A 57,671-nucleotide genomic window follows, 5' to 3' on the forward strand; every position below is an offset into this window, starting at 1 on the left:
GATCGGTGGGTGCGTCGTCGATATAGCGCAGTGGAGAACTGTCGGGTGTCACTCCCAGTGCGAGGCAGCGGCGCCAGGACTGTTCGATCTCCGGCCGTACTTTCGGTATGGGATTCTCACAGCTATCGGAACCGTGTTCTTCTGCTTGCTCACGGAACCGGTCGGTTACCACACATCCACCTCCGAAGACCTCACGGCGAGAACGGACTCTATGCAAACGAGGTGACACCGGTTCGGAGTGTCCCAGAACGCTACACCGGGAGTTTCTGGACTTGTCTTCGGTGCGGGCGCACCTTGTCCAGTGTGTTCACCGGCGTCTTGATGGCCTGTCGATCCGCACGGTGGCGGAACACGATGCTATTCGTCGTGCAGTGTTCCATCTCCTCTGCAGGACCAGGGCCGTTTCGGCCGATGCCATTCCGGCCGATCGGTCCGGCGGAGTCGGCGGAAGTGAACAGCGGGGAGGTGTGCGTTGGCATTGTCGGCGAGGCCGTGCGTCTGCGCGCGTCCGTTCGCACCGTGTTCCCCTGGAACGACGCTGGTGCGTCACGAAAGCTGTTGGTTGGCAGTGTGACCCCTACTGTCTACCATCAATGCTCCGTGAACTGTATGTGTATATCACAGGGTTCCTGCGCGTGACCACGAGGTGCGTAGCTACCAGTGGGTTTCGTGGCCGGGCAGGGTTCCGGGGACAGTGGAGTCGGCCGTGTGGCATTGATCCGGACGTTCGGAACTCGTCCGTATCTGTCCGACCGGAACCCACTGTTGTGGGAGTGTACTCGGCGCCGGACTCAGGGGGCGGAGTCGTTCGCCGGCGGCGTTGGCAAAAAGATGCGGCCTGTCGTGAGATGGGAAGGGGACAGGATGTCACCGGTGCTCGTGGGCGGGTGCTCCGGTGTTGCGGTATCGGAACGGATGAAGAGCCATGTAATTTGCTGTTACGGCGAGTTTTTCGCTAGTCTTTTGGTGTTGGAGCGAGTCGCCCTATCGGGGAGGGTGGGGCCTTGTTTCAACATTCTGTTCTCCGTGCTTGGAACCTCGCCCCTGCTGTTCCGAGTTGCTAGGCGACCATGTCCGAGTCGCTGCGCAGTACCGAGAACGAGAACCCCGTTTCGTCGCTCTGCGACGAACCGTCGCCGTCCCCTGTCGGCGACAGGTACGGGAGCCGTTGGTGCCCGCCTCGACGATGCTAAAGCGGGCACCAACGGTGCCTACCGATACGACCATTTCGACTTCCATTCAGAAGCGTTAGTGCGCAGATGAGTTCGGCATCGAGTTCGGTTCGTGCGACCAAGGAAGGCGACTGCACGCGGTGGGGCGCTGCGCTCGGACACAGAGTACTGTTATCCGCGGTCGGCAGGTCCTCGTCATCTTCACCATAGTGAGGGTGGCGGAAGCCGGCCCGAGCACTTGGTTCCGAGGCCTCCGAGACGACTGTCACCCCGACGCGCCGGCCCAGGGCGTGTCTGTATCTCAGCTGGGCAAGCCGTGGATCGGGTCGAAGGGTCCGATGTCGTACGTGCATTCCTGTGGTCGAGGATCCGGTACGAAGGCCCACAACAGCGCCCGTCGTGTGATACCGGTCGATCTGGGTACCGACGCGGGTGGCGCGTTCGGTCAGGGGCAGGCAGCTTCCGGCGCGGATCCCGAACTCGGTAATGAGCACAGGTTGTTCGGTTTGTTCGAGTCGCAGTGGGAGGAATGCCGCATCGTCGAAGTCAGTGGTACTGAGCCACGTCCAGATAGGGCGAGGCAGCGACCAGGGCATAACCACCGTCGGCGAGACCGCACTACGCGCCACCGAGTGGACCGAGCGTGAGCAGGTGTCGCTGATCGTGCGCACGAGCCACTGCCCCGGCCGCATCGACCCAGTCGCGCAGCACCTGCGGCGAGTCTTCCGGGCACCGGCGTTGGTGCAGGTCGCAGTCGGGGGTGGTGCAGACACCGACCTCGGGTTCACCGAGGAGTTCCCACGCAGCGATCGAAAATGATCCGGCCCAGCGATCGACGGCGGCAGCAACCCACTCGCTGTAGCTCAGCGGCATGTCGGTAGGCTCCTGTCATCCGCCGAGATACTACTTGCGCGTTCTGTATTGCTCGTCCTCACACGCGCCGTCCTGGGCGGCGAGCACCGGGATGAGCAACTGTCCGTGCCGTTGCGTAGCTGTAAACACCGCATCGATCGGTTCGAAGTTCAGCTTGCCGTTGCGCTTGTCCACGGCCAGATTCTGAAAGGCGTTGAATCGGGTCACTGTCCCCGGTTGGCGAGACGAGAAGTAGGAGTCCAGATCCACCATCGCTCCGCAACCGGCGTTGACCGTCCAATCCGTAGCCAGTTGATAGGCGTTGAAGCCGGTCGGCCACCAGGGGTGACCGTCGAGGTGCAGAATACCGCCGGTGGTGGTCACCCGCAGCGGATGCGCATACGAGACCCACGGGGTGGAGGTCGGCGCACCTGTGTCCTCACCTGGCGATGCCGCGCCGGGTCCGGGGAGGGTGCACGCGCTCGTGAGGGGAACGGCCAGGAGCATCGCCGTCATACAGACGAGTCTCGCTCGTATCGGACCGTCGCGCTATGGACAGTCCGACAGCTGCTCGCTAGCCTGAGTTCAATTGCTGCGCACCCACTCTGCCCCAGCTGCGCTGATGGCAAGAAGATCGAGCGCACTGTTGCCCGCTTCGCGACTGTAAGGCGCTCGACGACTCCTGCCGGAAGGGATTGGGAGCGGTCTGCACTCGGAGCGAGCTCATAGATGCTGACTGTGGCCGGAAGTGCCGCAGCGAGAAGTCACCAAGAAAGAAGAGGAGAATGAAGGCAGAGCCACCCCCGAGAGGGCAACAGATCTCGCAGAAAATCTCGACCTCCGCATCCGGTCCCGATCCCACAGAGGAGGATCTGGCAGCGGTAATCGTCGCCCTGACCGGCATCGACATCGCGTCGAATGACGATAACGCGAGGCCTGGTCGTAACCGGAAACAATCCTGGCGACACTGATGCGCCGACGACTCCGAGTTGCACTCGCTGGTCGCACATCCGCCCGGCCGGGAACGAGGATGTAGACGGAGTGGCCACATCGATATGACCGAGATCGATGCCCTCGTCTTCTGTACCAGCACGCGTGGTCTCGGCCTATCCGATGGCGGGATACAGTTCCGTGCCAGCCGCTTTCGTCACATGCAGCTGCTGCCCGAGTCGGTCCTCGCTCAAAGTGACAGTACCCCGCGGTAGCTGGAACTCCCCGTGACGCATTGCCGCGGCGATCCGCTCGCTATCCTCCGCTTTCCGGGCAGCCTGCCACCATATGTGAACTGCCTCGAACACAGACTCGCTCAACGTCGACAGCGGCGGTGCCCAAGGACCGAATTGCGCCCGGTACCTCCTCAGAAACGAGGCGTTGCCCTCCGTTTGTAATCCTTGGAAATACCCCGAGACGGAGTGCAGACCACGGGCTGCTTCGTCGCTGATGTACGTCAGCATGGACTCTTCCAATGCCGGCGCCAGTGTTATGCACCGATCCCGCAACCCCATTGCATAACACTGACGTTCGAACTCAACAGCATCAGATCCGACGAGGGACGATGTCGGCTCCCGATTTCTGAATCGATTCGACGATCTGAGCGAAGTCTCGAGTCCTCATCGATGCGAACTCTTCACCGACGATTCGGGCGCCGTACCGGGGCAACAGTTGGCGAGCCAAGCCATGTGTCGTTCGCGGCCAACAATAATCGTTGCCGGCCAGAAACGATCGTCGCACCCCCTCCATCTGCGTGAGTGGTTTCGTAGCTGTTGCCAACTGATCGCCCGGCCGCTCCCCGAGTTGGAGACGGAGACGACCGCCGCTGCCTCCTTCGTTCATGACCGGCTGCACCAGCAGCACGGGTGCATCGCCGAGCGCCTCGGCAACTGCGGTATAGGTAGCCGATGTGGTGGCGATCAGGATGGTCCGGCAGCCTGCCTGAACGAGTCGCCGCGCTTCCATGACGCCGGTCTCCGGGTCTGTGGCGTCATCGCCCACGATCAACTCGACCCGTCGGCCATGAATGCCACCCTCGGCATTGATTTCCTCGAGCGCCAGCATGGCAGCGTTGTCGATTGAGGTAGCGAAGGGGCTGCAGGGTCCGGATTTCGACGTCAACAAGCCCAGACGGGGATGGGGCGAGGCGTTTCGAGCGGTAGGGAACCCTCGACGCCGCATCAACCATTCCAATCCGGGCTGGTCGAGTTCGGCGATGAGCCGAACTCTCGTGCCTCCATCGGCGGCTCCGAAACGAAGTTTGATAAGCCCCCGCCAAGGCTGGTCGTGCACGATATCGAGGTACACATACGGACGCGCAGCAGCGATACGGCCGAGAATCTCGACCGGTTCTGCGCCGGAACCGCTGAGGTGGACCGCCATACGCACGGCAGCGCCGGGTTCGACCCGATCGCATACCCCGCCGAACAGCCATCCCGCCTCTTCGCCTGCTCCGAAAGGCTGTAGGCCACCGAGGGTGGGGATGCGGTCCACTCTTCCGCGTGCAGTACGACCTGGGTCACCGTGTTTCCTGGAAGCTATGCACGTCACAGAGATGTATCGGTGGCAGCGGTGCGATCGGCAGCCTCGACGGCATCTACCAGGGCTCCTCGAAACACTTCCTGCAACATCGCGATGACGTCCCGGGCGGGACCGGCCGGGTCGATCGAGTAGAAACGGAAGCGTCCGGCCTTGCGTTCGGTGACCAATCCCGCGTGCCGCAGGATCCGGAGGTGGTTCGAAACGCCGGTGCGTCCCACGCTGTCGATCTGGTCGACCAGTTCATTGACACTGCACTCATCGCGCTCTGCCAGCACAGTGAGAATGGCTCACCGCACAGGGTCAGCGAGGGCATCGAAGGCCAGCTGTGCGGACAAGATCCCGATCTCCTCGAGTCAACAGTCGATGACGTATAGAAGAGTACCTCCTCGTAGCTCGCACAGGACGGGCCGACTTCGCACCGCTCCGACGACCGGACCAGCTACATCTGCAGCGAGACGAGTCGGGTGTTAGGGTCTGTGACGTCCCCACGGGAGCCCTATTGCAGGGGCTGAGATCGGGCTGAGGCAGCCTGCGACCGTCGAACCTGCCCGGGTAATGCCGGCGAAGGAAGTAGGAACGATTCCGATGAGTGCATCCAATTCGCATGCCCTGAGCTATGTCCACGACGAGGAACACGACCTGCGTGTACCTGTCACAGAGATCCGCTTGAACGACTCTCCCGGCGGGGTGCCGAACCCGCCGCTGCAGGTCTACCGCACTGCAGGTCCCGGTAGCGATCCGCTGGTCGGGCTCCCGCCGACGCGCGCCGACTGGATTGCTGCTCGCGGCGACGTCGAGCACTACCCGGGGCGAGAGCGGGATCTGCTCGACGATGGCCGCTCGGCTGTGCGGCGTGGAGAGGCGTCCCAGGAGTGGAAGGGGCCCCGACCTGTCCCGGTGCGAGCGAAGACAGGCCGGACGGTCACGCAGATGCACTATGCCCGGGCGGGGATCATCACCCAGGAAATGCGGTTCGTGGCGCTGCGGGAGAACTGCGACGTGGAACTGGTGCGCTCGGAGGTGGCGGCGGGTCGGGCGATCATCCCCGCCAACGTCAACCACCCCGAGTCCGAGCCGATGATCATCGGCAAGTCCTTCCTGGTGAAGATCAATGCCAACATCGGCAACTCAGCGGTGACCAGCTCCATCGTCGACGAAGTCGACAAGATGCGCTGGGCCACCCGTTGGGGCGCGGACACTGTGATGGACCTGTCCACCGGCGAAGATATCCACACCACCCGAGAATGGATCATTCGCAACTCCCCGGTGCCGATCGGCACGGTGCCGATCTACCAGGCTCTGGAGAAGGTCGCCGGCCAGGCCGATGCGCTGACGTGGGAGATCTTCCGCGACACCGTGATCGAGCAGTGTGAGCAGGGTGTGGACTACATGACCATCCACGCCGGAGTGCTGCTGCGCTACGTACCGCTCACGGCCGAGCGGCTCACCGGCATCGTCTCCCGAGGTGGGTCGATCATGGCCGGTTGGTGCCTCGCCCATCACGAGGAAAATTTTCTCTACACCCACTTCGACGAACTGTGTGAGATCTTCGCCCGCTACGACGTGGCATTTTCCCTCGGGGACGGGCTGCGACCGGGGTCGATCGCCGACGCCAATGACGCCGCGCAGTACGCCGAACTGGACACTCTTGCCGAACTGACCACCCGTGCCTGGGCTCACGACGTTCAGGTGATGGTCGAAGGCCCTGGCCACATCCCGATCCATCGGGTGCGGGAAAATGTGGAGCGTCAGCAGAAGCTATGTCATGGAGCGCCTTTCTACACCCTGGGGCCGCTGGTGACCGACATTGCTCCGGGCTACGACCACATCACCTCCGCGATCGGGGCCACCGAGATCGCCCGCCATGGCACCGCGATGCTGTGTTATGTCACCCCGAAGGAGCATCTGGGACTGCCGAATCGGGACGACGTGAAGACCGGGGTCATCACGTACAAGATCGCCGCTCATGCCGCCGACATCGCCAAGGGCCATCCCGGTGCCGTCGAGCGTGACGACGCGTTGTCGAAGGCGCGTTTCGAGTTTCGGTGGCGGGATCAGTTCGCTCTGTCGCTGGATCCGGATACGGCCGAGCAGTTCCATGACGAGACGCTTCCGGCCGAACCGGCCAAGACAGCGCACTTCTGCTCGATGTGTGGGCCGAAGTTCTGCTCGATGCGTATCTCCCAAGACATCCGGACCAGGTTCGGTGACGCCGCCGACCAGGCCGCCGTCGCCGGGATGCAACATATGTCCGACCAGTTCAGGGCCGCTGGCAGCACGGTGTATTTGGATGCCCCTACTGTCCTGTCCTCCGAAAGTAAGCGTGTGACACAGGACAACTGAGGTCGCAGGGGCGTTGAGTCCAGGTGACGAGAGGACACGGACGCAACGCCCTCAGCGGCTTGACGCACGCCCGCACTTGCTCTGCCGGGTGACGTTGTGTCGCGATGACGAAGGTGGTCGAGGACGGAGTCGGCATCGATGTGCGGTTTCGCGGTGCCGGCGACCGTCCGGGTTCGAGTACGAGGGGAATGAGATTCAGCGGCGGTACCCACTCGTGCTCAACGAAAGTGCCCATGTGTGAGCGGGGTTCGCTGTAGCAGTGATCGGGTGCCGGCGGGCGAGGCGGTGACGACATCGCCCACCTCGCTGCCGAATCGGGGGTGACCTGCACTTGTGACTCGCTCAGCTTCGAGGCACCGAGGAGTAGTTGCCGGGTGGTCTCGACGCCTGCCGTGACACGGTGCGGGTTGCCGTTCCCCTCACCGTGTCACGGCAGGCGGCCGTCTCGGAAGAGCGGTCGTGATCGTCGCCCCGGTCGATTCTGCTTCCGGGATCGGCGGTCGCTGCACACGCGCTGGAACGCGTCCGGACCATCCCGCATTCGCTCGGCGTCGACCTCGCGCGGCGGTGTTGTCCACCATCTCCGCGCGGTAATCAGTCTTCTCGATGATGCCTTGCGGGTTCTTGACCCGGGCAGGTACACCGCACCCGAGACCCTTGCAGCGTTGACGGTGCTGATCAGAGCAGCGTGAACGCGCCGACTACTGGGCAAGAGAGGCGGATTTGGTCGCCTCCAAGCGGCCGAAGTACCGAGATCTGGAAAGCACGGCAGTGGCTGAGATGAAGCGCGGCCGATCGGCTCCCGTCTCGATGTTCTCCCCGCAGGGGCCGAGTTCGGCGATAGTGGCATGCGCTTGTGAGACTGAATCGGCCGACGGGGAGAATCTCTCGTTGATCGTGTCGACGTGACGCGCCCGAACCGACAATTTTCCGGTCATGCCGAACTTTTTGGCTGTGTCGATGTCGGCTGCGACGATATCCCGATCATCCGCAGCGCTCGGGCCGTCGATAGGCGCTGCGATTTCCGCCGTCTTGCTGGCGATGACGAGGGTCGAGCGTGCATACGCCAGGCCTTCTGGTGTCCCATCGATGTCGAGGTCGCTGCAGAAGTCTCTGATGCCGAAGGCCAAGCGCACGACCGGTGAGCATTCAGCGATACGGTCGGCCTGACGAAGCGAGGAAGCAGTCTCGACCATAGCGACGATCGGGACATGGGGGAGTGCGGCAGACACGATGTCGATGTCTTGCGGACTCTCGGTTTTTGCAAGAACAATTCCGGTAAGGCCCGGCGAATCGCGGAGTATTTCCAGGTCGAGTGCAAGTTCACGGGTCGAAGCGTCGTTGACTCGGACCCAACCGACTCTGTCGCGAAGCCACTGCGCCGCAACTGTCCGTGCAGATGTTTTCTCCCTGTAGGGCACTCCATCCTCGAGATCGAGGACAAGGCAGTCCGGACTGGTAGCGACCGCGGTATGCAACCGCGCGAGATCGGTAGGGGGGACGAGTAGCCATGATCGGGCAAGGCGTGCCAGCTCGGTTCGCGCTTCCCGGGCTGCATCGGGTTCCTCGAAGTCGAATGACATCGTTGTTGTCGATCTCCAGTATTTATTCGAATCAGTGGATGTTGTGGATTATCGATGCTGTGCGGACGAGTCCTGGAATCTCCGATTTCTGCAGGACAGTTGCCATGAACAACTGTCAGGGGGTCAGAGCGATGTACTTGGTGTTGAGGTACTCTTCGATTCCTTCGCTGCCGCCCTCGCTGCCCAACCCGGACTGCTTGATGCCGCCGAAGGGAGCCGCTGGATCGGAAATAATGCCCCGGTTCACGCCGACCATCCCGAATTCGAGGGCGCGAGCGACTCGGGACGCTCGATCGAGGTTCTGCGTGTAGAAGTAGGCAGCCAATCCGTAGTCGGTGTCGTTTGCGCTCGCGACTACTTCGGCCTCGGTGTCGAAGCCTGTGATGACCGCAACCGGACCGAAGATCTCTTCACTGAGGATGCGTGCACCGGCAGGTACATTGTCGATGACGGTCGGTTGGTAGAAGTAGCCGGGACCGTCGATGGGTGTCCCGCCCGTGCGCACGCGTGCTCCGGCAGCAACGGCTTCATCGACCAGTGCTGCAACCGCGTTGCGTTGCTTGGCATTGATCAACGGACCAAGCGTGACGTCGTCTTCGTAACCGGGACCCACTGTTGTCGCGGCGATCCGATCGCACAGAGCACGAGTGAACTCTTCCCGGATCGAATTGTGTACGAGCAGTCGATTGGCGGCAGTACAGGCTTCACCACCGTTACGCATCTTGGCGGCCATCGCACCGTCGACTGCGGCGTCGATGTCGGCGTCATCGAAGACGATGAACGGGGCATTGCCGCCAAGTTCCATGGAGCTCTTCAGTATCTGATCTGCGGATTGTTCGATGATCTTCTTCCCGACGGCGGTGGATCCGGTGAAGGAGACCTTTCGCAGTCGACGGTCCTTCATCAGAGTGCCGACGACGTCTGGGGCATCGAGAGTCGGTAGTACAGACAGAACACCACGAGGAAGACCGGCTTCAGCAAAGACGTGTGCGAGCAGCAACATGGTGAGGGGAGTGTCCTCGGCCGGTTTGACGATGATGGTGCATCCAGCCGCGAGCGCCGGGCCGATCTTGCGTGTCCCCATCGCGAGCGGAAAGTTCCAGGGCGTGATGGCCAGGGCTGGACCCGCAGGTTCCTTGATCACCGCGATGTGGCCGTTTCCAGACGGTGCGGTCGCGGTACGACCGCCGATTCGAACAGCTTCCTCTGCGAACCACCGGAGGAACTCTGCTCCGTACACCACCTCGCCGCGACTCTCCGCCAACGGTTTGCCCATTTCGAGTGTGATCAGCCGGGCGAACTCTTCGGACCGCTCCATGACGAGTTCCCAGGCTCTGCGAAGGATCTCCGACCGTTCGCGAGGGGCGGTCGCAGCCCATGCCGGCTGAACCTCGGCAGCCGATGCGAGCGCGTGTCTTGCGTCGGCGACGCTGCCGTTGGCTACGGTCGTCAAGACGGTGCCAGTCGCAGGATTCACAATGTCGAAACGTCTACCGGAACAGGACTCGCGAGTAGTGCCGTCGATCCAGAGGCCGGTCGGGACGGCAGCCAGTAGGGAGCTGAAGCCGGTCATCGAGGTTCCTTTCGGATGGTGCCAACCGTGGCAATAGCGGGTGCGAGCCTGACTCGTGAAAAGTGAAGCTCTGCGAAGAGCCGGATCATCGACTTCCGCTCAGAGGGAACGAGTGACGATGGTCGCGGTTTTGGGCAAGGAACAGCAATGAGAAGGCCATCCGGACCAGTTCTCGTCGAGCTCCACGGAGCGGCCGTTGACGCGTCCCAATCCGGTCAGTTTCACGATGCCCGGTAGATAGGGGAGCAAGATCTCGTGTGTTACTACCCGGACGTCATCGTCCTCGGTAGGGATGAGTTGAATGTCGTGACACCCATTGATCTGGACTATCATGGCGCTTCTTCGATCGATGATCCGTCGATGACCCGACGGCGCATTGTCCGAATCAGTGGTCCGTCTGATTCGGCAGCAGCGAACGCTTGCTGCCATTCAGGATCCGCGAGCATCTGGGACCACTTGTTTTCGAGCTCGGCCAGGTTTGCGAATCGAACGGTGTACACCAATTCGCCGAAGGAGTGTTCTCCGATCAGTGTGTGGCCGGCGCTGATCAGCTCCATGTCGTATCGCTTGAACATGCGGGCCGTGTGGTTGGTGAAGAGGTCGATTATCGCCGACAGTTTGCCCGGTACCGCGACGTACTCCCTGATCTCGTAGATCACAGCTGTCCTTTCTGTCAGTTATCCGGAATGCCGTTGGGCAATTCGTGAAACTTGCTGGCGTAAAATACGAGTGGGTCCTGCTCGGCTTCGAAGTCGTGTCCGATGATGCGGAGAAGCACGAATCGATGATCGCCCGTCGTGGTTTCCGATTCGATTTCGCAGTCGAACCAGGCTGCTGCACCGTGCAGGAAGACTGATCCGTCGGGCCCGCTCTCCCAGCTCACGTTGGCGAACCGGTCGACCTGGCGGGCGGCGAGTTGCCGGCACGGTGTCTGCTGTCCTGCTCCCAGGACCGACAGTCCGATCCGTGGTCGTTCTCGTAGCTTGGGCCAGGTGGTCGAGGACGTCTGAACGAACACGCCCACCAACGGAGGCTCCAATGACACGTTGACGAACGCACTGACGGCCATACCGATCGGCTCACCGGTCACGTCGGTCGCGCACAGCGCGGTGACCCCGCTCGGGAAGCGGCCGAACGTTGCGCGCAACGCCGCTGTGTCGACCGTACCGATGTCGTCGTGGACACCTCTGAGGTTTATGGCCGTCATGATCTGGCCTTCGGCGTGTAGGGCTTTGTCAGAACACATGGTTCTTCCCCCCGAATACCTCGCTGACGGAGTCGTCGGTGAAGATGCACCGGATCGAGTCGGCGAGCATCGGTGCGCACGATACGACGTCGACGGTCGACGGGGCTCCGGGCCCGAGGGGGATGGTGTCTGTCACGACGATGCGCTCGAACGGAGAGTTGGCGAGGTTCTCGTGCGCAGAGCCGCTGAACACTGCGTGGGTAGCGGCGGCGAAGACTCGCGAGCATCCGGCGCGGACGACCGCCTCGCCTGCTGCGCGTAGGGTTCCCGCGGTGTCGATCATGTCGTCGACGATGATCGCGGTTTTACCTCGTACATCTCCAATGACGGTGGTGATCTCCGCGACCTGCTGCTGAGGACGTTCCTTGTCCAGGATGGCCAGGCCGGCACCGATGCGAGTGGCGAATTGCTTATTGAGCTTTACGCGACCGGCGTCCGGCGCGACGACCACCAGGTCGTCGTCCAGCGCGGCGAAGTGGTCCGCGAGTGCCATCAGCGCGGTCATGTGGTCGACCGGAACGCTGAAGAAGCCCTGAAGCTGTCCCGCGTGTAGGTCCATCGTGAGTACCCGGTCGACACCGGCTGCCTCGAGGATTCGTGCCACCATACGAGCCGAGATGGGTTCGCGGGGTGAGGATTTCTTGTCCTGACGGGAGTAGCCGAACCAGGGGGTGACCGCGACTACTCGGCGTGCACTGGCGCCGATGGCTGCATCGATCATCACGAGCAGTTCGACCAGTGCGTCGTTGGCGCTGAGGCCTTCGATGGGGTTTGCGCACATCGGTTGGATCAGGAAGACGTCTGCGCCTCGAATGGATTCGTCGAATCTGCAGTACACCTCTCCGTTGGAGAATGTCTTCAGAGCGACCCGACCCAGATCGACCTGCAGGTTGGAGGCGATCGACGAGGCGAGCGCCGGATTGGCGCGGCCCGAGAACAACATCAATTGTTTCTGGGATCCGAACGGAATGGAGGTCGTCATTGGTGGCCTTCCAGGTAGATGCCGGGGAATCGGGCATGTGCGGGGAGTGTGGCGCGAAAGGACGAGAGCATCGTGGGGATGTAGCGGTGGGTTCGAAGGTGGAGATTCCCGTATCGGCGATAGAAACGTTTCTATGGAGGGTGGGCGGATACGGCGCCCAGCATGATCACACGGTGATCGGTTATACGTGTGCGGCGTTGACCTCGTCGGCGATCGGCATCCCTGTGCGGGCACCGACATGTCTGACCGACAGTGACGCTGCCGTTACTGCAAGCGCACTTGCGGCTCCGAGCGGCATCCCGGAGGAAAGCGACGCTGCGAGCACACCGTTGAACGTGTCGCCCGCACCGGTTGTGTCACGCACGTCCGATACCTGCAGGGCCGGGACGGGTTCGATGGTTCCGTCGGGATAGGCCACGATCGCCCCCTTGTCCCCTCTGGTCACGACGAGGCACGCTCCCGTGGCCCGAGCGACGTTCGCCGAGGCGTCACCGACGTCGGTGAACGGGATGGACAGTGCAGCGCACAGGTCACGAAGCTCTGAACTATTGGGTGTCAGAACCGACGCTGCGTGGGCGCTGGCGATGAACTCGTTGCGCACAGGGGCCGGATTCAGCACACAGCGCAGTCCCATGTCGGAGGCTGTCGACACGGCAGCTTCGACCGCTGCCGGGAGGATTTCGGTGCTGACGAGTACACATCCGGCCCACCCCGATGCACGCTCGACGGCCCGGCGAACGAGTGCCGGCGTAAGGGCAGCGTTGGCCCCGGCGGCAACGGCGATCTGGTTTTCCCCCACCGCGTCGACCACGATCAGGGCAGTGCCGGTGGCGGTGTCGTCGAGGACGGCGACGTCGGTGACGTCGACACCGGAGGCGCGGAGCTCGACCAATGCCTCGCGTCCGAGTTCATCATCGCCGATCGCTCCGCAATAGCGCACCGGCACGTTCATGCGGGCGGCTGCGATAGCCGCGTTCGCGCCCTTGCCGCCGCCGAACTTGTCCAGGTGTGGACCGACGACGGTCTCACCCGGACCGGGTAACCGATCGACGGCCACGACCAGATCGACGTTGAGGGCGCCGACCACTAGAACCCCGTTACTCATTGACGCTCCCGCTGATAGTGCACACCGATGACCGATCCTGGAGTGTCGTCGGTAACGGATCCATGGGTTCCGGTGTGCGGTTCTCAATCAAATCGAAAAGGACTGTCGCTGCGCGGTAGCCCATGTCTCGCGCCGGCTGGCGCACGGTGGTGAGCCGCGGCGTGAGAAGCGACGACAGAGGAAGGTCGTCGAAGCCCACGATGCTGACGTCCTCGGGCATACGGAGCCCTTGTGCGCGGCAATACTCCATCGCGCCCACAGCCATGAGGTCGTTGGCGCAGATCAGGGCAGTGGGCCGAGTCTGCGCCGCCAACGCGCGTTGGGCCAGGTCCCGGCCGGACGATTGCTGGTAGTCGCCGTAGTACACCGGGACCGTGTCCGGGTCGATGCCTGCCCCGGCAAGTGCCTCGCGGTAGCCGGCCAGTCGTTGTTGAGCCGTCCACAGACCCTCCGGACCGCCGATGACCGCAACGTCCCGGTGGCCCTTGTCGAGGACGTGTTGCGCGACCTGGCGAGCTCCCCTGCGGGAGTCGCAGACCACGGCGGGCAGGTCGATGCCCGGGATCTGCTCGTCGACGAGCACCACCGGACCAGAGCGAGCCAGTTCGTAGCAAGCTTCGGGCATGGACCCGGTGCTGGTCAGGTAGATGACTCCGTCCACGCGTTGGCTGCGCAGCAATCTGGTCTGGGCTTCCTCGGATTGTTCCGAGCTGCCCGGGACCACCAGGACCACCAGGACATCACGTGCCGATGCGGCTTGATGGACCCCTTCGGTGATCATGGCGAAGAACTGATTGGTCAGGTCGGGTACGACCATGCCAATACGGGAAGCGCTGCGGCGTTTGAGATTACGCGCAGACTCGTTCGGCGAGTATTCCAGAACTCGCACGGCGTCGAGCACACGGGTACGGCGGTCGGGCGCAACCGGGCCGGAGTCGTTGAGTACGTAGCTCACCGTGCTCATGGAGACTCCAGCGTGTTCCGCGACGTCCTTGATGGTCGTGCGCTTGCGCGTGCGTCTGTGCTCAGATGACGCCACAGCAATCCCTCTCTGCGGAATTAGGATCGTCCACTAGCCCACGACAGTATCGAAGACCACAGCAGCGCGTAGTTCGACCACTCGACGAACTCCGGCGGGGCCCAGTGGGGAGCGAGATCCGAGGTGAACGCGACCACTCGGCCGTCGCCATGATGTCCTGTGACCAGGATGGGGTCGTCTCCGGTGCGGGCGACGACCTCGGCGTCGTCGCGGGCCACCACTCGGTTGTAGCCGAGCAGGGGAGGCCAGTCGCTGGAGGTGTCACCCAGGACGGGATGTTCCGGTCGGCATACCTCGACCTTGCAGCCCTCCGGGACCTCGATGCGGTCATCGTAGGGGAGCATGGTCACAGGCAACACGTCGGCGAGGGGGGTCATGCCGAAGCGGGCCTTGCCGTCGATTCCGGTGAACGACATATAGCCACCGACCTTGACCAATCCGCCGCCCCGGCGGACGTATTCAGCGACTACTCCCAGACGGTTGGGCGATGCTTCCGAACGTAGGAACGTCTCGTCGGGGAGCTGGAAGGAATTCGATCCGATATCGGAGATGACAACTACGTCGTACTCGTCGATTTCCTGTGCCGTCTTGGGGAAACGTGAAGAAATCTCGTGGCCGCGCACGTAGTTGACGTCGTGCCCTTCGCGGGTGAGATTTTCGAGGAATACGCTTGCGCCTTCCTCGTACTCAGTGGTGTGGAACTGATCGAAGCCTTTCATGTGAATAACGTGCTTGATCCAGGATTCGCCGGTGAAGAGGATCTTGAGCGGTTCCATAAGGTCTCCTGTGGTGCCTGGGAATGGGAGGTGGGTGTCGGTAGCGGAGTGTTCGTCGGTGGCCCGGCGCGTGTTCAGGACGGGGTGCTCGCGCTGAGTAACTTCCGTCCCAATGCGTACGCCTGGCGAAGGTCGTTACCTTGGTACTGGACTGCGGCAAGCTCGGACACCAACGGGCTGGCGTTGACAGCGACGGTGTTCGGTAGCCATCCGAACAGATCCACATCGGAGGACGAGTCACCGTAGGCGACGCAGTCGGCTGGTTCGATGTGGTAGCGCTCCAGTGCATCTCGCGTGATGTGGACCTTGGCTTGCGGTGACAGTGTTGCCTCTTCGGAGAGCGTCTGTCCGATCACCACATCGGATCCGTAGGCCTCGTGAGCGCCCCAGTTTCTAAGTCTCTGAACGAAGAACGCCGGCGATTGCGAGATCACGATGGCAATCTCACCGCGCCTGCGGATATCGTCGAAGGTATCGGTGATGCCATCGAGCCAGGCCGCTTGTTCGAACGCGGCGTCGAGGTCGTCCTCCGTCGCGTGCGCACAGACCTCGAGCAGGGTTGACCAGAAGTCGAAGTCGGTGATTTGTCCAGCGTGCCAGAGCTGTTCGATTTCGAGTCCAACGTCGCGGCGGCCGAAGAATGTCGACAGTTCCAGGGCGGCTGCTCCGTTGAGCAGCGTGCCGTCCATATCGAATACGTGCAGTCGGGTGGGCATGTGTTGCTTTCTGTGGAAGTCGTCGGGCCGGGTCTCAGGAGAACTCCGGGAGCACTTCCTTGGCCATGAACTGCATGTTCTTGATGATCGCCTCGATCGGCTGTCCCACGGCGATCAGGCACGCCATGTGATCTACGCCCAATGCCTCGTAGGACTTGAATCGTTCGATCATCTTGTCGGGGGTGGTGAGGATGGGATCGGCGTACTTTTCGAGGAGCCCTTCCTTGGAGAACGACTCCTGGGCGGGCCTCATCGCTCCGCCCTGGACCACCGAGTCGTCCTTCTTTCCCTCGGCGCGTGCTGCCAGACGCTCCTCTTGGGACTGTTGGCCGGAGCTGGAGGCATGCACCAGGGTGAGATAGTAGTTGTACTCACTGAGCACGTCGTCGAAGTACTCGGTCGCCTCTTCTTCGGTGTTGCCGAGCCAGGTGTGGCGAAGGGCCATCACCTGCTTTCGAGGCATCCCGCTCGTCTCGATCTCGTCGTTGTACGCGGCGAGCAACGCTTCGAGATCGCCGTAGGGCTCGAAGTTGCCGTAGTTCGGAGCAGTGATCAGGTTGTTTCCCTGTCGTGCCACGCGGCGTACGCCGTCGATGCTCTGCGAGGCCGCCCATACCTCCGGGTGCGGCTTGGATGCCGGCTTGGGCACAAGAGTCGTCGGCGGGAACGAAAAGTACTTGCCGTCGAACGACACATCGTCCTCGACCCACACCCGCTTGATGATCTCGAGGGATTCTTCGTAGATGTCGCGTGCTTCTTTGGGGTTGATGCCGAGTCGGTCGAGCGGGTAGCGACTGCCACCCCGCGCCACGCCGATGCCGATGCGCCCCGGTGCCATCTGGTCGAGGAAACTCATCTCCGACGCGATGAGCAACGGGTTGTAGTACGGAAGGACCACGATGCCGGGCATGATTCGCAAGCGCTCGGTGCGCGCTGCGGCCAAAGCGCTGAACATCAGCGATGAAGGATTGCTGACGTAGTTCTGAAAGTGATTTTCGTTGACTGTGACGCCCTCGAAGCCGAGGTCCTCTGCGGCATCGACGATGCTGAGCATGTCGTTGAGGAGTTCGGACCACGGACGGCTCATGTCGCGGTAGAAGAATGGAGTGGTGACCCAGATCTTCATGGAAGCTGTCTTTCTACGAGGTTGGGCAGTTCCTGTATTGCTGGAGGCGTGCCGAGTTCCGGCTGCAGAGCGGACGCTGCTCGTGCAGTTCCGGGCCAGACCCGGTGCGTGGGTCCCTGCCGAACTCGGACTGTGGGGCGATGTAGAAACGGTTCTATCTCGTACATCCGGAGCATACAACGGTCCGGCGCCCTGTGCATAGTGCCGAACTCGTTTTCTTTCGAGAAACTCGATAAACGTTGTTCACGCTGGTGAGAGACGTAAGGCCGGGTGTTCCGGTGTTTGGATCAACCTCCAAGATCCGCGAATCACGAAGGCAATGAGCGACGCAGATGTAGAAGCGATTCAACCCGGGTGCTCGGCAGGATTCGTCCGGCAGTCGGTAGAGGCGTGGTCGGCCGCGGTCGGGTGGTGGTGCACAGGGGAGACGTGCCGGCGGGTGTCGGTTGCTGCGTGATTGTGCAGACGGTTCTGTCATCCCTGCTCCGGGAAGTGTTCCTACAACACACTTTCTGTTCGCAACACAGCTCCGAGGGCGCAGAGCACTATCGATCGTTCGGTGACGGGCTGCATCCCGGTTGTGGCGGTCTGTAGACAGACCTGGGTGCTGCCGGAGGTATCGACTGTGTTGCGCGAATATTGCCGGAAGATTTTACGCGTCAACGCTTGACCTGAGGTGTGGGCTCGACCATGATCTCTAGCAACCGCCGACACGGCCGCACGAATTCAAATGCTGCGACTCGCGGTATGCCCCCAGGCTTTCTGGCCCAGTTTTCGTGCAGCAGTAGAAACGTTTCAACAACTGTCTTCGCATCACACGAACGAAGGGAAACGTCCATGCCCACTATCTCGGGATTCGACAATCTGATCCTCAACACCGATACCTACAAGCATTGCCACCACACTCTCTATCCTCAGGGAACCGAGTACGTCTCCAGCTACGTCGAATCGCGTGGTGGCATCTTCCCGGCGACGATGTTCGTCGGACTGCAGGCCTACATCCAGGAGCGCTTGCTCCGGCCGATCACCCTCGCCGACATCGATGAGGCCGAAGCGGTGACCAGGGCGCAGGGGATGCCCTTCTGCAGGGAGAACTGGATGGGCATCCTCAACGACCACGGCGGATTCCTTCCTGTAGAGATCGAGGCAGTCCCCGAGGGGACTGTGCTGCCCACCCGCAATGTCCTTGTGCAGGTTATCAACACCGATCCGAAGTACCACTGGGTGACCAGCTTCTTCGAGACCGCGTTGCTGCGAGCGGTGTGGTACCCGACCACGATCGGAACGGTCAGTTGGATGTGCAAGCAGATCATCAAGGAAGCGTTCGCTCGCACCTCGGACAATCCGGATCTGCTGCGCTTCCAGCTGCACGATTACGGCGCTCGCGGCGTGAGCTCCCAGGAATCTGCTGCATTGGGTGGTCTGGCACACCTGGTCAACTTCAACCAGAGTGACACGGTGCCGGGCATCCTGGCTGCGATGAAATACTACAACGCGGTGTGTCCGGCGAACTCGGGCCCGAACAGCGAGCATGCAGGTTTCACGGCATGGGGTCGGGATCAGGAAGTCGACGCTCTTCGCAACATGATGAACACCTACCGCGATGCCGGTGTGGTGCTGTTGCTGACCGACTCGTACGACCATGAGAACGCTGTGAAGAACATCCTCGGCAAAGAACTGAAGGCCGAGATCGAGAACTTCCCGGGCGTGGTCTGTGCTCGTCCGGACTCGGGCGACCCTGTGCAGGTGACCGCGGATACCGCTGAGTGGCTCATGGATGCCTTCGGCTATGAGGTCAACTCCAAGGGATTCAAGGTTCTGCCCCGGTATCTGCGGGTCGTCCAGGGCGACGGCATCACGCTCGATACCCTGTCGGAGATCTACATGGAACTCGAACGCCGGGGCATGGCGGCAGAGAACGCGATTTTCGGTATGGGCGGCGGTCTGCTCCAGCACTTCAACCGAGACACGTTGAACTTCGGGCAGAAGTGCAACGCTGTGCGAGTAAACGGTGAATGGCGCGATGTGGCCAAGCAGCCGACCGGGGCGAGCTTCAAGGTGTCCAAGGCCGGCCGTCTCGCCCTCGTCAAGCGGGATGGTGAGTACCGCACGGTGCGACGCGACTCGGTTTCTCCCGAGGAGAACCTCCTTCAGCCGGTGTACCGCAACGGCAAGCTCCTGAAGAAGTGGGATTTCTCCGAGCTGATCGAGCGGAGCGAGGCGGAGGTCCCCGAGGAGTACTACTACCCCGTCATCGAACAGATGCGTGCGCAGGACAGCGCCGCGGTGCCTGCCTGACCACAACAACTGTTGAACAGATAACTAGGGATCCATGATGACAAAGTTGCCGAGTGTGCCACTTGCCAATACAGATTGCTTGTACATCGACGGGAAGTGGGTTCCCCCGCACTCGTCTGCTCTGATCGATGTAGTCGACTCGACAAACGAATTGGTCTACTACTCGGTGCCGGACGCCGATGTCGACGATATCGATCGCGCGATTACAGCGGCCCGGCAGGCATTCGACGAGGGACCCTGGCCGCGGTTGTCGCACGCCGAGCGGGCTCAGGTGCTGCTCGATATCGCTGATGCCGTCGAAGCGCGGATCGATGACATCGTGGAGATCTGGCCGCGAGAGACCGGGATTCTGGCATCGTCGGTCCCCGGTGTCATGCGCGAGGTAATCGACGCGTACCGGTACTACGCAGGTCTGGCGAAGAGCTTCCCGTTCCAGGAAGAAGTCACACCCACCAACGGCGCACGCTTCGGCATGATCGTGAAAGAGCCTGTAGGCGTCGTGGGAGCGATCATTCCATGGAACGCGCCGATGGGACTGATCGCGTTCAAGGTGGCGCCGGCACTGCTGGCGGGATGCACCGTCGTCATCAAGTCGTCCCCGGAAGCTCCGGGGGCTGGATACATCATGGCGGAAATTGCTGATCAGCTCGGCATTCCGGCGGGTGTCCTGAACGTGGTGACCGCTGATCGTGCTGCCTCCGAGCGGTTGGTCTCCGACCCTCGGGTCGACAAGATCTCGTTCACCGGATCAACGGAAGTCGGCAAACGAATCGGGAGCATCCTCGGTGGTCGAATTGCACGGTCTTCGCTGGAGCTCGGCGGCAAGTCTCCTGCCATTGTCCTGGACGACTTCGACATTGCCGAGGCGGCACACACCATCGCTTCTGCGGAGTGCTTCCTCTCGGGTCAGATCTGCGCATCGCTCACCAGGATCATCGTTTCGGAGGAACGTCACGATGAGATGGTCAAGGCGTTGGCAGACGAATTCGACCGGGTGGTAATCGGCGACCCGTACGATCCTCAGGTCACGCTGGGACCTTTGGCCAGCGATCGGCAGCGGGACCGTGTCGAGAACTATATCCAGATCGGGATCAGGGAAGGGGCGACACTGGCTTACGGCGGCGGACGCCCGTCCCACCTCGATCGCGGCTGGTTCGTCGAGCCCACCGTCTTCGGAAATGTGTCGGAGACGTCGCGGATCGCTCAGGAAGAGATATTCGGTCCGGTGCTGGCCGTGACCCCGGCCCGGGATCTCACGGACGCCGTTCGGATTGCGAACGCAACGGAGTTCGGTCTGAATGCTGCAGTGTTCACCCATGACTCGAAGAAGGTTTTCGACATTGCCCGTAGGCTTCACTCCGGCACCGTGGGGCAGAACGGCAATCGTGTGGACTTCGGTATCGGGTTCGGAGGATTCAAGAGATCCGGTATCGGACGCGAAGGCGGGGTAGCAGGACTGCAGGCGTACCTGGAGAACAAGACTGTTGTCCTGGACGCACCTCCCGAGTAGACCCGTGCCCGGAGCGGTGCAGAGACCACGGCCGGGTCAGACGACCGAAGCCGACCGTAAGAGGATCATGTGACTGAGATTGCCATAGAACACGGCTTGGTGTGGGTAGGCCCGGACGAATCCTATTCGGAGGGACTGCTCTACATCGAAGACGGCAGGGTCAGCTATGCGGGCGAATACAAGGCAGAGGTGGTCCGGCCCGGCGTCGCGCGGCTCGATGCATCGGGATGTGTCGTTCTGCCGGGTCTGGTGGATTGTCATGTGCACCTGACAACGAACTCGGATCACGAGCGGATCCTTCCCAGCGATGTGTTCCGGGGTCAAAAAAGCGGTCCGGAAAAGCTGCTTCATGGCTATCGCAACTCGCTCCGTGCCCTACGATCAGGGTTCACCACGCTCCGATGCATGGGGCATCGGGGAGTGGGCGAAGTCGAACTGCGTGACATGGTCGCCGACGACCTGATCGTCGCTCCGAACCTTCTGGTCGCGCCGTGGTGGATAACCATGACGAACGGCCACGGTGACCTGTTCTACCCTCCTTACACGCCACGCCGCGAATGGGATACCGCAGACGGTGTCGATGCCTGCCGGCAAATGGTCCGGTTGCAGGCCCGAAGCGGTGCGGACTTCATCAAGGTCATGGCCAGCGGTGGTATGTCGAAAGGAGAGAAACCGCACTGGCCCAATTACAGTGTCGAGGAACTCACGGCGATCGTCGAAGAGGCGCACGACATGGATCTGCGCGTCGCCGCGCATGCCCTGTCGTTGGAAGGGATTCGACGCAGTATCGAAGCCGGCGTGGACAGCATCGAGCACGGCTCGTTCCTCGACGAAGAATGCGCTTCGGAAATGGCGCAAAAGGGAATATTCTTGGTCCCGACCCTCGCGTTCAACGACTGGTGCCAACGCGAAGGGACGGCCCGAGGCCTGACCGAAGCCGGAGTCGAAAGCCTGCGCGAGGCGCACGATCGGGCTCTGGAATCGTTCGATATCGCCCGTTCGGCTGGAGTCAAGATCGCGATGGGAACGGACTCATCCGGGTCCCTGTGCCCGTTCGGTGCCCATTACCGAGAACTCGAACTGTATGTCGAACACGGGATGTCGGTGAATGAAGCGTTGGCGTCAGCCACCGTCGTGGCTTCGGAACTTCTCGACCGCCCGGACATCGGCTCGCTGCGACCCGGCTCGATCGGAGATGCGCTGGTGGTCGATGGGACCATCCTTTCGGACATAACTCGCCTGCGACAGGGAATCAAAGCGGTCGTCCGATCGGGCCGTGACGTCACCAGCTATCTGGAGGAATCGGCCGCGTTGCTCTCGCTCTGAGAGTCGTCTCCGTCGGGAAGCAGATATCGGTACCGGAAATCTGAAAACCGGGGCCGAACATCAACGACTCCGGCCTCGGCCGATAGTAGTTGCACGAATTGAATTGACGAGAAAGCGAGAAGGAAATGCCGTACATCGAAGCAAGCTTCTTCGAAGAAAGGTTCTCCGAGACGAAGTTCTCCGGCGAGATGGTGGCAGCGCTGACCGAAGCGGTGTCCTCGATCCTGGGAGAAGAGATCGGATCGGAAACAACGGTCGTGCTGCATGGTGTACCGCGTGAGCGGTGGGGACATGGAGGCCGGACCATGGAAAAGAGCAGCTGAGCAGACCCCGCCGGCAAAGGTGCGCATTCGGCAACTCACCGGTACCACCGTGGTTCGGCGAACCACCTCTGCCGCTCCGATACATGCTGGCGGCGCGCAGCTTTCGGCTACGCGCCGCCAGCATATATTACTGGATGATCAGTAATCCGGATTCTGTACATCACCTCCGAATCGTGGAGACGCCGCCACGCTCGATAGGTTCGGATGCAGTCAGGAAACAACCAACGGAACCTCCGAGAGGGCACGGTTATCAACTGCCGCGACAGGGGGTCTCGTCTTCTCGGCGTCGAAACCGACTTTCTCTCGGTGGGGTGTGCTCGCCGACCGATCGATGGGTACGACACAGCGTATGACCGATATCAGCGATCCACTCGTTCACGACGAGAACGACATCGAAGTCAGCGAGCGCAAATCCTATGCCGCCGGGGTACCGGCGGTGTTGGTCTCGCTGCGGCACGGATTCGAGCAGATGGGTCCGGTGCGCACCGCCCGCACCTTGACGAAGCTGAACCAACAGCATGGCTTCGACTGCCCGGGCTGCGCGTGGCCGGAAACACCAGGTCACCGGAAACGTGCCGAATTCTGCGAGAACGGCGCCAAGGCTGTCGCCGAGGAAGCCACCACTCGCACCGTCGACCCCGGTTTCTTCGCCCGCCATTCTGTACCGGAACTGCTCGCACGCACCGACTACTGGCTCGGTCGCCAGGGCCGGCTGACGCACCCGATGATCATCCGGCCTGGCAGCCTCCACTACGAGCCGATCGACTGGGACGATGCCTACGCGGTGATCGCCGAGCATCTGCGGGCGCTGCCGGACCCGAATGAGGCGATCTTCTACACCTCGGGGCGGACCTCCAACGAGGCCGCGTTCTTGTACCAGTTGATGATTCGGTCGTTCGGCACCAACAACATGCCGGACTGCTCGAACATGTGCCACGAGTCTTCCGGTACGGCCCTGTCGGAGACCATCGGCATCGGCAAGGGTTCGGTGTCGGTGACCGACCTCGAACACGCCGACCTGATCCTCATCGCAGGCCAGAACCCCGGGACCAACCATCCCCGCATGCTGTCGGTACTCGAGAAAGCCAAGGCCCGCGGCGCGAAAGTCATCGCGATCAACCCGCTGCCCGAAGCCGGGTTGTTGCGTTTCAAAGATCCTCAGAAGGCGCGTGGCGTGCTCGGCGAGGGAGTGGCGATCGCCGACGAGTTCTTGCAGATCCGCCTCGGTGGTGACCAGGCCCTGTTCCAAGGTCTGGCGAAACTGCTGCTCGCCGTCGAGGACCGTGCTCCCGGCACGGTCCTCGACCGCGACTTCCTCGACCGGCATTGTGCCGGTTTCGAGCAGTGGGCCACCCATATCCGCGCCGTGGATCTGGACACCGTGTCGACTGCGACGGGTCTGAGCCGATCTCAGCTCGAGGACACTGCAGCAGCGTTGGTCGCCTCGAGAGCGACGATCATCTGCTGGGCGATGGGTTTGACCCAGCATCCCCACGCCGTGGCCACCATCGAAGACGCGGTAGCGCTGCTGCTGATGCGCGGGATGATCGGCACGCGTGGGGCGGGGGTGTGCCCGGTGCGGGGACACTCCAACGTTCAAGGTGATCGCACCATGGGCATATGGGAGAAAGCCCCCGAGTCGTTCCTGCAGGCCCTCGATACCGAGTTCGGTATTCGCTGTCCCCGCCAGCACGGTTACGACGCGGTCGACGCGATCCGCGCCATGCGCGACGGCAGGGCGTCAGTGTTCATGGCTATGGGCGGCAACTTCCTGTCCGCTACCCCCGACACCGAGGTGACCGCCACAGCGCTGCGCAGTTGCGCGCTGACGGTGCAGGTCTCCACCAAACTCAATCGCAGTCATCTCGCGCACGGAGCGACCGGGATCATCCTGCCCACCCTGGGGCGGACCGACAAGGACATCCGCGGCGGACGCAAACAGATGGTGTCGGTGGAGGATTCGATGTCGGTGGTGCACCTGTCGCGCGGAGGGCTCACGCCCGCCAGTTCGCATCTGCGTAGTGAGGTCGCCATCGTGTGCGAGCTCGCCCAGCACCTGTTCGGTTCCGGCCATCGGGTGCCGTGGGCGCGGTTCGCCGACGACTACGACTGCATTCGCGATGCGATTTCGCGGGTGATCCCCGGATTCGAGGACTTCAACACCCGAGTACGGCGGCCGGACGGGTTCGTCCTGCCCCATCCGCCGCGGGACGAACGCCGCTTCACCACCGACACCGGCAAGGCGACCTTCGTCGTCAACGACCTGCACTGGCTTCCTGTCCCCGAGGGTCGGCTGATCCTGCAGACGTTGCGCAGCCACGATCAGTACAACACCACCGTCTACGGCCTCAGCGACCGTTATCGCGGCATCAAGGCGGGCCGGCGGGTCCTGTTCATCCACCCCGACGACATCGAAGCGTCCGGGTACGCTCCCGGCGACCGGGTGGATCTGGTGTCGGAGTGGACCCGTCCCGACGGCACCGTCGAGGAGCGCCGGGCCGAGGACTTCAGGCTCGTGCCCTATTCGACCCCGATGGGCAATGTTGCGGCCTACTATCCCGAAACGAACCCGCTCGTGCCTCTCGACCATGTGGCACTCAAGTCCAACACTCCTGCTTCGAAGGCGGTCACCGTCCGCCTTGTGCCTCGTCGGGTGCCTGGGAAGCGGCCGGACGGGCCGGGTATCGAGCTCGATCCGAAGTCTGCGTAGGAGAATCTCGATGCCTGTTCTGTTCGCTCATGTGTTTATTGCTGTTGTCCAGCTGCTGCTGCGTTGTGTGGGCATGTCCTCGGCGTTATCTGCGCCCCGGTCGGAACAGCGTGTGCTCGCCGGCCGGTGCGACAGTTTCGATGATGGGTTCGAATCATGGGGCGAGTGACCACCCGTGCCCGCATCACCCGACTGCAGGGAACGCAGCGGGTGGTGCGTCCGGACACGGTCGTTGTCGAAGAACCACTCGAACTGCGCGTCGATGGCACTGCGCTGGCGGTGACGATGCGCACTCCCGGTTCCGACATCGAACTTGCCCAGGGGTTCTTGCTCACTGAAGGGATCGTCACCGGCCGCGACGATATTGCTGCAATCCGTTACTGCAACAGCACGGGCGACGACGGGCGCAACACCTACAACGTCCTCGATATCGATCTCGCACCCGGAGTGGCTCTGCCCGTGACCGGCATCGAACGCAACTTCTACACCACCTCCTCGTGCGGGGTGTGCGGCAAGGCCTCCCTCGATGCGATCCGCCAACGCTCCCGCCACTCACCGGCTCACGACCCGGTCGTGGTCGATCCGGAAGTGCTGGCGGTGATGCCCTCCGCGCTGCGGCAGGCGCAGGATACCTTCGACCGCACCGGCGGATTGCATGCTGCCGGATTATTCACCGTGGCAGGGGAACTCCTCGCACTGCGCGAGGATGTCGGACGCCACAATGCCGTCGACAAGATCATCGGCTGGGCGGTCGAGCACCGACGATTACCGCTGCGCCATACCGTGCTGCTGGTGAGCGGACGTGCCTCCTTCGAGCTGACCCAGAAAACCGTCATGGCCGGCATTCCTATTCTGGCGGCCGTTTCCGCGCCGTCGTCGCTGGCCATCGACCTTGCTCATGACGCCGGTTTGACTCTTGTCGGGTTCCTGCGCGGGGACACCATGAACGTCTATACCCGCGCCGAACGGGTTGGTGCGGGGAACGCAGGTCTCGACTCTGTGAGCACTTCTACCGGAGCTTTTGATGGATAGGACAGTGGGTATCGAGGTGCGCTACTTCGCTGCAGCGGCAGAGACCGCAGGGACGGAGAAGGAAACGGTGGCATTGCCGCCTACCACCGACCTCGGGACGTTGAAGACGGTGCTGATCGACCGCCACGGCCCCGATATGGCTCGTGTGCTGTCGGTGGCGATGTTCTTGGTCGGGGATGAGCTCACCCGTGACCCCGCTCGTGCTGTGGGTCCTGTAGTCGACGTGCTACCACCGTTCGCCGGCGGCTGAAGTGAGACCTCGATGTCGATACGTGTGATTGCTACAACGACGACGGACGAGCAGTCCGACACGTAGGTGAGCACATCGAATTCTTCGAGCTCGGCGAGGGCTGATAAGGCCGTGCCCGCGCCGGCCTGCAGCGTCGCCATCGGAGAGGACTCCTCGGATGAATATTCATCGCTTCGTTGAGGTCTTTTCCGGATACACGCGGTGAGCGAGAGGTGGGCATGTTTGTGTGGTCAGGTGCGGGCAATGGTGCGGTGCGGTGAGGGTGAACTGCTCGAAGGCGTCGTCGAGTTCGAGATGGATTGCGTTGTTCGCGATTACGACACGGTGGGCGTCGAGACCGAGCAGTCGGGCGACGACGAAGGTTGCACTCAAGGTTGCGACATTCCTGGTGATCCCTAGCGGGAGGAGGGATCCGGTGTCGGTGAGGGCTTCGTGTTCGCCGGCTCTGAGGACGAGTCTGGCGTCGGAGTGCACTCCGTGGGCTGCTACGGACACGGCGATGTTGTCACGGTCGTCGGAGCCCACGGCGGCAAGGCATCGGGCCCGGTCGAGGCGGGCGCGTTCGAGGAGGGTTCTGTCGGTACCGTGCCCGACGATGGTGGGAATGTTCAGTGCTCGAGCCAGGCGCAGATTGCGGGCTCGATCGTCGCGTTCGATGGCGACGACGGGAATGCCGAGTTTGCGGAGTTCGAGGCACAACCGGAGACCGACCTGTCCCAATCCGACGACGATGACGTGGTTGCGGCGGGGGAGAACCCGTTGACCGATCAAGCCGATGAGGCTGGTTCCGAGCAGACGTTCGATTATCCCGGCGGTGAACATGGCGGTGAACACGATCGCCGCCAACATCGCCAGAGCCGCGAACACGTCATAGGTGTGGTCGCCGTGTGAGGCCGGTGCGGGACCGACGGTGGCGACGACCTGGACTGCTTCTTTGAGGGACTCGACCCAGTGGTGGCCTTTGCCGACAGTGAGCCATATCCAATCGATCAGGAGGATGGCGAGCAGTCCGATAAGGCCGGTGAGCAGCATGCGGGTGCCGGCGTCGTGGGATCGTAGTGTGCCTACGGAGTGGACGAATCGGCGGCGAATTCTGCTGGTGCGGCTGTGGGGTAGCGGCTGCCAGGTCGGTTGGTCACCGTGGGCGGATTGCCGGAGGACGCGTGTGGTGCCATCGGACGCGGTGTGCGCGGCGTCGATCGTGGCAGCGATGCACGGGCCGGCCAGGGACGGTGTCGCGAGGTCTGCGGGGGAGGTTACCTGACAGTGGGGAATCAATCGGGTGAGCTGGTTGGCGATGGTGCGATCGAAGACGGTCACGACCATCGGTGTGTGGGGACTGATGTGGGCGATGGCGAGGGCATAACGGACGGCGACCGCGTCGTCGTGGGTGACGACGGCGACCCCGGCCGGGTCGTGCTGGGTGATCTGCAGAAGTTCCGGGTCGTCGGGTGCATCGAGGTGGACAACATCGAAGTGGCGTTGGGTGAGCGACGCGCACACGAGCCGGGCAACATTCGACGCGCCGATGACAACGAATGGGGACATCGGGCCGACGCCGATCACCGCACAGGTGCAGGGAACGAGGTGTAGGCAGTGAAGATGCCACCGGAGCCGATATCGGATGTTGGGTCGATCAGCTCCGGCAGCACCGCTTCGAGGCGTATCGGGGCAGCAGCGGTGACACTTGTCTCCGGAGTCGGGGTGGGTACCAGACGAATATTGTTGATCCGCAAGAGGTTACTGCCGAGTTCACGTCCGGCGGCGAGAGCGAAGGATTCGATTGCGCCGTCCATGGAGTCTCGCGCCGGTCCTCGATCGGTGTCGGTGATTCTGCGGACCGTGTCCAGGCCGGTGACGGTGACGATCGATCCGATGCCGCCGGTGCGGTGGAGGGATACGGCAGCACGTCTGGTCGTGTGGAACAACAACGCCATGTGGTCGTAGGTGAACCGGCCCCAGTCGGCGGGGCGGATCTTGCTCAGCGAGTGGCATGCTGTTTCCGGGCCGGGTAGCCATGCGGTGTGCACGAGCGCGTCGATGCCGCCATATCGTCGCTCGAGGTGGGTGAACATGTTGTCGACGTCGGATTCGAGGGTCAGATCGGCCGCGACCGGATGAGCGATCCCGTCGTCATCGGCGACTCGGCCGGCGAGGTGCTCGGCAGCATCGAGGGTGAAGCTGTGCGTGAACACGTGGTGTCCAGCGGCTGCCAACGTTCGGGCCACGTGGGCGCCTTCGTTCTGTTCGACGCCGGTGACCAGGACACGCAGTGAGGTGGTGGGTAGAGCCAACGGGTGCAGCGACGGTTCGGCGATGCTCATCTGGACTCGTTTCGAGGGTGCCGGGGGCGCGGGGGGAGGAGTTCCGCGCCCCCGGGAATCGGGGTGGGATGGATGTCTGTCGAGGTCCACGGCCGTGGGATCGTGTGCGGACGAATCGGCGGCCGGCCGAAGGGGGCGGGACGTCGGCGACCGGGGACCGGTGCGTGCGCGTGCTCAGTGAGAGGTCGGTGACAGTTGTTCCTGTCCGGAGGTTTCGTCGTTGTCGGACAGGTCCTGTCGGTAGGTCTCGCGCATGGCGATCACGCAGACGACGGAGACGGCGCACATTGCGACCATGAACAGCGCCACGGCGACGTACGAGCCGGTGCGATCGAGCAGGTAGGTGGCGACGATCGGTGCGGGAGCGCTCGAGGCGAGGGTACCGATCGTGTAGCCGAAGGAGATTCCGGTGTAGCGGATGCGGGTGTCGAAGGCTTCGGCGAAGAAGGCTGCGAGGGGACCGTAGGAGGTGGCGAAGGCGAGGCAGAACACCACGAACCCGATCATCGCCAGCACGAAGGATCCGGAGTTGACCAGCCAGAACCAGGGGAAGGTGAACAGCAGCATGGCGAGAACCCCGGCGAGGAAGACCGGCTTTCGACCGTAGGCGTCCGACAGCTTGCCGAACAACGGTAGTGCGACGAACGTGACCGCCATGGCGACTAGGACGAGTGTCAGCATCTGGTTTCGGGTGTAGCCGACCTGCGTGACGCCGTAGCTGAGGCCGAATACCGTAGTGCCGTAGAAGGTGACGCCGATGGCGAAGTAGGCGCCGCAGGTCAGGAGGACCTGCTTGGGGTAGTGGCGAAGGACCACCCCGATGGGCAGCTTCTCCAGCTGTGCGTTCTTCTTGACGCGGTCGAAGTTCGGGCTTTCGCCGACATGCAGTCGGACGAACAGGCCGATCGCGACGAATGCGCCGCCGATCAGGAAGGGAATTCGCCATCCCCAGGATTCGAACGCTTCGGGCGACAGTCCGGCCATCAACAGGAAGACCGTGTTACCGAGCATCAATCCTGCCGGCACGCCCATCTGCACCCAGCTGCCGTAGTAGCCGCGTTTGTCGGCGGGAGCGTGTTCGACGGCCATGAGGATCGCCCCGCCGATCTCACCACCGAGTGCGAGACCCTGCACGAAACGCAAGGTGACGAGGATGATCGGTGCGGCGACGCCGATGGTCTCGTAGCTCGGGAGTAGCCCGACTCCGAGAGTGGTCAAGCCCATGATGGTCAAGGTGATCACGAGCATGGACTTGCGTCCGATCCGGTCACCGAAGTGACCGAACACCACTCCGCCGAGCGGGCGCGCCACGAAGGCGGCGGAGAACGTGGCGAAGGCGAGCAGAGTGCCGATCAGAGAGTCGAACTCGGGGAAGAAGATCTTGTTGAAGACGAGTCCGGCTGCGGTGCCGTAGATGAAGAAGTCGTACCATTCGACTGTTGTGCCGACACCGCTGGCAAAGCCTACTTTCGATGTTTGGGACATTTTTGGCATGTGGGTCCTCCGTTGCCGCGAGCGCGAGATGATTTCTGCGGCTCGAATATATGGGTGACCCAGAACACATAACATCTCCATGTGGAGAGGTGGAGTGCGCTCCGGGGAAAGCGAATTCGGTTCAGAGCAAGCGAAGTTCGTGAGCGCGTGCAATGGCTTCGACGCGATTGCGCGCGTTCAGTTTCTGCATGGCGCTCTGCAGATAGGTCTTCACGGTGTTGCGGGTGAGAGACAGTTCCTGAGCGATTTCGGGATTGCTGTGACCCATGGCCGCAAAACGCAGCACTTCGTACTCGCGCCGGGTCAGGCCGGCCCGGTACAGCGCCTCGGAGGTCACGACCTTTCGTGGTCCCGTCAACCTCGGGTCGACCACCCGGATTCCGCTGGACACACGGTGAATGGCTGTGGCGAAGTCCTGTCCGCTGATGTCCTTGACGAGGCAGCCGTCGGCGCCTGCTTCCATCAGCAGATCGATGGCACCGTGATCGGCGAACGCGGTGAACAGCAGTATCCGCGCGTGCGGCGCGGCTCGACGAAGACGCGTAATCAGTTCCGGTGCAGGGATATCGGGGAGCCGAAGATCGAGGAGGATGACGTCGACGGGCAGGGTGCGGGCCAATTCGACCGCGGCAGAGCCGGTCAGTGCACCTCCCACCACTTCGAGGTCGGTGTCCTCGCGGGCGAGTAGTTCCACGCCGCCACGCACGATCGGATGATCGTCGACGACGAGGATGCGGATGGTCTTCGGTGGCGCGGTCATGTGCTCGGTCCCTCCAGAGCGTCTACCCAGCCGCGCACGGTGGTGCCGCTTTCGTCGTCGCTGACCACCGACATGCCGCCCCCGAGCCGCTCGAGGCGCCCTGCAGCCAATCCGAGCCCCAGCTGGCTTCCTCGCATCGGATCGTCGGTGCCGTCGACGCCCCGGCCGTCGTCGCTGATGACGACCGTCACCTTGCCCGACCGCGCCGACAAGCTGACCACCACAGTGGACGCGTCGGCGTGTTTCTCCACGTTGACCAGCGCTTCGCGAACAAGGCGTTGGAGTGCCTCGACGCGGCTGACATCGAGGTCGGGGGATTCGGTCAGTGGCACGAAACGGGCCGGGATACCGGTCCGGAGCGTGAATGCCTGGCAGTCCTCCTCGATGCCGACCGGAAGATTCCGTTCGGGGGGCCGCGCGGTGAGGTCGGTCAGCGATCTGCGGATGGAAGCATTGACGGCGTGTACCTGTTCGGTGATCTCCTGCAGGCGATCGTGGATCGCCTGCGCGTCAGCGAGGGCGCGCAGGCTCTGCAGTTCGGCACCGATCCGGAAAAGCACCGGGCTCACGGAATCGTGTAGGGCTTCGGCGAGCCGTTTCCGTTCGGCTTCGAGGGCGAGTTCTGTCTGGGTGGCGGCCCTTTGGGCGCTGAGGAGAGTGACGGCGGCCGTTTCGGCGATTGACTGGATCTCTGCGATGACTCGATCACCGAAGGACGAATATTCGCGGGTGCCGACGTACATGGCGCCGAGTACATGACCTTCATAAGCCATGGGCACGGCAAGCATTCCTCGCAGTGACTCCTGTTCGACGAGCGCGTCGAAGTCGTGGGTGATTCCGGGATCGGACAGATAGTCCCGTACCCAGACGGGTTGTTGGAGCATGATGCTCTTGCCGCCGAGCCCGATCCCTTCCGGCACCACCAGTCGGTGCAGAGCGTTGCTCTTCGTGCCCTGCCAACTGCGGTGAACCATCACCCCATCGACCTCGACGCGCCCGATGAGCGACATGTCGAAGTCGCCGATCTCCCGGATCCGCTGGCCTGCTGTGGTCATCGCCGACGCTTCGTCGGTCAGAACCAGCAGCTCGGCGCGCGAAAGTGCGAGATTGTCGAGGATCGACGGTTTGAGGTCCGAGTGGGTGAACTCGTGAGCTGCAGTAGGTGTATTTTCCGACACCGGCTTTCCTCGATCTTCTTTCCGGGGTCTCGGGTGACCCGTCATGGTGGTTCGGTCACAACTTCAGCGTATCGGACCGGTTGTTCAGGTTGATCAGGCACTCGAGCAAGAAGTAGTCGCCCCAGATCAGTTCGTTTCGGGTCGCGAAGTCGCGGCGTTTGTCGAAGCAACCGTCCATCAGGATCCCGGCCGGTCTGCTGTCGTGTGGTCCGGTGGGGGTGAGGTGATCGAGGAGTGCCTCGACGTGGGCGACGGCCCGGTCCCGGAAGTCGGTCCGCTCAGGGACGAGCCGATCGAGCTTGAGCAGCGCGGCAGCGGCGATGGCCGTGGCGGAGGTGTCGATCGGTACGTCCGGACCGGTGCCGGCGTCGAAGTCCCAGGACACGACGCCGCCGTTCGGTGTGCGGTCGAGCCACCATTCGGCCAGTCGGACGGCGGTCGGCAGGAAGGACGGCGATGCCCACTGCGCAGCCTGGGCGTATGCCACCATCGCCCACGCCTGTGCCCGGCCCCAGGTACTGTCGGCGTTCATGCCCTTGTGGGTGTAGCGATCCAGCAGTGCACCATTGGACGTGTCGAATCGTGCCGACTGGCAGACCGAGCCATCGGTGCGGATGCACAGTTCGATGTGCCGCTGCGCGTGGCGGATCGCGGCGTCGAGGAAGCGTGGGTCGCCGGTATGTGCCGAGGCCCACGACAGCAGCGCGACAGTGCCCGGGACGGCGTCGATGTTCGCGGCGCCTTCTCCGACCGCCTCTGCTTCTTCTGCTTCTGCTCCGAGTGGGATGATGCCGGCGCGATCGTTGAAGCTGGTGAGCAGGCCGTGGGCACCTGCCAGAGCGGTCTGCGCCGCGTCGTCGCTTCCGGTGACGAGGTGGTTGACTGCGGCCCCGTACCAGAAGAGGAAACCGCGGAATGCGGTGTCGGAATTCTGCCGGGGCAGGATCTGCGCGGTGATGTCGTCGGCGAGGTGCGCCAGGCGCTTGTCACCCGAGGCGGCGAAGCCGAGTGCGGCCAGGCCACCCCAGAATCCTCCGGTCCAGTTTCCGTCGGCGGTGGTGGTCCATTCGCCGGATTCGATGTCGCCGTAGTGCGGGAAGGTGCCGTCGGTCTGCTTGGCGGTCGAGTCGATCCGCTCGAGCATCGCCTCGATCGCCGCGGTGTACCGGGAGTTGGTCACGACCGGCCTCCGGTGGTGAGGACCGACTTGAGCGTGCGCCCGTCCCGCATATCGGTCATGGCATCGTCCGCCTCGGTGAGCGGGTATTCGGTGACCATCGACGCGAGATCGAAGTGGGCGGTCAGCCGGGGGAGGGATTCGACGTATTCGAGGTGGTTCTGCGGAGAGAACGCCCAGCTTCCCAGCACCTGCAGCTGCTTTTTGGTGATGTAGTGGGGGTTGATCGGAGTGGTGCCGTGGTCGGTGTACTGCCCGACGACGAGGTACTTGCCGCCGCGGCGGGTGAGGTCGATGCCTTCGGCCACGGCGGTCGGGACTCCGGTGGCCTCGATGACGACGTCGGCGCCGCGCCCGTCCGGTGTGTGCGCGAGGATCCGTTCCAGGCGGGCCTCTTGATCGGTCTCGGTGAAGATGTCGATGTGGATGTCGCCGATGCCGGCGGCCTGCGCGACCTCGAGACGGTTGGCCGGCCCGCCGACGATGATCACTTTCGCCGCGCCGGCGAGTGTGGCGTACATGGCGCAGGCCAGACCGACCGGTCCGCTGCCCTGGACCACGACGACATCACCTGTCTGCGGCTTGGCGATATCGTTCACGGCGTGCACGGCCGTCGGGCCGGCGCAGCCGAGTGCGATCACCTGCTGCGGGGTCACCGAGGACGGGATGCGGATGATCGTCGAGCCGGGCTGGAGGTAGATCTGTTCGGACCACCCACCCGACAGATGGGGCCAGTCGGCCGATGACTGGTTGATGCCGTACACCTTGCGGGTCTCGCACAGCGACGGTTCGTGCTGGTCCTGGCAGTAGTAGCAGTGCCCGCACGGGATGTTGGACGCCCATGAGATCGCGTCCCCGACGTGCAGTTGCTCGCCCCGGGCATCGGTGGTGACTCCCTCGCCGAGGGCGTGTACGCGACCGACCGCCTCGTGTCCGAGGATGAGCGGTACCGGAATGGGCAGGCGACCTTGCTGCAGGTGGATGTCGGTTCCACAGATTCCCGCGTGCGTGACGTCGACGACGACCGCGCCGGCATCGGGGGTCACGCGCGGAAACGTCGTCGCGGTCATGGTCTGTCCGAAGCCTTCGAGCACCATCGCCGTGGCGGTGCCGGTGGTCGGGCTCGTCGGGTCCGTCTGCATCGCATTACTCATCGGATCACTCCCTTACTGCGCAAGGTCTGGACATCGGACTCGGAGATACCGAGCTCATGGAGGATTTCGTCGGCATGTTCACTGACCGCCGGCACCCCACGGCGCACCTGGGCGGGGGTGCGGGACAACGTGACAGGGTTGCCCATCAACCGGGTGGTGCGCACACCCTCGATCTCGACGTCGACGAGCGTGCCGTTGTGCCGCGTCTGGGGATGATCGAGCGCTTCTTGCAAGGTGAGCAGCGGTGCGCACAGCAGATCGACCCCGTCGAACAACTCTGCCGCCTCGGCGGTGCTCAACTGTGCGACCAGCGGACGCAGAACCGCGTTGGCGGCCTCTTTGTTCTCTGCCTGGAGCTGTGGTGTGGCGAACGTCGGCTGGACGGACAGATCGTCGATGCCGAGAGCTTTGCATGCCAGACCCAGAGCGTTCTCGCGGAACAGGCCGAGTACCAAGAGCAGACCGTCGGTCGTTTCGAAGATGCCGCTGTACCAGTCGCTGACCCAGTTGGTCTCACGCTGGTACGCCAGCAGTGTGGAGCTTTCGAGAGTCTGCAGGGCCAGTGCTGTATCGAAGAGGTTGACGCTGACCTTCTGGCCGCGGCCGGAGCGCTCGCGTTCGAACAGTGCTGCCAAGATTCCCTGGGCGAGGGCCATACCCGAGGCGTAGTCCACGGTCGGTACCGGATGTACGTATGCCGAGATCGACGGGTCGCCGCACGCGCGTGCCATTCCGCTCAGTGCCTGCGCGAGCATGTCCTGGCCTGCTTTGTGGGCGTATGGCCCGGTCTCGCCGAATCCGGTCGCAGTGCCGTAGACGAGCCGAGGATAGCGCTCGTGCAGATCGTCGTAGGTCAAGCCCAGTCGTTCGACTGCCGCGGTCCGGTAGCTGTGGATGAGAACATCCGCCTCCGCGAGGAGCTGATGGAGAATGTCCTGCCCCTCAGAGGTTTTCAGGTTCAGTGCGATGCTGCGCTTGTTGCGGTTGACCGCGGCGAAGTAGGCACTGGGGCGACCTTCGTCGAGTGACTCGCGATCGAGGCCTCGCAGCATGTCTCCGTTGACACCGCGCTCGACCTTGATCACTTCGGCGCCGAGGTCGCCGAGAACCTGCGCGGCCACGGGCGCCTGCATGATCTCGCCGAGGTCGAGGACCCGGATGCCGCTCAGCGCTTGTTGTTGCTGGGGGTGGTGCACGGTGCGCCTACTTTCCGTATACCGACTTGGCGATGATGAGTCGCTGGATCTGGTTGGTGCCCTCGTAGATCTGGGTGATCTTGGCGTCGCGCATCATCCGCTCGACCGGATAATCACGGACATAGCCGTATCCGCCGTGCAGTTGGAGCGCATCGGTGGTCACCGACATGGCGGTGTCGCTGCACAGCAGCTTCGCCATGGCCGCCTTCGTCCGTCCCGCCGGTTCCCCGTCGTCGATGAGACGGGCTGCGTCGTACAGCAGCGTGCGGGCCGACTCGATCTTGACGGCCATATCGGCGACCATGCCGCGCAGAAGCTGGAAGCGGGAGATGGACTGGCCGAACTGCTCGCGGTCGGTCGTGTACGACACTGCGGCATCGAATGCGCCCTGTGCGATGCCGAGAGCCTGCGCGGCGATGAGTGCCCGGCTGACGTTCAGTTCCTCGGAGATGTACGCGAACCCCTGGTAGGGGTCGTTGACGACCCGGACGGCGGGCAGTCGGCACTCGTCGAAGTTCACGTCGGTCGTGGGGCTGCCGCGCATACCCATCTTCTTTTCGGGAGCGCCGAAACTGACGCCGGCGTCGTCCTTGTGCACCATGAAGATGCCGAGTGACTTCTCGCCGGTCTTCGCCAGCACGGCGTACCAGTCGGCCCACGGCGCATTGCTGATGAACCGCTTCTGACCGTTGAGGATCCAGTCGGACCCATCCTGGGTTGCGGTCGTTGTGATCGCCGACAGGTCCGAGCCCACGCGCGGCTCGGTCATGCACCATGCGGCGCCGGCGACGCCCGATGCCACGTTCGGTACCACCAGTTGCTTGAGTTCGTCGGAGCCTTGACGGAGCACGGTGGAGGTGCCGGCCCAGTTGACCAGCATGACCAGTGCCGTGCTTGCACAGGACGCTGCGACTTCTTCTACAGCGATGACCTGGGCGAGCAGGTCGGCTCCACTGCCGCCGAGGCTCTCGGGGTAGGCGAGTCCGGGCAGGTCGTTGCTGCGCAGGGCTGCCCAGGATTCCGAGGGGAATCGTTCCTTGTCGTCCACATCGGCGGCGTGCGGTGCGATCTTGGTCTGCGCGAGTTTGCGGACGCTCTCGCGGAATTCGCGATACTCGATACTCATGAATTACTCCTGGTCTGTGTGGGGAAGGTGATGATTCGGAAGTTCGACGGTCACAGTGGGGGCCAGCTCAGACCCGTCACGGACGAGGGGATACCGGCTGCGGCCGCCCGGTGGGCGAGGTCTTCGGCGACACCGGCACGGCGCAGCACTTCCTCGGTCTTGACGTGGGTGTCGGTGGCGCGCCGTGTCGGGCCGTCGGAGAACACCGGGACCACGGGGACCGAATCCAGTGCGAAGTCCGGGTCCCGGGCGACGATCTGATCGAAGGTGGCCAGTTCGTGCGGTTCGAGTACCGGTGTCACGCAGGCATCGACATCGGCGAACACTGTGGTCCACTCCGCCATCGTCTTCGTCTCGAATGCTGTGGTCAGTGACTTTTCGATGTGGTCCCAGGTGGACTCGTCGAAATGGTTCGGAACGGCGCCGAGGTCGAGGGTGGTCCACAACCGTTCGAAGAAGGCGGTCTCGAGTGCCCCGACTGCGACGTAGCGATCATCGGAGCAGCGGTAGCACCGATAGAACGGCATCGATCCGGTCAGTACGCCGTGTCCACGTCCGGGCAGCGTCGGCGTCTGCCAATCGACGAAGTTCATTCCCATCATCGACAGCACGCCGTCGACCATGGCGGCATCGATGTACCGGCCTTTGCCTGTACGCGTGCGGTCGTAGAGGGCGGACATGATGCCGAATGCCGACAGCAATCCGCCGCCTGCGAAGTCGGCGACCAGGTTCAGCGGCAGTGTCGGCGGGTGATCCGAGGGGCCGAAGGTCCCGAGGGCACCGGCGATAGCCAGGTAGTTGATGTCGTGCCCGGCGCGCTGCGCCATGGGCCCGTTCTGGCCGTAGCCCGTCACGCTGCAGTAGACGAGTCCGGGATTGAGAGCCGACAGTTCCGCGTAGCCGGCGCCCAGCTTGTCTGCCACTCCGGGGCGGAATCCTTCCATGAAGACGTCGGCTTCCGAAACGAGGGTGTGCAGGGCGTCGAGGCCGTCGGCGGTCTTGAGATCGAGCGAGATGAATTCCTTGCCTCGCGACAGCGCGGGCACCGGAAGCCCGGAACGACCACCACCGATTGCGATCACTTCTGCGCCGAGGTCCGCGAGCAGCATGCTCGCGTACGGTCCGGGCGCCAGACGTGTCATATCCAGTACCCGAACCCCCGCGAGTGGTCCTGTCGTTGCGGTCATCGTCGTCCTCCAAAGTCATCCGGTATCTCGTGTGATGCCCATCCTGGAGGCGGTGACTGCACTCACACCATCTCCATGTGGAGATGTCGCATCACATCGGTTCTCCCGCACACTGAGATCCACACACTCAGCACGGGACGCTCCGAATTCGACAGGACAGCAATGGAAACCACTGCGACAGACACTCTTCTCGACACCTCCGCGCAGGATTACGAGCGGATTCTCGACGCCGCCGAGGCCGCCGCGGCGCCTCTTGCTCGTACGGACCTGCACGAGCGAGCGCACCTTCTGCGGTCGGTGGCCGATGCGCTCGACGCCACAGCGTCGGAACTGGTACCGCTGGCGGCCGCCGACAGTTCACTGCCCGAGCCGCGCCTGCGCGGCGAAGTCACGCGGACGACGACGCAGCTGCGGATGTTCGCCGAGGTCGTCGAGGAGGGCTCCTGGCTGGAAGCGATCATCGACACGGCCGATCCGGATGCGCACCCTGCTCCGCGTCCCGACCTGCGCCGGATGCTCGTGCCCACCGGACCTGTCGCAGTGTTCGGTGCGAGCAACTTTCCGTTCGCATTCGGACTCGGCGGCGGAGACACTGCTTCGGCATTGGCTGCCGGCTGCCCCGTCGTGGCCAAAGCCCACCCTGCTCAGCCGCGATTGACCGCCGCTTATGCGCGGGCGATCGACGAGGGACTGCGGGCGTGCGGCGCCCCGGACGGCACCTTCGGGGTTGTGCAGGGCGCCGAGATCGGACGTCAGCTCGTCCAGGATCGGCGTATCACCGCCGTCGGGTTCACCGGCTCGACATCGGGTGGCCGTGCGCTGGCCGATCTGGCAGCCGGTCGCCCGGATCCCATCCCGTTCTACGGTGAGCTCGGCAGCACCAATCCGGTGTTCGTGACACCTGCGGCCGCCGAGGACCGGTCGGGCAAGATCGCCGGTGAGTTCCTCGAATCGTTGCTGCTCGGCGCGGGGCAGTTCTGCACCAAGCCGGGGCTGCTGTTCGTTCCCGAGCAGAGTTCGATCGAGTGGCTCGTTCGAACCGCCGTCACCGATGATTCGTTCCGTCTGCTGCACGCAGGGATCCGGCAGTCGTTTCTCGAGGTGTCCCAGCAGATCCTCGACCATCCCGAGGTCCGGCCGGTGGCAGTGCCCGAGCAAAGTGGTCTGGACGAACTGTCGGTGCGGCCGGTCATCGGCGTGACCGACGCTCGGGCACTGCGTCGAAACCCTGAGGACCTGCTCGAAGAATGCTTCGGTCCGTTCGGGCTGATCGTGACCTACGCATCGATCGAGGAGCTGTACGCGGCGATGGCTGTCCTGCCGGGCACGTTGACAGCGACCGTCCACGGAACCGATGACGATCCCGATGCTGCGGGACTGCTCGGTGCGCTTGCGCGCCGTGCGGGGCGCGTCATCTGGAATGGATGGCCCACCGGTGTGGCCGTGGGTTGGGCTCAGCACCACGGTGGTCCCTACCCGGCCACCAACTCGGTACACACCTCCGTCGGAGCGACCGCGATTCGGCGGTTCCTGCGTCCGGTCGCCTACCAGTCGGTGCCCGAAGCGAACCTGCCGTCCGCTCTCGTCGATGCGAACCCGTGGGGTATCCCCCGTCGAGTGAACGGCCGGCTGTCGTAGGGCCATCGCTGCTCGCGATGTCGCCTCGGTTCGGACTGGGTGCGCAGAGGACTGCGTCTGTTGCGTGGCTCCGGACCGGGTTTGTATGTGGCGTTGTGTCACACGACCTTCCGGACCGGCGCGGGTAGTCACGCCCAGGTGTGCTGCACAACCAACGACACGGCGGTCTCCGGAGGGAGGCCGCCGTGTCGTTGGTTGTGGGTCTCAGGAGGTGGTGGTGTCGGGAGTGACCGGTTCTGTGTCGGCGACGGTGGTCTTTCCGCCGTTCTCGTCGACGAAGTACAGGATCACTGCGCCGATCATCGGTCCGACGGCGAGGGCTGCGAACGCTGCCAGGAACGAGCCGGTGGCGGAGAAGACCGCGCCGATGGCGAGGGGGACGAGGGTGCTGGCGATCTGCCAGAAGGCGTTGGATGCGCCGGCGGCTGTGCCGGTGACGTCGCTCGAGACCAGGCGGGGGATCATCGCGACGATCAGGGGCAGGTATCCGTAACCGACCAGGCCGAGGATGGGTGCTGCGATGAGGAGCGCAGGGACGTTGTCCAGCGTTCCGAAGAAGATCAGGATGATGGAGAACAGCGCGAGAATGACGATCGCGGGCTTTCGGGCGCTGCCTATCCGGTCGCCGAGTATTCCGGTGAGGGGTTTACTGACGACCGCCACGCCCGCGAAGATCGCCACGATGAACCCGGCGGTGGTGCCGGAAACGCCGTGTCCCTTGATGAGCAGGGCGTTGGACCAGGTGACGAATCCGTATGTGCCCCAGAACCCGCCGAATCCGGCGAGGGAGAGCAGCATGAGATCGCGGTTGGTGGTCAGGGTCTTCCAGGCGGAGGGGCGCTTGCCGTCGCCCGCGGTAGCGATCGTGTTGGTGACCGGTCCCGGCCGGATGATCACGTAACAGATGACGGCCGTGACGATCGAGATGGCACCGAAAAGGTGGTAGGAGGCGTGCCAGCTGTAGTGGTTGATCATCCACGGGACGGCGGTGTTGGCGATGACGGTGCCGAGCGAGGTCGCGGAGGTGAACAGTCCCATGACCTTGCCGAGTTCCTTGGGCTGGAACCAGCTTGCCAGGAGCTTGACGCCTGCGGCGTAATCCGCGCCGGCGAAGAAGCCGACGACTGCTTGCACGCCGATGCCGATGACCGCGGAGGTGGTCGATCCGAAGATCATCATGAACACGCCGGCGCCGGCGAGTGAGACGGTGACCACCTCGCGGCCACCGAACCGGTCGGAGAGCACCCCGGTGAGGGCGTTGGAGCAGACGTAGCCGATGTAGTACGCGGTGGCGAACACGCCGAGGCTGGCCAGTGGTACGCCGAGGTCCTCGCCGACGAACACCGATGCCGGGCCCCAGGTGGAGCGATCGACGGAGGTCATGGTGAAGGCGAGCCAGCAGAGCACGAGCACGACCCACCGATATCGGTTGCGTGCCTGTTGATCAGGTGATGTGGAAATCGTCTGCACGAGGGGTTTCCTGTCTGGTCTCGGCGCGATAAGGGGGTCTCGGGTTGTGTTGCTGCTACCCGGGTTCTCGGGGGAGAGGATCGCTGCCGTCGGTCGAATAGCGTTGGTGCAGTCGAGGTGTGGAAGGGACTGTGAACGTCACGAGGGGGTATGTCGCGGAAAGTTCAGGGTGGGTCACCTTCGACCGGTCGAGCGCTGCACCTGTTTTATCAAGGTGATCGCGTTCACACAATGTTTGCGTCCGTTTGTGGAGCAATTGCGCGCTATTCGGACGGATTTTGCCCATCGGTCCGGTCCGGGAGGCCATCGGCCGGATCGTGTGATCGCCGCTCGATCCGTCGATCACGCGGCGCGCAGGGCGCTGTCCCGATGACGACCGCGATCACCGGACAGGGCCTCACATCGCTGCGAGCTCCTCGCGGATCTGCTCGGCCGCAGTGCGCAGAGCGGTGAGGATCGATCCCCGCATGTGATCGAGTGATACCCGCGAGGACTGGGCGGAGACGTTGAGAGCGGCGACTGCGTAGCCTTCGGCGTCGCGAACGGGCACGGCGATCGACCGCACTCCCTCGGTGAGTTCCTCGTCCGCCAGCGACCATCCCTCGTTGCGTGCGGCGAGGATCTTCTCGCGTAGTTCGTCGGTGTCGATCGTGGTGGCCGCGGTGTAACTGTGGGTGTCCACGCTAGCCAGATAGGCGTCGAGTTCGGCATCGGTGCGGTCGGCCAGGAGTACACGACCGGTGGCGACGGCGTAGGCCGGCAGACTCGTCCCGACCACGATTTCGACCGTGAGGACCCGGTCGGCCTGGACCCGGTCGACATAGAAGATCCTGTCGTGATGCAGCACGGTGAGCGAGGCCGTCTCCTGCGTCTGCTCGGCCAGGCGTTCGAGGTGGGGCCGGACGATCTCGGGAAGTCCGCTGCTCAGGACGTAGGCGTCGCCGATCTCGAGTATCGCGGGGCGGGCGGTGTAGGCGGTGCCGTCGTAGGACAGATAACCCATGTACTCGAGTGTCAGCACGAAGCGCCGGGCCGCGGTGCGGGTGATACCGGCGAGGGTCGCGACTTCGGTGACCGACAGGGGGCGACGTTCTCGCCCGAACAGTTTGAGTACCTCGAGCCCCCGGCCGAGAGCTTGAACGTGATCGCGGTTCTGCTCCGGGGTCGTCGTGGTTGCTTCGTTCTCGCTCACAGGCTCAACCTATCTACTTCGTGTGACGCTGCCGATCGAGTGGGGGCGTGAGAAGTGCGGATCCCCCAGAGGCCGAGCGCGACGCATACTGCGTACAGCGCTGCCGCCGCAGACCAGCCGGTCGCGAATCCGCCGGTGTGATCGGTCAGCAGGCCCATCAGAGCGGGCCCGCCGGCGAATCCGAGATACATCCCGACTGCGATGGCGCTCGAGGCGCGGCCTACGGTGCTGGTCCGAACCACGCGGAGCGCACCCGCCATCAACACCACATTGGCTGCGAGGGCGGTCGCACCGTGCACGCCGACGCCGATCCACAGGAGGGCAAGCCATCCCCAGAGTTCGGCACCGAGCAGGGCGAGTGCGCCGAGCAGGGAGCCCGATGCGAGGACCAGTAGCAGGGTGAAGGGGCCGGTTCCTCCGGAAAGCGCGCGGCCCCAGCCGATTCGCGCGGTGACACCGAGCAGGCCGGCGATCGCGGCGGTCAGCCCGGCCACGGTCAGGTTCAATCCCATTTCGTCGTGCGCGAACAACGGAAGATAGACGTTGGTGGCCTGAAGGGCGGCGCCGGAGAACAAGGCGTAGGCGGCGAACAGCCAGACGGCCGGAGGCAGGGTGCGGCGCTCGGTGCGGTCGGAGGAGGGTGCGGCACGCTCGGGGGCGCTCGCCGGCCGTTGGGAACGGTTCCGGGACGGTGCGCAACGCCAGGCCCAGAGGGCCGAGATGCCCGCGATGGCCGCGCCGACCCATAGTGGGCCTCGCCATCCCCAGGCAAGTGCCAGGGTGGGGCATCCGACTCCGGCGGCGAGTTGGCTGACCTGCACCCCGGACTGCTTCACTCCGATCCAGGGAGAGTGTTTGGCCGGTGGGGCATTATCGCTGATCACGCGGTTGGTGACGGGATTCGACAGGGCCTGTGCAGCCCCGGACAAGGCCATGGCTGCGAGTAGCCACAGGTAGTTCGTCGACAGCGCCGCGATGACGAACGAGAGTGCGGCGCCCGCGAAGATCGTGACGAGCAGTGCGCGAGCGGGGAAGCGGTCGCTGAATCGCCCGAAGGTCAGGGACAGGGCAGCCGCCGCCAGAAAGCTGAGCGTGGCGAGCATTCCGAACTGCGCCGCGGTGATGCCGAGCGAGTCGATGACCAGCGCGCTCGTCGCGCTCAGGCCGTAGGTCAGCAGTGGGCCGATCGCCATGGCTGCCGTCAGCAACGGCAGTAGTGCTCGGGAATTGCGGTTGTTCACTACAGGCACTCCATCGACAGTCCTATCGCTGCGCGACGGTGCGCACGATCTCAGCGCAAAGCGTCCGCATAGCGTTCAAGAAACCTATATTCGGACGCAAGTGTCGCACGTCCGAGGGTGTGGCACCTACCTCGCCGCGTCCCCGACTCTCGTGGGCCATCGAAGCGTGGCGACATGTGACGGGAGGCCGCGGAGCACGCCGTGGGTGTTCGGCGACGGGTGGACGTGCGCGTCCTCGCGGCATGGGATGCGCTCAGACGTCGATTCCGGCGCGCAGTTCCAGGGAGATTCGACCGGCGGTTTCGAGGAGTGGGGGAAGGTACCGCGGAACCAGGGTGCGCGCGGATTCGTGTGTTTGGTACATCGACACGGTGAGTGCGCCGACGACGCGGCCGGTTCGGGAGCGCAGCGGCACGGCCAACGCTTGCACTCCGACATCGAGAACCTGGTCGGCGAAGGCCCAGCCCTGACGGCGGATGATGTCCAATTCGCGCTCGAGTCGACTGCGCTCGTCGTGGGCGGGCGCCGGGTGCGGGTCCTGGGGAGCCGAGAAGTCGAGATGCCGGTTCAGTTCGGCTTCGGGAAGTGCGGCCAGCAGCACCCGTCCGGTCGCTGTCCGATGGGCGGGCAATCGGCTGCCCGCCTTCAAGGACACCGACATGCCGGACGCAACCTCCACTCTGCTGACGTACCGGATGTCCGGACCGTCGAGCACTGTGACGGACGCGGAGAGACCCAGGTTTCGCGCAAGTGCCTCGAGGTGTGGCCGGCACACGTCGGCGAGGGTGAACCTCGACAGGTTGGCATAGCCCAGCTCGAGTACCTGCGGTGTCAGGGTGAACTTGCGGCCGGAGACCTCGACGAATCCGAGTTCGACGAGGGTATGCAGGAATCGGCGCGCCGCCGAGCGGGGGAGTCGGCACCGCTCTGCCACCTCGGTCAGTGTGAGGTGGCGATGCTCGCGGTCGAAGGTGGTCAGCACTGCGATGGCGCGTTCGAGTGATTGGACCGCGTCCTTCGGGCGGGCCGGCCGCACGGGGGTCGACGTCGGCATGGCGTCCACCGCGCTATTGGCTCGCGTCATCTGTTCCCTCTCCGGTGCCCTCACTGAGTGGGCTTCTTCGATCCCACGACCGCGAGTGTAGTGGAGTCCGATGTGCGCGCATATGCGCGTTCATTTCGGACCTTCCACGGCGGCGTGCGCACCTTCGCCGGTGGTGATCCATCGCGTGTCTCGGCGACAGAAACAGCGAGTACCAGGGGTCTTAGGGCAAAAAGTAAGGCCGCCCATGGTTGACGGTGCGAAGCGACGTGTGCCACAGTGCTCCCACCGATCAATTTCCGCGCACGTGCGCGCTATTCGGACGCAATCGGTCGTTGAAGGTCGAAAGGACTGCCATGCTGACGCAAGACCAGAACACTCTGCTGGTTCAGACGGGCCCCGATACGCCCATGGGCCGGCTTTTCCGCCGGTACTGGATCCCGGCGTTGCTGGCGGAGGAGTTGCCGGAGCCGGACTGCGCCCCGGTCCGGGTCAAGCTGCTCGGCGAGCAACTGATCGCATTCCGCGACACCCAGGGCAGGCTCGGCCTGCTCGACGAGTTCTGCAGTCACCGCACCGCCTCGCTGTACTTCGGCCGCAACGAGGACTGCGGCCTGCGCTGCGCATACCACGGCTGGAAGTACGACGTCGAGGGCAACTGCGTCGACATGCCGTCCGAACCGGAGGACTCGAAGTTCAAGTCCCGGATCAAGCAGAAGGCATACCCGTGTGTTGAGCGCGGCGGCGTGATCTGGACCTACATGGGTCCGCCCGAGCTCAAGCCCGAACTCCCCGAACTCGAATGGGCCATGCTCGGCGACGGCCACCGATTCGTCTCGAAGCGACTGCAGGAGACGAACTACCTGCAGGCAATGGAGGGCGGCATCGATTCGAGCCACGTCTCGTTCGCCCACCGATTCAACCTCGACGACGACCCGATGCACTCGGGAACCGAGGGCAACAAGTACCTCAAGGCCGACACCCGCCCCAAGTTCGAGGTCGCCGAGAGCGACGGCGGTCTGGTCATCGGTGCTCGCCGCAACGCCAACGACGACGAGTACTACTGGCGGATCACCCAGTGGATCATGCCCTGGTACACCATCATTCCCCCGTTCGGCACCCACAATCCGCTCGGCGGGCACGCCTGGGTGCCCATCGACGACGAGACGTGCTGGGCGTGGAGCATCAACTACCACCCCACCCGGGAGCTGCGCGAGGACGAACTCGCGTCGATGCGCAACGGAGACGGAATCCACGCCAAGTACATCCCCGGGACCTACCGGACGCTGGCGAACAAGGACAACGACTACCTGATGGACCGCGAGGCCCAGAAGCAGAAGAAGACGTTCTCCGGCATCGAGGGCATCGCCGCCCAGGACTTCTCCCTGCAGGAATCGATGGGAGCAATCTGCGATCGCACCAAGGAACGCCTCGGAACCTCCGACGCCGGCATCATCTTGGCCCGCCGCCGACTGCTCGCCGCCCTCGAGGAACTCGAAGCGGAGACCCTGCCCGGCCTGCAGCCCGAACACCAGCGTGTGCGGTCGACCTCGGTCCTGCTGCCGAAGGCAACGCCCTTCCAGGAAGGTGCAGAGGACGCACTCCGCATGGTCGAAGGCGAAGACTTCGTCTCCATCTGACCACTCCGGCAACAAGAAACAAGGAATCCGTCGTGACCAATAGAGCCGACATCGACACCGCATCGACACCCTCGTTAGCCGGCCCGCCGACGATGGTCCGCGCCGCGGTGTCGATGCCCGACACAACCACGACCATCCGCCACCTCGACACCAGCGCAGCCGTCGGTGCCGTGGGCTGGCTCGAAGTCGAATCCTCCGCGGTGTGCGGAACCGATGTCGGTCTCTATCGGGCCGGACTGGACTCGCCCACAGTGCTCGGCCATCACGTCGTCGGGACCGTCGTCTCGGTGGATCGGACCCAGTCCGCCGCATGGGACGTGCGGCCCGGCGACCGGGTCGCGCTGGAGGAGTACCTGCCGTGTATGCAGCAGGACTGCCCGGCGTGCCGCATCGGTGATCACCGCATGTGCCCCCAGACCGATCTGTTCGTAGGAAAGCGGCGAGTAGGTCTGGTCCCGGCGAACGACGGGTCCGGTCTGCACGGCGGCAACGCCGAATACATGCAGCTCAGCGCAAACAGCCTCGTGTACCGCCTACCGGCGGATCTCGATGCGGACCTCGCAGCGTGGACACAGCCCTTCGCCAACGCGCTGGATTGGACGGTCGATGCCGGCGGCGCCGAGGAGGGGTCGACGGTCGTGATCATCGGCCCCGGCTACCACGGTATCTCCGCAGTAGCCGCAGCCCGGGCTGTCGGTGCCGCCCGCATCGTCGTGATCGGGGTACCGGAGTCGGCCGGGCGCCTCGAGATCGCCGAATCGCTCGGTGCGGTGCCGGTGATCAACGACAACGACGACCTTGCCGAACTGATCCTGCGAGCCACCGGCGGTGAGGGAGCCGATGTACTCCTCGACACCGTAGGACTCGGAGGACAGGCCGTGGCCGCCGCCGCCCGTGCGTTGCGCAAGCGGGGCCGGCTGGTCATCGGCGGACTGGGGTCGACGCCGGTCTGCGAACTCGATCTCAAATCTCTGGTGCGCGGCGCCAACACCATCGTCGGTGTCCGAGGCCGCTCTCCTGATGCAGTCACACGCAGCATCGAACTTCTCGCCGGCGGCCGATCCGGATTGGAGATCGTGCCCTCCGTCGACGTCGGCCTCGACGAGGTCGACGACATGTTGGGGCGGATGGCCACCGGACAGGGGCCGGTGAGTCCTCACGTCGTGATCCGTCCACAGTTGCGCCGCCCGAACACTCAGAAACGAGGAACGCTGTCATGAGCGAGACGACACCCCGCCGGCTGTCCTACGTAGCTCGAATACTGCTGGTGCCCCTGGGGAAGTCCGGTGACGACCTGGTCGAGCAGATGGCTCGGGCGGGGTTGACCGATGTCGACGTCGTCACCGCGCACTCGCCCGCCGAGGCGGCCGTACGCGACATCAACGCCGAGGCCACGGTGGTGCGTCGTATCGACGAATTGGTCACCGAATCGGACATGGTCATTCTCATCGGTTCGGTACTGCCCCAGGTCCCCATCGGCTTCGCCACCGCCATGGCCGAAGCAGCCCGCGAATCGGGCAACCTGCTCGCCGGTGTCCTGATCGACCAACAGGACTGGGACAGCCCGCAAGGGGCCGAAGCGATGGCAGTACTGCGGATGGAACTCGACATGCTGGTGTCCCTCACCCAGGTCTCTCTCGCCACCGCCTTCGTCGACGTTCTCAAAGGGGGATACCGCACCCCGGGTGCTTACGCGCCAGTTCTCTCGACCTCAAGGATCTGACAATGACACAAGAGACCAGCCGCCTCGTGGTCCGGCAACAACGACTCGAATCCGACGGCGTGTTGTCGCTGACCCTCGAGCACCCGGAGGGGGCCGCCCTCGACGAATGGGAGCCCGGAGCACATATCGACCTCGTGCTGCCCTCCGGGACCGTTCGGCAGTACAGCCTGTGTGGTGACCCCGAGGACAAGACTGCCTACCGGATCGCCGTTCTCAAAGAAGAGCAAGGACGCGGTGGGTCGAAGGAAATCCACGACAGTGTCCGGGTGGGGGACCTCCTCGCGGTGCGGGGACCCCGCAACCACTTCGCCCTCGAGCCTGCACCTCACTACCTCCTGATCGCCGGAGGAATCGGAATCACTCCCATTCTTTCGATGGCACGGAAACTGTCACGGGAGAACGCCAGCTGGTCCGCGCTCTACGGCGGCCGCAGCCGCGCCACGATGGCATTCGTGGAAGAGATTTGCGGACTCGGCGAAGTAGACGTCTGTCCTGCAGACGAATTCGGAAACCTCGACCTGGCAGGCGCCGTGGCCGACGTTCCGGCCGGCACCGCCGTGTACTGCTGTGGCCCCGAAGGTCTACTGCAGGCGGTGAAATCGGTGTGTGGTCCGGCGCTCGGTGACGAAGCAATTCATTTCGAGCGGTTCGGTGCCCCTGTCGTGGAGGTCGATTCTTCCGAGGCTGCCGACGCATCGGAGGGGCAGTCGCCCACCGAATTCGAGGTCGAACTGCGCCGGACCGGGTGCACGTTGAAGGTGCCTGCAGACCGCACCCTGCTCGAAGTCGTTCTCGAAGCGAACCCGAACATCCTGTACTCCTGCGAGGACGGATTCTGCGGGTCCTGCGAAACCCGCGTGCTCGACGGAGTTCCCGAACATCACGATTCGATCCTCTCTCAGGCAGACCGAGACAAGGGCCAGACGATGATGATCTGTGTCGGACGTTCTCGCACACCCACTCTGGTCCTCGACGCTTGACGTAGCGGGATGCTGCGAGGAGTCGGGTGTCCGCCTTCCCATGTTTTCGGATCACGGGACGGACCACCCGCACTCGCACTATCCATTGCAGGGCCTGCGGTTGCTGCAACCGGGCATGCTCGTTGCCGAAGAACTTCTCGAACCATGCGTCGACGGTGCCGCATCGGCAGGGGCTATCGCGTCCCTCGATTCCGGTATCGGATCTAACTTCCTGGACGACGCGATCGGTGAGACTTCCAGCGCCTTTCTTCCGGCCGCGAACACACCTCGGCGGCCCTGACGAGCGCTCGTCCATTCTTCGGGCGGGGTGGAAGCTGCGGCGACCGGATGGTCGCTGCAGCGATGATCGATCGAATCGTTCCACCAGCCGATGTGCTGACCCCGCGGGCGCCGACTACCGCGTGCGGAGCGGAATCGTCGACCGTGCACTCGGATTCCGTACCAATCACCGCGGCGAGATCGGCTATCCCCGCGAGTGCCTCGTTGCCCTCGCAGGACTGTCAGGCCGGACGTCGATGACGTCCGGCCTGCCGGTCCTGGAGACCGGTCGCCAGCGCCGAAGCGCCGATAGTGCGACCAGCTGTCCGTGCACGTGGGCACTGTTGTTCGCGGGTAGAAGTTCTCATACTTGTCGACCTCGCACCCTTTGAGGGCCCTGCGAACCGCCCTCGCGCATGTCTTCTTGAGGTGTTCAGGACCGCATCAAGACCTGATTCCATGGATCGGTCGTCGCCTCCTTGATGTCGGTGTTCTTCCGGAGGCACGCCTGCAGGGTGCAGCGATCGTTTCGCGCACGGATGTCGCGCCTGGGTGCACCCTTCGAGGGATCTCACAGAAGCCGGCCGAGCCTTTCGGCGTACTCGTTCAGTACGGGCACGGCCGCTTTCTGGAGGTCGTGGAGGGTGGTTCTGGCAGTGGATGCACTGACACTCATGGCCGCCACGGTTTCACCGCGGGCGGTTCGGACCGGTACGGCTATCGACAGCATGCCGCGTTCGATTTCTTCGTCGGTATACGCCATGCCGCTCTCCCTTGCTGCCAGAATCCGTTCCCTGACGGCATCGATATCGGTCAGCGTCTGGGGTGTGCGTGTCTGGAGGTTGCACTGTCGGAGATAGTCGTCCAGTTGTGTATCGGTCAGTCCTGCCAGCAGTACTCGACCGGTTGCCGAGTTGTGGGCGGGCAGTTTGGCGCCGACACGGACTCCGGTCGACACGATCCGGGTGGCCTCGGCGCGGGCGACGAACAGGGCCCATCCGTCTTCGAGAACAGCGAGCGATACCGATTCGTCCAACGCATCGCGAGCCTCGGTCAATTGCGGCTGGGCGAGTTGCGGGAGCGGCGCGGTGTCCAGATAGGCGCCGCTGAGACGGAGCATTCTCGGTGTCGGGCGGAAGTTTCCGTTGTCGTGGGTCAGGTAGCCGAGCTCGACGAGGGTGAGCAGGCAGCGCCGTGCCGCGGCGCGAGAGGTGTTCGTCCGCTGTGCGGCGTCGGTGACGGTCAGTTGTGGGTGGCGGATGTCGAAGGATTCGATGACTGCCAGGCCCTTCGCCAATCCGGCCATTCCTTCGGGGGCGCGGGAAGAACTCTTGACACTTTCTTGGTCGTCCTGCTTAATTGTTCGAGAATTGCTCATCTGTTCGTTATACGAACAAGCGCGGGGTGTGTCAAGCCCAAGCGAGCGAGTTCTCTGATGTCCCGACTGGTTGTCCAGACTGAGGAGAAATAATGGAAAGCAGCGTTGTCGACACAGGCCGCGATACCCCGGTGGAGTGGACCGACGACCTCACCCGAGTGCCGTATCGGGTGTTCCAGGACCAGGATGTCTACGCCGCCGAGCAGACCAAGCTGTTCCAGGGGCCGTATTGGAGCTACCTGTGCCTCGAGGCAGAGGTGGCCGACCCGGGAGACTACTGCTCGACCTTCGTCGGCGAGACGCCGGTGATCGTGGCACGTGATCGCGACGGGGAGCTCTACGGATTCGAGAACCGCTGTGCCCACCGCGGTGCCCTCCTGGCACTGGACGACCGCGGAAACACGAAGGACTTCACCTGCGTCTACCACGCCTGGAGCTACAACCTGCAGGGCGATCTGACCGGCGTCGCCTTCAAAGACGGAATCAAAGGCAAAGGGGGAATGCCTGATTCGTTCTGCATGGAGGATCACGGCCCGCGCAAGATGCGCATCGCCGTCCTCCACGGCCTGGTCTTCGGAAGCTTTTCCGATGACGTGCCGGACATCGAAGAGTATCTCGGCGAAGAGATCACGAGCCGGATCGCCCGGGTCCTCAGTGGCCGTACGCCCGAGATCATCGGACGCTTCACGCAGGTGCTTCCCAACAACTGGAAGCTGTACGTAGAGAACGTCAAGGACTCCTACCACGCCAGCATCCTGCACCTGTTCTTCACCACCTTCGAACTCAACCGCCTGTCGCAGCGCGGCGGGATCATCGTCGACGAGAGCGGCGGCCACCACGTCAGTTACTCGGCGATCGACCGAGACGCCGAGAAGGACGTCGCCTACGCCGACCAGAACATCCGATCCGAAAGCGCCTACAAACTGGCCGATCCGTCGCTGCTCGAGGGGTTCAGCGAGGTCGGCGACGATACGACGCTGCAGATCCTCTCCGTCTTCCCGGGTTTCGTGCTGCAACAGATCCAGAACTCCGTGGCCGTGCGCCAGATCCTGCCGACCGGAGTCGAGCAAACCCGCTTGAACTGGACATATCTCGGATTCGAAGAAGACACGCCCGAGCAGCGAGAGATCCGTCTCAAGCAGTCCAACCTGGTGGGCCCCGCAGGTTACATCTCGATGGAGGACGGCTGCGTCGGAGGTTTCGTGCAACGCGGAATCGCAGGTGCAGCAAGCGAGTCTGCAGTGCTCGAAATGGGAGGAAGTCTGGCCGAATCCAGCGAGAGCCGTGTCACCGAAGCATCGGTACGCGGCTTCTGGAAGGCATACCGGACCGCGATGAACCGACAGGAAGAGGCATGAGCATGAACGACTTCCAGCGAATCGGCCGTGTGCAGGCCGACTACTCCCGTTGCATCGACGAGGGCCCGCTCGAGCGTTGGCCGGACTTTTTCGTCGAGGACTGCATGTACCGGATCACCACCGCGCAGAACTACAGCGAGGGCCTGCCCGCAGGACTGGTATGGGCCAACACTCGCCGCATGCTCGTCGACCGCGTATCGGCACTGCGCGAAGCCAACATCTACGAGCGACACACCTACCGTCATATCCTGGGCCAGCCCCTGGTGCTGGACGAGAACGGCGACGGTATCCATGCCGAAACCAGCTTCCTGGTGGTGCGGGTGATGCGTGACGGCCAATCCGACATCTTCACCAGCGGGCGATATGTCGACCGGTACGTGGAGGTCGACGGTCAGTTGAAGATTGCCGAACGGGTCGTGGTGTGCGACAGCACCAACATCGATACCTTGCTGGCGCTCCCACTATGAACGGGTCCCCGCCCCGGGTCCTGCTCACAATCGGCGACCCGAACGGAATCGGCCCCGAAATCGCGGTGAAAGCCGTCGTGGCAGCACAGGAACATCCCGCATTCAATCCGGTCCTGGTGGGCGATCGACATGTCATCGAATCGCTCGCCCACCAGGGCGGCATGACGCTCCGCGAGACGGTCGACGGCCACCGCGCACCCCTCGCCGGTGTGGTCGACATCCTCCCCGTCGACTCGTTGCCCCCCGGAGCGTTCGCTCCGGGCCGGGTGAGCGCAGAAGCCGGGACGGCGACCGTGGCGTACCTCGAACGCGCGGTGCGCTGCCTGCAGGGCGGTGGAGCCCGCGGCATCGTCGCGTGCCCGCACTCGGAAACCGCGATCAACGCCGCCGGTATCTCTTTCAACGGATATCCAGGCATGCTGGCCGAACTCGTCGGCGCGCGACGGGACGAGGTTTTCCTGATGCTCGTCGGTGCCGGCCTGCGCATCGTGCACGCCACCTTGCACGAATCATTGAAAGATGCGCTCGGGCGCCTCACACCGGAGCTGGTGTACAGGGCAGCGCACGCTGTGGTGCAGACCCTTCAGGACCAGGGCATCGCGTCCCCGCGTATCGGCGTGTTCGGTATCAATCCGCATGCCGGAGAAGGCGGCCTGTTCGGCGACGACGATCTGCGGGTGACAGCGCCTGCGGTCGAGCGGCTGCGCGCCGCAGGGATCGACGCCTGCGGACCGGTCGGAGCCGACCTCATGCTCGGCGATACCAGCTTCGACGCGTTCGTCGCCATGTACCACGACCAGGGCCATATTCCCGTCAAACTCCTCGCCGGACGCACCGCAGCCGCGATGACGATCGGCGCCGGCGTGCGGTTCTCCAGTGTCGGGCACGGCGCCGGGTTCGACATCGCCGGCAAGGGAACAGCCGATGCGGACGCCGTTGTCGCGGCGGTGCGGCTGGTCGGCGCCACCGCCGGCGCCTCATCACACGTAACCGCAGGAGTCACGTCATGACCTACCAGGTAACCGTCACGGGATCGGACATCAATTTTCCGTGCGAGCCCGACGAGAGTGTGCTCGACGCGGCGGAACGCGCGGGATACGCGATCCCGTACTCGTGCCGCAAAGGCGTGTGTTCGAGTTGTGAAGGTGCGCTCGATGCCGGCAGCCTCGCGGTGCGCGGCCGGGGAACGGCGCAAGGCCCCGAAAACGGAGTGCTGTTCTGTCAGGCGCAGCCCACCACGGACGTCGACATCACACCGAAGCGGATCACCGAACGAGACAAGGTGGTACGTAAGCAACTCACCGCGAAGGTCCACCGAATCACTCGCCCGACACCCGATGTCGCGGTCGTGCAGCTGCGTCTGCCCACCGGAGTGCGTGCGAAGTTCGCCGCGGGTCAGTACCTCAAGGTTTTTCTCGACGACGGGGACAGCCGCAACTATTCGATGGCGAATCCGCCGCACGAGAACGACGGAGTGCAACTGCACATTCGTCACGTGCAGGGGGGACGATTCTCCGAGGAGGTGCTTCGCACGCTCGAGAAGGGAAGCAAACTGAGAATCGAGCTGCCCTACGGCGAGTTCTCGTTGAACCCCGACTCGGACAGGCCCGTCATCTTCGTCGCCAGCGGCACCGGCTTCGCCCCGGTGAAGTCGATCGTCGAGGACCACCTCAAACGCGGGGGAGAGCGGTCGTTGCATCTCTACTGGGGTGCACGACGGCAAGAGGACATCTACCTGCCCGAGTTGCCCGAGAAGTGGCCCTCGGTTTCGGATCGGGTTTGCTTCACTCCGGTCCTGTCGCATCCCGCCGAGGACTGGACCGGTCGCACCGGTCTCGTTCATCGAGCCGTGCTCGAGGATTATGCAGACCTCAGCGGCCACGAGGTCTATGCATGCGGAAGTCCCGCAATGACCTCGGCGGCACGCGAGGATTTCGTCCACGAGGCCGGTTTGGCACCGGACAACTTCTACTGCGACGCCTTCGTACCGTCGGGCGATCTTGTTGTCACCGCGTGATCCGCTACCACCACCACATCCGGGAATCCCGGTACCAGACACTGTGAGGCACTCATGTCCATCGCACCATCGCGCGTGACACTGCCGGATTTCATCGATTCGCGGCCGGTGAGTCGATACCAGTACATCGTGATCGGCCTGTGTGGGTTGGTCATGTTCATCGACGGCTTCGACACCCAGAGCATCAGCTACATGGCGCCCCACATCGCCGAGGAGTGGGGTCTGTCGAAACAAGTGCTCGGGCCCATCTTCTCTGCCGCTCTCGCCGGTCTGATGGTCGGCTATCTGGCGCTCTCGCCGCTGTCCGAGCGGTTCGGTCACCGCCGGATGATTATTGCGAGCACAGTCCTCTTCGCGCTCGGCACGTTGGCCGCGGCCTGGTCGCAGAACGTCACCGAGCTGATGGCGTTGCGTTTCATCACCGGAATGGGACTCGGTGCTGCTGCGCCCAGTGCCATCGCGCTGACGGGCGAATACAGCCCCAAGCGTCTTCGAGCGACCTTCGTCCTGGCGATCTACTGCGGTTTCTCCCTCGGTTTCGTCGCGGCAGGGTTGGTCTCCGGTTGGCTGATCCCGATCTTCGGCTGGCGCTCGGTGCTCGTCGTCGGCGCAGTAGCACCGCTTCTGCTGCTCCCGGCATTGCTGCGCTTTCTGCCGGACTCGCTCACCTTGATGATCAACAAAGGTGCCGAACCCAAGCGGGTCAGGTCGATCCTGCGCAGGATCGATCCCGGTCTCGCCGCCGGCTCCGACTTCACCTACGAGGCAGAGAAGCAGCCTGACGAACAGCGCACTGCACTGAGGAACCTGTTCACCCGTGACCGGGTGTTGGGCACGCTGCTGCTGTGGTTGGTCTTCGTCATCAATCTCGGTGAGTTCTACGCACTGCAGAGCTGGCTACCGTCGATCATGACGAGCCTGGACTACGACATGGGTACGGTGGTCACCGCTACGACCCTGACGACTGTCGGCGGCATCGCTGCGGCGTTTGTCACCGGGCCGTGTATGGACCGACTCGGTGCGTATCTCACCCTCGGAACGGTGTACATCGTCGGATTCGCGTTCGTCGCATTGACCGGTCTTGCTTTGAGTGCGCCGTTGTGGGTCCTGCTGACTGCCAACTTCTTTGCGGGTGTGTGTATCAGCGGCGGACAGAAGAGCTTGATCGCCTTGTCTGCGGTGTTCTATCCGACATCGATGCGTTCGACCGGTGTCGGTTGGGCATTGGGTGTGGGCCGCATCGGTGGAATTGTCGGGCCGATCGTGGTCGGAGCGGCTCTCGGGATGGGGTGGTCCGCCAGTGCAGTGTTCTATGCGATGTCGATTCCCATGCTCGTGGCCGGCGTGGCGGTACTGCTCCTGGGTCGATGGGTCCGGAGCGACAAACACCCCGACCGTGCGGTGGCGGAAAGTCAGTCGCTGGCGCACAAGTAGTACGAGTCGGCGACATGCCGAGGAGTCGGAGCCGGGGCTGCTCCGCGAACGGATGTCCGCGTACCCGCTTGCGGGTCGGTCCGGGTAGAGCCGTCTCTGTCGGTGTTCGGTGAGTGCTGCCGTTATGCGTCTCCACGGCATGGGCCGTCCTTCGGTTCGCTTTTCGTCAGGTCGACGAACCGAAGGGCGGCCCGTGCCCAGGGTTGTTGATGGAGATCGCGAATCGCGGAAGCTCGCGAGTTCGTCGGGTGACAGCCGACGTCGCGCTGCACGGCAATGTGCGTGCGACTGCATGGAGTTTGCGGGGGTACCGAGCGGGTACGCGAAGACGGTGTCGGCGAACGAGCATCTGCAAGGATCGCGTTCCGGTGCCGGCGGTGAGCAGGTCTCGGTGTTGTTGATCGCGGATCCGGGCGAGCCGGCGGCACTGGCCGAACGCATTGCGGAGTACCTGCCGGAACGCCTGCGCAGCTCTGCTCGCGTCGAGCGCCGGTGGACGGTGTGTGTGCGCAACGAACCGTATCTTCCCGACGAGCAAGCGGAGTTCGCGGAGGTCATCGACACGGTCGATCCGTCTTCGGAACACGAAGACATCGTCGTCTACCTCACCGATCTGCCGCGCCGCGATGACACCCTGCCTGTGGTGGCCGACGTCAGCGCCGACCACAAATTCGCGCTCGTCTCGGTCGCGGGAGTGGGTGGTTTCGGCATCGAGCGTCGCGTTCGCACGGTCACCGAACTTGCGATCACCCACATACTCGGTGAGCCGGAACTCACGCCCGGGGCCGCGCGGCAGTTTCCGTCTACGCAGATCGAGGACGGCATCCGGTATTTTTGCACCTTCGGGACTGCGGCGACTGCGGTTGTTGTCGGGGATGGTGCGTGCCAACCGGCCGTGGCGGCTGGTGACCGGACTGTCGAAGGTTCTCGTGGGCGCGTTCGCCACGGGGGCGATCGCCTTGGCCACCAATACGATCTGGTTGTTCGCCGACACTATGGGGCCGTGGCGTATGAGTGCGGTGACGGTCCTGTCGATCGTGGCGATGATTCTCTGGCTGATCCTCGACCATGAACTGTGGGAGCGTCCGAAATCGCCGGAGGAGCGTGACCGTTCGGTGCTGTACAACACCGCGACCGTGGTGACCTTGACCGTTGGTGTCGTCGTGCTGCACGTGGCTCTGTTTTGTCTGCTGTTGGCTACTGCGAGTTTGACTCTTCCCCCGGAACTGTTGTCCCGTGTTCTCGGGCACGGGGTGAGCTTCTCCGACTATCTGACGCTCACCTGGTTGCTGACGTCCATTGCGACCATTGGGGGGCGCTCGGGTCGGGGCTCGAGGACGACGCCGCCGTCCGAGAGGCGGCATACGGGGTCCGTCAACGGCAACGCATGGAGAAGATGAGCGAGGCGTCGAACGAGACGGGGTAGGTGTCCTCGGGGCATCCGGTGGCGGGAACATCAAAGACGGATCAATCGAGATGGTTGTGGTCAGGTTTCGCACCTTGACCGGGGTTCGGTGAGACGGGGCCATCGTGACAAGAACGCAGTCTCGACCTCGTAGGTGAGATCCGGCCTGTGGTGGGGTGATCGGTGACCGAGTTGTCGTGATTCGTCTGAACCAGCCAATGCTTTCGTCGGTTTTCGGGTGGTGTCCGTGCAATGGGGGCCTTGTCGGTGACCTGGTCGGCGCTCATTGTGGGCAACTGGGCAAAGAGATGATCTGTGCGTCAGGCTCCCGAAGTGTC

48 protein-coding genes, 2 pseudogenes and 1 riboswitch (1 of these 51 running past the window's edge) are annotated in these 57,671 nt (G+C 63.6%); of the genes and pseudogenes, 21 read left to right on the forward strand and 29 right to left on the reverse strand.

The window, feature by feature from the left end; translation table 11 throughout:
- Positions 1–1,790: 1,790 nt before the first annotated feature.
- The 3 genes and pseudogenes from AC6CID_RS20175 to AC6CID_RS20185 form a co-directional block, all read right to left on the reverse strand.
- The gene (locus tag AC6CID_RS20175; RefSeq protein WP_249265111.1) at positions 1,791–2,045 is read right to left on the reverse strand and encodes a hypothetical protein; all 255 of its coding nucleotides are present in this window, start codon (positions 2,043–2,045) and stop codon (positions 1,791–1,793) included.
- Between the two features lie 30 nt (positions 2,046–2,075).
- Positions 2,076–2,408: a hypothetical protein gene (locus AC6CID_RS20180; protein WP_498354365.1), complete on the reverse strand. Its 333-nt coding sequence runs from the start codon at positions 2,406–2,408 to the stop codon at positions 2,076–2,078.
- Between the two features lie 722 nt (positions 2,409–3,130).
- Positions 3,131–4,397: pseudogene (locus AC6CID_RS20185) on the reverse strand (substrate-binding protein).
- 119 nt (positions 4,398–4,516) lie between these two features.
- On the opposite strand from AC6CID_RS20185, the gene AC6CID_RS20190 reads away from it, so the two are divergent.
- Both AC6CID_RS20190 and thiC read left to right on the forward strand, forming a co-directional pair.
- Positions 4,517–4,930, forward strand: coding sequence for a hypothetical protein (locus AC6CID_RS20190; protein ID WP_435876570.1), 414 nt, complete (start codon positions 4,517–4,519; stop codon positions 4,928–4,930).
- 103 nt (positions 4,931–5,033) lie between these two features.
- Positions 5,034–5,143, forward strand: a riboswitch (TPP riboswitch).
- Complete coding sequence (gene thiC / locus AC6CID_RS20195) at positions 5,142–6,899, forward strand: phosphomethylpyrimidine synthase ThiC (RefSeq protein WP_231414521.1); 1,758 nt, start codon at positions 5,142–5,144, stop codon at positions 6,897–6,899. It overlaps the preceding riboswitch by 2 nt.
- Before the next feature lie 701 nt (positions 6,900–7,600).
- Here thiC and AC6CID_RS20200 read toward each other — a convergent pair.
- From AC6CID_RS20200 to AC6CID_RS20245, 10 genes are all read right to left on the reverse strand, one after another.
- Positions 7,601–8,482: an HpcH/HpaI aldolase/citrate lyase family protein gene (locus tag AC6CID_RS20200; protein WP_094979927.1), complete on the reverse strand. Its 882-nt coding sequence runs from the start codon at positions 8,480–8,482 to the stop codon at positions 7,601–7,603.
- Between the two features lie 115 nt (positions 8,483–8,597).
- Positions 8,598–10,055 (reverse strand): NAD-dependent succinate-semialdehyde dehydrogenase, encoded by a 1,458-nt coding sequence (locus AC6CID_RS20205; protein ID WP_039583676.1) that lies wholly within the window; start codon positions 10,053–10,055, stop codon positions 8,598–8,600.
- 329 nt (positions 10,056–10,384) lie between these two features.
- Positions 10,385–10,714: an NIPSNAP family protein gene (locus tag AC6CID_RS20210; RefSeq protein WP_039583675.1), complete on the reverse strand. Its 330-nt coding sequence runs from the start codon at positions 10,712–10,714 to the stop codon at positions 10,385–10,387.
- 14 nt (positions 10,715–10,728) lie between these two features.
- Positions 10,729–11,262, reverse strand: coding sequence for a flavin reductase family protein (locus AC6CID_RS20215; RefSeq protein WP_052227157.1), 534 nt, complete (start codon positions 11,260–11,262; stop codon positions 10,729–10,731).
- Positions 11,263–11,290: 28 nt separating this feature from the next.
- Positions 11,291–12,283, reverse strand: coding sequence for a ribose-phosphate diphosphokinase (locus AC6CID_RS20220; protein WP_052227156.1), 993 nt, complete (start codon positions 12,281–12,283; stop codon positions 11,291–11,293).
- Between the two features lie 181 nt (positions 12,284–12,464).
- A complete protein-coding gene (locus tag AC6CID_RS20225; RefSeq protein ID WP_039583674.1) occupies positions 12,465–13,388 on the reverse strand; it encodes a PfkB family carbohydrate kinase in 924 nt (307 codons plus the stop codon).
- Positions 13,381–14,427 carry a LacI family DNA-binding transcriptional regulator gene (locus AC6CID_RS20230; protein WP_084222256.1) on the reverse strand — a complete coding sequence of 349 codons (1,047 nt, stop codon included), beginning with the start codon at positions 14,425–14,427 and terminating at the stop codon, positions 13,381–13,383. Before AC6CID_RS20230 ends, AC6CID_RS20225 begins: the two co-directional genes overlap by 8 nt.
- A gap of 20 nt (positions 14,428–14,447) precedes the next feature.
- On the reverse strand, positions 14,448–15,203 hold the full coding sequence (locus AC6CID_RS20235; protein WP_039583672.1) for a glutamine amidotransferase: 756 nt from the start codon (positions 15,201–15,203) through the stop codon (positions 14,448–14,450).
- A gap of 74 nt (positions 15,204–15,277) precedes the next feature.
- The gene (locus AC6CID_RS20240; RefSeq protein WP_039583670.1) at positions 15,278–15,919 is read right to left on the reverse strand and encodes an HAD family hydrolase; all 642 of its coding nucleotides are present in this window, start codon (positions 15,917–15,919) and stop codon (positions 15,278–15,280) included.
- A 34-nt stretch (positions 15,920–15,953) separates the two neighbouring features.
- Positions 15,954–17,045, reverse strand: coding sequence for an LLM class flavin-dependent oxidoreductase (locus AC6CID_RS20245; RefSeq protein ID WP_039583668.1), 1,092 nt, complete (start codon positions 17,043–17,045; stop codon positions 15,954–15,956).
- A gap of 690 nt (positions 17,046–17,735) precedes the next feature.
- On the opposite strand from AC6CID_RS20245, the gene AC6CID_RS20250 reads away from it, so the two are divergent.
- The 8 genes from AC6CID_RS20250 (at position 17,736) to AC6CID_RS20285 (ending at position 26,494) form a co-directional block, all read left to right on the forward strand.
- Positions 17,736–19,343, forward strand: a complete 1,608-nt coding sequence (locus AC6CID_RS20250) for a nicotinate phosphoribosyltransferase (protein ID WP_232512519.1) — start codon at positions 17,736–17,738, stop codon at positions 19,341–19,343.
- A 34-nt stretch (positions 19,344–19,377) separates the two neighbouring features.
- Positions 19,378–20,853, forward strand: coding sequence for an aldehyde dehydrogenase (locus AC6CID_RS20255; protein WP_081263415.1), 1,476 nt, complete (start codon positions 19,378–19,380; stop codon positions 20,851–20,853).
- A gap of 69 nt (positions 20,854–20,922) precedes the next feature.
- Positions 20,923–22,179, forward strand: coding sequence for a metal-dependent hydrolase family protein (locus tag AC6CID_RS20260; protein ID WP_039583665.1), 1,257 nt, complete (start codon positions 20,923–20,925; stop codon positions 22,177–22,179).
- 125 nt (positions 22,180–22,304) lie between these two features.
- The gene (locus AC6CID_RS20265) at positions 22,305–22,502 is read left to right on the forward strand and encodes a tautomerase family protein (RefSeq protein WP_006552221.1); all 198 of its coding nucleotides are present in this window, start codon (positions 22,305–22,307) and stop codon (positions 22,500–22,502) included.
- A 349-nt stretch (positions 22,503–22,851) separates the two neighbouring features.
- Positions 22,852–25,212: an FdhF/YdeP family oxidoreductase gene (locus AC6CID_RS20270; protein WP_498354366.1), complete on the forward strand. Its 2,361-nt coding sequence runs from the start codon at positions 22,852–22,854 to the stop codon at positions 25,210–25,212.
- A 10-nt stretch (positions 25,213–25,222) separates the two neighbouring features.
- Entirely contained in the window at positions 25,223–25,381 is a 159-nt protein-coding gene (locus tag AC6CID_RS20275) for a hypothetical protein (RefSeq protein WP_169847085.1), read from the forward strand.
- Positions 25,369–26,244, forward strand: coding sequence for a formate dehydrogenase accessory sulfurtransferase FdhD (gene fdhD, locus AC6CID_RS20280; RefSeq protein ID WP_039584305.1), 876 nt, complete (start codon positions 25,369–25,371; stop codon positions 26,242–26,244). Before AC6CID_RS20275 ends, fdhD begins: the two co-directional genes overlap by 13 nt.
- Positions 26,237–26,494 (forward strand): MoaD/ThiS family protein, encoded by a 258-nt coding sequence (locus AC6CID_RS20285; RefSeq protein WP_039584303.1) that lies wholly within the window; start codon positions 26,237–26,239, stop codon positions 26,492–26,494. Before fdhD ends, AC6CID_RS20285 begins: the two co-directional genes overlap by 8 nt.
- A 165-nt stretch (positions 26,495–26,659) precedes the next feature.
- Here AC6CID_RS20285 and AC6CID_RS20290 read toward each other — a convergent pair whose 3' ends face one another.
- The 10 genes from AC6CID_RS20290 to AC6CID_RS20335 all read right to left on the reverse strand — a co-directional run bounded on the left by AC6CID_RS20290 (position 26,660) and on the right by AC6CID_RS20335 (position 38,090).
- A complete protein-coding gene (locus AC6CID_RS20290) occupies positions 26,660–28,042 on the reverse strand; it encodes a potassium channel family protein (protein WP_498354367.1) in 1,383 nt (460 codons plus the stop codon).
- A gap of 14 nt (positions 28,043–28,056) precedes the next feature.
- A complete protein-coding gene (locus AC6CID_RS20295) occupies positions 28,057–28,818 on the reverse strand; it encodes an SDR family oxidoreductase (RefSeq protein WP_498354368.1) in 762 nt (253 codons plus the stop codon).
- A gap of 174 nt (positions 28,819–28,992) precedes the next feature.
- Entirely contained in the window at positions 28,993–30,303 is a 1,311-nt protein-coding gene (locus tag AC6CID_RS20300) for an MFS transporter (protein ID WP_230792364.1), read from the reverse strand.
- 130 nt (positions 30,304–30,433) lie between these two features.
- Positions 30,434–31,072 carry a response regulator gene (locus tag AC6CID_RS20305; protein ID WP_039584302.1) on the reverse strand — a complete coding sequence of 213 codons (639 nt, stop codon included), beginning with the start codon at positions 31,070–31,072 and terminating at the stop codon, positions 30,434–30,436.
- Positions 31,069–32,250: a GAF domain-containing sensor histidine kinase gene (locus AC6CID_RS20310; protein ID WP_039584301.1), complete on the reverse strand. Its 1,182-nt coding sequence runs from the start codon at positions 32,248–32,250 to the stop codon at positions 31,069–31,071. The genes AC6CID_RS20305 and AC6CID_RS20310 overlap by 4 nt, the downstream gene beginning before the upstream one ends.
- Positions 32,251–32,305: 55 nt before the next feature.
- On the reverse strand, positions 32,306–33,430 hold the full coding sequence (locus AC6CID_RS20315) for a glycoside hydrolase family 88 protein (protein WP_006552212.1): 1,125 nt from the start codon (positions 33,428–33,430) through the stop codon (positions 32,306–32,308).
- A complete protein-coding gene (locus AC6CID_RS20320; RefSeq protein ID WP_498354369.1) occupies positions 33,427–34,581 on the reverse strand; it encodes a zinc-binding dehydrogenase in 1,155 nt (384 codons plus the stop codon). Before AC6CID_RS20320 ends, AC6CID_RS20315 begins: the two co-directional genes overlap by 4 nt.
- Positions 34,578–35,777 (reverse strand): CaiB/BaiF CoA transferase family protein, encoded by a 1,200-nt coding sequence (locus AC6CID_RS20325; RefSeq protein ID WP_498354370.1) that lies wholly within the window; start codon positions 35,775–35,777, stop codon positions 34,578–34,580. Before AC6CID_RS20325 ends, AC6CID_RS20320 begins: the two co-directional genes overlap by 4 nt.
- Before the next feature lie 7 nt (positions 35,778–35,784).
- Positions 35,785–36,903 carry an acyl-CoA dehydrogenase family protein gene (locus AC6CID_RS20330; RefSeq protein ID WP_094979928.1) on the reverse strand — a complete coding sequence of 373 codons (1,119 nt, stop codon included), beginning with the start codon at positions 36,901–36,903 and terminating at the stop codon, positions 35,785–35,787.
- Between the two features lie 50 nt (positions 36,904–36,953).
- Positions 36,954–38,090 carry a CaiB/BaiF CoA transferase family protein gene (locus tag AC6CID_RS20335; protein ID WP_071936074.1) on the reverse strand — a complete coding sequence of 379 codons (1,137 nt, stop codon included), beginning with the start codon at positions 38,088–38,090 and terminating at the stop codon, positions 36,954–36,956.
- Between the two features lie 162 nt (positions 38,091–38,252).
- On the opposite strand from AC6CID_RS20335, the gene AC6CID_RS20340 reads away from it, so the two are divergent.
- Positions 38,253–39,728 carry an aldehyde dehydrogenase (NADP(+)) gene (locus AC6CID_RS20340; RefSeq protein WP_498354371.1) on the forward strand — a complete coding sequence of 492 codons (1,476 nt, stop codon included), beginning with the start codon at positions 38,253–38,255 and terminating at the stop codon, positions 39,726–39,728.
- 204 nt (positions 39,729–39,932) lie between these two features.
- On the opposite strand, the gene AC6CID_RS20345 is transcribed toward AC6CID_RS20340, so the two are convergent.
- The 4 genes from AC6CID_RS20345 to AC6CID_RS20360 all read right to left on the reverse strand — a co-directional run bounded on the left by AC6CID_RS20345 (position 39,933) and on the right by AC6CID_RS20360 (position 44,715).
- Complete coding sequence (locus AC6CID_RS20345; protein ID WP_228044743.1) at positions 39,933–41,198, reverse strand: MFS transporter; 1,266 nt, start codon at positions 41,196–41,198, stop codon at positions 39,933–39,935.
- 397 nt (positions 41,199–41,595) lie between these two features.
- Positions 41,596–42,390 carry an IclR family transcriptional regulator domain-containing protein gene (locus tag AC6CID_RS20350; RefSeq protein ID WP_006552205.1) on the reverse strand — a complete coding sequence of 265 codons (795 nt, stop codon included), beginning with the start codon at positions 42,388–42,390 and terminating at the stop codon, positions 41,596–41,598.
- Positions 42,387–43,631 (reverse strand): MFS transporter, encoded by a 1,245-nt coding sequence (locus AC6CID_RS20355; protein WP_498354372.1) that lies wholly within the window; start codon positions 43,629–43,631, stop codon positions 42,387–42,389. The genes AC6CID_RS20350 and AC6CID_RS20355 overlap by 4 nt, the downstream gene beginning before the upstream one ends.
- A gap of 253 nt (positions 43,632–43,884) precedes the next feature.
- Positions 43,885–44,715, reverse strand: a complete 831-nt coding sequence (locus tag AC6CID_RS20360; RefSeq protein WP_228044740.1) for an IclR family transcriptional regulator domain-containing protein — start codon at positions 44,713–44,715, stop codon at positions 43,885–43,887.
- 314 nt (positions 44,716–45,029) lie between these two features.
- Here AC6CID_RS20360 and AC6CID_RS20365 point away from each other — a divergent pair, with 314 nt between their 5' ends.
- The 4 genes from AC6CID_RS20365 to AC6CID_RS20380 are packed head-to-tail and all read left to right on the forward strand — an operon-like array spanning position 45,030 to position 49,016.
- Positions 45,030–46,313, forward strand: coding sequence for an aromatic ring-hydroxylating dioxygenase subunit alpha (locus tag AC6CID_RS20365; protein WP_006552202.1), 1,284 nt, complete (start codon positions 45,030–45,032; stop codon positions 46,311–46,313).
- A gap of 32 nt (positions 46,314–46,345) precedes the next feature.
- Positions 46,346–47,533 carry a zinc-dependent alcohol dehydrogenase gene (locus AC6CID_RS20370; RefSeq protein WP_039584289.1) on the forward strand — a complete coding sequence of 396 codons (1,188 nt, stop codon included), beginning with the start codon at positions 46,346–46,348 and terminating at the stop codon, positions 47,531–47,533.
- Entirely contained in the window at positions 47,530–48,036 is a 507-nt protein-coding gene (locus tag AC6CID_RS20375; protein ID WP_039584288.1) for a hypothetical protein, read from the forward strand. Before AC6CID_RS20370 ends, AC6CID_RS20375 begins: the two co-directional genes overlap by 4 nt.
- Before the next feature lie 2 nt (positions 48,037–48,038).
- A complete protein-coding gene (locus AC6CID_RS20380; RefSeq protein WP_039584285.1) occupies positions 48,039–49,016 on the forward strand; it encodes a PDR/VanB family oxidoreductase in 978 nt (325 codons plus the stop codon).
- Positions 49,017–49,845: 829 nt separating this feature from the next.
- Here AC6CID_RS20380 and AC6CID_RS20385 read toward each other — a convergent pair.
- Positions 49,846–50,652 carry an IclR family transcriptional regulator domain-containing protein gene (locus tag AC6CID_RS20385; RefSeq protein WP_498354373.1) on the reverse strand — a complete coding sequence of 269 codons (807 nt, stop codon included), beginning with the start codon at positions 50,650–50,652 and terminating at the stop codon, positions 49,846–49,848.
- A gap of 92 nt (positions 50,653–50,744) precedes the next feature.
- On the opposite strand from AC6CID_RS20385, the gene AC6CID_RS20390 reads away from it, so the two are divergent.
- The 6 genes and pseudogenes from AC6CID_RS20390 to AC6CID_RS20415 all read left to right on the forward strand — a co-directional run bounded on the left by AC6CID_RS20390 (position 50,745) and on the right by AC6CID_RS20415 (position 57,354).
- A complete protein-coding gene (locus AC6CID_RS20390) occupies positions 50,745–52,010 on the forward strand; it encodes an aromatic ring-hydroxylating dioxygenase subunit alpha (RefSeq protein WP_039584283.1) in 1,266 nt (421 codons plus the stop codon).
- Entirely contained in the window at positions 52,007–52,477 is a 471-nt protein-coding gene (locus AC6CID_RS20395) for an aromatic-ring-hydroxylating dioxygenase subunit beta (RefSeq protein WP_006552196.1), read from the forward strand. The genes AC6CID_RS20390 and AC6CID_RS20395 overlap by 4 nt, the downstream gene beginning before the upstream one ends.
- Positions 52,478–52,554: 77 nt before the next feature.
- Positions 52,555–53,487, forward strand: coding sequence for a PdxA family dehydrogenase (locus AC6CID_RS20400; RefSeq protein ID WP_235367005.1), 933 nt, complete (start codon positions 52,555–52,557; stop codon positions 53,485–53,487).
- Entirely contained in the window at positions 53,484–54,494 is a 1,011-nt protein-coding gene (locus AC6CID_RS20405; RefSeq protein ID WP_039584281.1) for a 2Fe-2S iron-sulfur cluster-binding protein, read from the forward strand. Before AC6CID_RS20400 ends, AC6CID_RS20405 begins: the two co-directional genes overlap by 4 nt.
- A 54-nt stretch (positions 54,495–54,548) precedes the next feature.
- Entirely contained in the window at positions 54,549–55,928 is a 1,380-nt protein-coding gene (locus AC6CID_RS20410) for an MFS transporter (RefSeq protein WP_039584280.1), read from the forward strand.
- A gap of 331 nt (positions 55,929–56,259) precedes the next feature.
- Positions 56,260–57,354, forward strand: a pseudogene (locus AC6CID_RS20415) (hypothetical protein).
- Between the two features lie 262 nt (positions 57,355–57,616).
- Here the strand turns inward: AC6CID_RS20415 and AC6CID_RS20420 are convergent.
- On the reverse strand, positions 57,617–57,671 hold the 3' end of the coding sequence (locus AC6CID_RS20420) for a nucleoside hydrolase (protein ID WP_183070853.1). The gene runs 965 nt beyond the window's last position; 55 of the gene's 1,020 nt are visible here — the last part of the coding sequence; its start codon lies beyond the right edge, outside the window; the stop codon is at positions 57,617–57,619.

This window comes from Rhodococcus sp. GQ147, from assembly GCF_059759155.1.

Coding starts and splice junctions, on each gene's coding strand:
- AC6CID_RS20175 (WP_249265111.1), bottom strand. CDS start 2,045: ATGCCGCTGAGCTACAGCGAGTGGGTTGCTGCCGCCGTCGATCGCTGG.
- thiC (WP_231414521.1), top strand. CDS start 5,142: ATGAGTGCATCCAATTCGCATGCCCTGAGCTATGTCCACGACGAGGAA.
- AC6CID_RS20200 (WP_094979927.1), bottom strand. CDS start 8,482: ATGTCATTCGACTTCGAGGAACCCGATGCAGCCCGGGAAGCGCGAACC.
- AC6CID_RS20205 (WP_039583676.1), bottom strand. CDS start 10,055: ATGACCGGCTTCAGCTCCCTACTGGCTGCCGTCCCGACCGGCCTCTGG.
- AC6CID_RS20215 (WP_052227157.1), bottom strand. CDS start 11,262: ATGACGGCCATAAACCTCAGAGGTGTCCACGACGACATCGGTACGGTC.
- AC6CID_RS20220 (WP_052227156.1), bottom strand. CDS start 12,283: ATGACGACCTCCATTCCGTTCGGATCCCAGAAACAATTGATGTTGTTC.
- AC6CID_RS20225 (WP_039583674.1), bottom strand. CDS start 13,388: ATGAGTAACGGGGTTCTAGTGGTCGGCGCCCTCAACGTCGATCTGGTC.
- AC6CID_RS20235 (WP_039583672.1), bottom strand. CDS start 15,203: ATGGAACCGCTCAAGATCCTCTTCACCGGCGAATCCTGGATCAAGCAC.
- AC6CID_RS20240 (WP_039583670.1), bottom strand. CDS start 15,919: ATGCCCACCCGACTGCACGTATTCGATATGGACGGCACGCTGCTCAAC.
- AC6CID_RS20245 (WP_039583668.1), bottom strand. CDS start 17,045: ATGAAGATCTGGGTCACCACTCCATTCTTCTACCGCGACATGAGCCGT.
- AC6CID_RS20250 (WP_232512519.1), top strand. CDS start 17,736: ATGATCTCTAGCAACCGCCGACACGGCCGCACGAATTCAAATGCTGCG.
- AC6CID_RS20255 (WP_081263415.1), top strand. CDS start 19,378: ATGATGACAAAGTTGCCGAGTGTGCCACTTGCCAATACAGATTGCTTG.
- AC6CID_RS20265 (WP_006552221.1), top strand. CDS start 22,305: ATGCCGTACATCGAAGCAAGCTTCTTCGAAGAAAGGTTCTCCGAGACG.
- AC6CID_RS20270 (WP_498354366.1), top strand. CDS start 22,852: ATGACCGATATCAGCGATCCACTCGTTCACGACGAGAACGACATCGAA.
- AC6CID_RS20275 (WP_169847085.1), top strand. CDS start 25,223: ATGCCTGTTCTGTTCGCTCATGTGTTTATTGCTGTTGTCCAGCTGCTG.
- fdhD (WP_039584305.1), top strand. CDS start 25,369: ATGGGGCGAGTGACCACCCGTGCCCGCATCACCCGACTGCAGGGAACG.
- AC6CID_RS20285 (WP_039584303.1), top strand. CDS start 26,237: ATGGATAGGACAGTGGGTATCGAGGTGCGCTACTTCGCTGCAGCGGCA.
- AC6CID_RS20290 (WP_498354367.1), bottom strand. CDS start 28,042: ATGTCCCCATTCGTTGTCATCGGCGCGTCGAATGTTGCCCGGCTCGTG.
- AC6CID_RS20295 (WP_498354368.1), bottom strand. CDS start 28,818: ATGAGCATCGCCGAACCGTCGCTGCACCCGTTGGCTCTACCCACCACC.
- AC6CID_RS20300 (WP_230792364.1), bottom strand. CDS start 30,303: ATGTCCCAAACATCGAAAGTAGGCTTTGCCAGCGGTGTCGGCACAACA.
- AC6CID_RS20305 (WP_039584302.1), bottom strand. CDS start 31,072: ATGACCGCGCCACCGAAGACCATCCGCATCCTCGTCGTCGACGATCAT.
- AC6CID_RS20320 (WP_498354369.1), bottom strand. CDS start 34,581: ATGAGTAATGCGATGCAGACGGACCCGACGAGCCCGACCACCGGCACC.
- AC6CID_RS20330 (WP_094979928.1), bottom strand. CDS start 36,903: ATGAGTATCGAGTATCGCGAATTCCGCGAGAGCGTCCGCAAACTCGCG.
- AC6CID_RS20335 (WP_071936074.1), bottom strand. CDS start 38,090: ATGACCGCAACGACAGGACCACTCGCGGGGGTTCGGGTACTGGATATG.
- AC6CID_RS20340 (WP_498354371.1), top strand. CDS start 38,253: ATGGAAACCACTGCGACAGACACTCTTCTCGACACCTCCGCGCAGGAT.
- AC6CID_RS20360 (WP_228044740.1), bottom strand. CDS start 44,715: ATGACGCGAGCCAATAGCGCGGTGGACGCCATGCCGACGTCGACCCCC.
- AC6CID_RS20365 (WP_006552202.1), top strand. CDS start 45,030: ATGCTGACGCAAGACCAGAACACTCTGCTGGTTCAGACGGGCCCCGAT.
- AC6CID_RS20375 (WP_039584288.1), top strand. CDS start 47,530: ATGAGCGAGACGACACCCCGCCGGCTGTCCTACGTAGCTCGAATACTG.
- AC6CID_RS20380 (WP_039584285.1), top strand. CDS start 48,039: ATGACACAAGAGACCAGCCGCCTCGTGGTCCGGCAACAACGACTCGAA.
- AC6CID_RS20385 (WP_498354373.1), bottom strand. CDS start 50,652: ATGAGCAATTCTCGAACAATTAAGCAGGACGACCAAGAAAGTGTCAAG.
- AC6CID_RS20390 (WP_039584283.1), top strand. CDS start 50,745: ATGGAAAGCAGCGTTGTCGACACAGGCCGCGATACCCCGGTGGAGTGG.
- AC6CID_RS20395 (WP_006552196.1), top strand. CDS start 52,007: ATGAGCATGAACGACTTCCAGCGAATCGGCCGTGTGCAGGCCGACTAC.
- AC6CID_RS20405 (WP_039584281.1), top strand. CDS start 53,484: ATGACCTACCAGGTAACCGTCACGGGATCGGACATCAATTTTCCGTGC.
- AC6CID_RS20410 (WP_039584280.1), top strand. CDS start 54,549: ATGTCCATCGCACCATCGCGCGTGACACTGCCGGATTTCATCGATTCG.